Raw genomic sequence first — 55,256 nt, 5'->3', positions numbered from 1 at the left:
TGGGGGGACTTCGTCGGCGACGGGTGCGCCCGGGAACCGTTCGCCCAGTTCGGCGACGATCTCGGGCACCGCACGGCTGCCGTCGCACAGTCGGACGACGCTGCCCGCGGTGCCGCGCAGGACGACCACTCGCTCAGGGAGGAGGAGCAAGTCGGTTTCCCTGACTTTGTCGTGACGGAGCATCACGGATCGGGGGAGGGCGGGGCGCCAGGTCATGATCCGCTCACCGGATCGCGCGGCACCTCGGCTCCGCCGCCCTCCTCCACGCGGTCGCACTGGCCCACCCGGCCGGCTCCGCCTCCCTCCCCCACGCGGTCGCCCTCCTGGCCCACCCGGCCGTCCGGAACCTCCCCGCCGCCTTGGTCCACCGCGTCAAGCAAGGCCCACAGCACCTCGCACTTGAACGCCAGCGCGGCCACCGCCCGTTCCTGCTGTTCCCTGGTGCGGGCCCAGGCCTGGACGAGTGCGAGGGCTTCCTCGCTGTCCCGGCCGCCCTGGCCGACACGGGCCCGGAAGTAGGCGAGCCCGTCGGCGTCGATCCATGGATAGTGCCGCTCGAAGGCGGCGATCCGCTTGCGCATCAGCCCGGGTGCCGACAGCTCGGTGAGCGAGGCGGCGACCGCGTCCAGTGCCGGTCGTCCGCGGCAGAAGGTGACGTAACGCTCGACCGCGAACCGTACGCCGGGCAGTACACGGGACGCGTCCCACAGCGTCGGGCGGGCGAGGCCGGCCGCCTCGCCGAGCCGCAGCCAGCGCTCGATGCCGCCCTCGCCGTCGGCCGTTCCGTCGTGGTCCTGGATCCTGCGCAGCCAGGCACGGCGCAGCGCGGGCTCGTCGAACTTGGCAATGATCAGGGCGTCCTTGACGGGGATGTGGCGCTGGTAGTGGAAGCGGTTGGCGATCCAGCGGCGCAGCTCAACGGGCGTCAACTCGCCTTGGTGCATACGGACGTTGAAGGGGTGCCGGTCGTGGTAGCGCTCTTCGGCGACGGCGCGCAGCCGCTCGGTGAACTCGGGGGTTCGCCAAGGGGCCGCGGCACCGTCGTCGCGCACGATTGTCGCGGTCATGGTGCGACCACCGGTGCTCTAACGCTCGCCGAGGGCGTACGCGGTGACCTCCAGGGCGGTCTCGACGACGAGATACCCGGGGACCTCCCAAAGCCTTTCCTCCGACGTTTCCCGAATGCTCGGTTTCGTGCGGGAGATCTCGAGAGCCTGCTGTTCGTTCATGTGTGCGTACCCGCTTTCCTGATGGGTGGGGGGTGTGGAGCCCAGACAGGTATGGTGGGGCTCGGACAGGCACTGCTGTTCACATGCATGCACTGAGTTCATGAGAGCGTTCAGTGGCGTGATACAGAGTTGCGGGGTGACGGGACCCGGTCAATGGTCCGGACCGAGAAGGTCGGATCCATTTCCGGCCAACCTCCGTTCGCGCCAAGGCCGGACGCGTCCGGACCCACCATGAATCCACGAGGAATCCGCCGGTCAGGAATGCATTACGGCCCGTGATCGTTGACCATGGGAGTACCACCCGACGACTGAAGGATCGAGAGCTCGTGAGCAAGGTCCCCCCGATCACCCTGAACAACGGCGTCGAGATGCCGCAGCTGGGCTTCGGTGTCTGGCAGGTGCCGGACGACGAGGCGGAGCGGGCGGTCACCACCGCGCTGGAGGCCGGCTACCGCAGCATCGACACCGCTGCGATCTACGGCAACGAAGAGGGCACCGGCAAGGCCATCACCGCCTCCGGCATCGCCCGCAAGGATCTCTTCGTCACCACCAAGCTCTGGAACAGCGACCAGGGGTACGACGCGACGCTGCGCGCCTTCGACGCGTCCCTGGAGAAGCTCGGGCTGGAGTACCTCGACCTGTATCTGATCCACTGGCCGCTGCCGTCCCGGGGTAAGTACATCGACACGTACAAGGCCTTCGAAAAGCTCTACGCGGACGGCCGCGCCAAGGCCATCGGCGTCTCCAACTTCCTTCCGGAGCACCTGGAGAAGCTGATCGACGCGACGTCCGTCATCCCGGCCGTCAACCAGATCGAACTGCACCCGCACCTCCAGCAGGACGCGGCGCGCGCGTACCACGCGGAGCAGGGCATCGCGACCGAGGACTGGTCGCCGCTCGGCTCGGGCAAGGGACTCCTGGAGGTCCCGGCGATCGTCGCCATCGCCCAGAAGCACGGCCGCACGCCGGCCCAGATCGTGCTGCGCTGGCACCTCCAGCTGGGGAACATCGTGATCCCCAAGTCCGTGACTCCGTCCCGGATCAAGGAGAACATCGACGTCTTCGACTTCTCGCTGGACACCGAGGACATCGCGGCGATCACCGCGTTGAACGAGGACCGTCGCCTGGGTCCGGACCCGGCGACCTTCGAGATGGGCTGAGGCCCGCAGTCGTATGTCAGTCCGCCCCGCCGCGGGGTCTCCCGCGGCGGGGCGGACCGTCGTACGGGAGCCGGGCCGTCGTCGGCCGGCTCGGGTACGGAAACGATCCCTTGAACGAACCGTCGCCGGCAGGCCTGCACACGGAACACGACCCCTCGAACGATCCGTTGTCAGCAGGCCTCTACACGGAACACGATCCGTCGAACGACCCGCCATCTGCCGACCCACCGTCCACCGGCCCCGCACGGGAGGCCTCAACCGCCCCGTACGTCCGTGAAGACGATCTCGAACTCCTCCAGTCCGGTCACGGTCACGTGCGCCTTGGCCGCGCCGTCGTGCCGGGCCGCCGACTGGGGGCCGCGGGAAGCGACCAGGGACTCCCGGTCGACGAACAGGACGCCGACCAGGCCGCGCCCACGCTCCCGGTCGATGAGCAGTGACGCCCTGGCCAGCCCCGGGAGGCTCTCGAGCCTGGGCACCACCGTCGCCCGGAAGGTATCGGCAAGCAGATCCGCGTCCGCGGGCTCGAACTCCAGCCTGCTGAGCCGCAGTCCGCCTCCCGCCTGCGGCTGCCGGACCGGATGAAAGACCGCCACCTCGTAGTTGTCGACCGCCAGCGTCGCCGCGAACGGCTCCAGGAGCCCAGCGCGCCGCTCGCGCAGCACCGCGTCGCTGTTCTGCCTGGCCTCCTCGGACTCCCACCAGCTCAGGACGAGGAGTTTGCCGAGCTTCCGGTCCACGAAGATGCTGGATCCGCGATACCCCGGGCGATCCTCGAGCAGGTCCCGGCCCCGCGTGTTCAAGGACTTGATGGCCGTATCGATCGTCACGGGATCGCCGGTCGCGTACACAGTCCGCACGAACATGACGCTCGCCTCCCAGAAGCCGGGCGATTACCCGGAATGTTCGATATAGCCAGTCTTCTCCCGCAAGGGGATGGTCGCAATCGACTCGGAATACCGGAGTTCACACCAGGGGCTTGACGAGGTCATGCAATGGGGTCCACGTTGTACGGCACCCGGTAAGGAAAGTTTCCTAACAGAAGGGTCCCCCACAGTGCGCACTCGAACACTGACCCTCGCCGCGGCTTCCGGCGCCGCGCTCCTCGCCACCGCAGTACTCCCGACCAACGCCTCTGGAACCGTCAACCTCCGTTCCGCACAGGAGGGTTCGGTCAGCGCGGCCGACCTGCTCGCCAAGGTGACGTCCTGTTCGCAGATATCGAACGGCAAGTACAAGACCGACGACGAGACGTCGGCCACCGTCCCGGTCTGCGGCAAGAACGGCGCCGTGTTCTGGAAAGCCGATATGGACGTCGACTGCGACGGCCAGGTCACCAGCAAGTGCAACGGCAACACCGACCCCTGGTTCCAGGACGACACAGCCTTCCACCAGTCCAACGGCAAGCCGCTGCGCGCCGACTCGCTGCCGTACGTCGTGGTGCCGAGCACCAGCAGCATCTGGAAGTACACGAGCTCCGGCATCAAGGGCGGCGGCGTGGTCGCGGTCATCTACCACAACAAGGTCGAGTACGCGGTGGTCGGTGACACCGGGCCCACGAAGATCATCGGCGAGGCCTCGTACGCCACCGCGAAGTCCCTCGGCATCGACCCCGACCCGGAGACGGGTGGGACCGACTCCGGCGTGACGTACATCCTGTTCAAGAACTCTCAGGTGTCGCCGATCGAGAGTCACAGTGCGGCGGTGTCGCTGGGTGACTCACTGGCGAAGAAGTTTCTGCAGAACAACTGAGCATTCGCTGAATGCCGTGGGGGAACTGCGCGCCGTCCGTGGCCGGTCGCGCAGTTCCCCGCACCCCTCACGGGACACCCGTCAGACGGGCTGGCCCATCGGGCGTACGACGACGGTGTTCACGTCGACACCCTCCGGCTGCCCGATCGCCCAGACGATCGACTCGGCGAGCTGGTCGGCCGTGAGCAGATGGCCCGGCGGCAGACTGCCGTAGCTGTCCCAGAACGGTGTCTCCACGCGTGTGGACCGTTACGTGCTCTACGGCCAGACCGGAACGGCTCTCCTCGCCGGCGCCGCGCTGGACCGGTTCGTGCGGGCCGCCGGACGAACCCGCACCGCGGCGCTGTCCGGGGCGGGAGCCGCGCTCCTCGCGCTGCTCCCCGTCACGCTGCAGCTGCGCACGCCCGAGAGCCGTACCGACGATGTCACCGCCGTGGCCCGGGGCGTCGCGCAGGCCGGTGCCCGGGGCGACGGGGTCCTCTACATGCCGGCGCGGCGCCGCGTGTGGTCGCTGCCCGATCCCGGCTCGGTGCGCGGGTTGCGCGACCTGGCCCTGGAGCGCGGGCCCGTCGCCTCGCACACCTTGTACGGCACGGAGGTTCCGGCGCCCGTCATCCGCGCACGTCTGCTCGCCACACCCCGCGTCGTCGCCGTGCGCGATCCCGCGGAACAGCCACTCGACCGGACACCGCAGGAGATCGTCAAACGGCGGGTCCTGGCGGAGTACTTCGAGCAGTGCGACACCCGGCGGGTTCAGGGGGCGCGGATCACCGTGTACGCGCACCCGGGCGAGTGCTGACCGGCAGCGGGCTACTCCGGCTTCACCCCGAGGTACACGGTGTGCGCCGTCAGCAGGAACACATCCGGGCGGTGGTGCACGCTCGCCTTGTCGTCCGGGTCGAGGAGCCGGTCAAGGGTGGCGAGGTCGTTCGCGTCCAGACCCTCTGCCAGGCCTTCCCGGCGGTGGGTGAGGGTGCTGACGACGAAGGCGCGGGCCTCGTCCGACAGCGGAGCGGGGAAGTCGAGAAGGAAGGTGCGCGTCGCGGTGTGGCGCAGGCCCACGGCGGTCAGCAGGGCAGGCCAGTCCTCCGTCTCGGCCACCGCTCCGGGCAGCTCGGCCCGCATCCGGGTGAACCACTCGTCGTGGACCGCGTCGATGCGGGACTGCAGACCGGGGCGGCCGATGCCGATGTCGCGCGGCAGGAAGCGCGTGGGCAGACCGCCCTCCAGGAGGGCGAGGGTGCCGCCGGGCGCGAGACCGCGCACGAAACCGGAGAGCGCGGCGCGCTGGTCGCCGACGTGGTGCAGCGACCTGCTGGCCCACAACAGGTCCGCCGGGTACTCCAAGTCGCCGAGGCCGTAGGCAAGTTCGGCCTCCACCGTGCTGAAGCGGTCGGCGACGCCGAGCCGGTCCGCACGGGCGCGGGCCCGTTCCAGGAGGGGTTCCGCGCCGTCCACGGCGACGACCCGCGCCCGCGGGAAGGTGTCCGCGAGCAGACAGGAGATCACTCCGGGTCCGCTGCCCGCGTCCACGATCAGCTCGGGATCCGGCCGCCGCTCGCGGAGCCAGGCCGCCACCTCGGCGTACAGCGGGGTGAACAGCTCGGCTTCCTGCTCCAGCAGGGGCAGCCATTCGGTGAAGTCGATCTGTGTGTGGTCGTGGTGGTGGTGTGCCATGGTTCCGAGCCTCTCGTCCGGGATGCCGACAGCGTGCGCCGCCACTCCCGGAAACGGCCACTCCTGTTGCTCAAACAGCAAAACGGACGGGCTGAAAACGAGCGCGCGGAAAATTCGGAAGCGCCCAGGAGAGCGGGTCCCCGAGCATGGCCCCATGGACGACGAGATGGTGGAGCGTTTCCTCGAGGACGGTTTCGTGAGGAACGAGGGCGCCTTCCCGCCGCGCGTCGCCGAGGACTGCGCGCGACTGCTGTGGAAGGAGACGGGGTACGACCCGCACGCCCCGGCCACCTGGGCCGAACCGGTGCGCTGGGTCTCCGGCATGGCCCAGGGCCCGTTCGCCGCGGCGGCCAACTCCCCTGCCCTGCACGAGGCGTTCGACCTGCTGCTGGGCGAGGACCGCTGGGAGCCGCGCTACTCGCTGGGCAGCTTTCCGCTGCGCTTCCCGCATGAGGAGGAACCGGACGACGCCGGCTGGCACATCGAGGGCAGTTATCTGCCCGAGGGCGAGAGCTGGTACTTCACGAACCTCAGGTCAAAGGGCCGCGCCCTTCTGATGCTCTTCCTCTTCAGCGAGGTGGGCCCCCGGGACGCCCCCACCCGAATCCGCGTCGGCTCGCACCTGGAAGTGCCGCCACTCCTGGAGCCGTACGGTGAAGAAGGGGTCTCGGGCCTCGACATCGCCCCGAAGCTGGTCGAGGCCTCGGCGCACCGCCCGCTCGCGTACGCCACCGGCCGCCCCGGCGACGTATTCCTGTGTCACCCCTTCCTGGTGCACGCGGCGCAGCCGCACCACGGCGCCCGACCGCGTTTCATGGCGCAGCCGCCGCTGTACCCGGCGGTGCCCTTCGAGCTGGACCGGCCCGACGGCGACTACTCGGCGGTGGAGTTCGCGATCCGCCGGGGGCTGGCCCGGGAGGGATCGGAGAGGGGCCGGAGGAGCAGTCCCAGGTGTTCCAGGTCCAGCCGAGGTAGGAGAGCCCCCGGTCGTCGAACCACTTCATGACGGTGTCGACGAAGGAGTGGGAGCAGGTGTTCTCGCCGATCTCCCCCGCCACGAGCGGGACTTGGGCAGCCACCGGGGCGAGCGTCGAGTTCCAGCAGCTCTCACTGGCACAGGTGTTGAAGTTGTAGACGTGGTACGCGGCGACGAGATTGCCCGTCGGATCACTGGGCTTGTACGTCAGCCACTGGCTCAGATCGTTGGAGTAGGCGAGCCCGCCGGCCAGGATCAGGTTCTTGGCGCCGGTGCCGCGTACCGCGTCGACCAGGTCCTGCATTCCGGCGACCTCGTAGGAGATGCCGGGGCAGTTCCCGCCGTCCCGCCAGCAGGTCCACGCCTGGGTTATCGTGGAAGTCGCGCGGTCCGGGTAGGGCTCGTTGAACAGGTCGAACGCGACGGCCGGGTCGTCCTTGAAGGTGCTCGCGACCGAGGCCCAGAAGGACGGGGTGTACTGGGCGTCCGGCATCGGCTTCTGACAGCTGGCGTGCACGTCGGAGCAGCCCGAGGAGTTGCCGGTGTACTGGCCGTAGGACCAGTGCAGTTCGACGAGCGGTGCCATGCCGTGCGCCTCGACCTCGGCGACCAAGTCCTTGACGGCGGCGATGTAGCGGGCGCCTGCGTACTGGGCGTCGATGTTCGACAGGCCCAGCCAGCACTCCTCGTTCAGCGGAATGCGAACCGTGTTGGCCTTCCAGTCGGCGATGGCCTTGACCGACGCGTCGTCGACCGGGCCGTCGAAGATTCCACGGCCCTGGATGCACATGAACTCGCCGCCGGAGCGGTTGACGCCCAGCAGTCGGCGGGCGCTGCCGCCGGCGTCCACGAGCTTGTTCCCCAAGACGTGCAGCGCCGGTGCCGTGCCGTCCGAGGGAGGATCGGTCGGCGTCGGCGTCGGCGTCGGCTCGGAATCCACGTTGCACGTGGTCCCGTTGACCTTGAACGCCGTCGGCAAGGCGTTGCTCCCCGACCACGAGGCGAGGAACCCGGCGCTGACACTGGCCCCCGAACCCAACGAGCCGTTCCAGCTCTCGTTGGACGCGGTGACCGTCGTCCCGGACTGGGACCACTTGGCGTTCCAGCCCTGGTTGACCTTCTGGCCGTTGGCGAAGTCGAAGACGAGGCTCCAACTGCTCACCGCGGCAAGGTTGTTGGTGATTTTCACGGCGCCCCGGGAGCCGGTGTCCCACTGGCCGGTGACGGAGTACTCCACCGTGCACGCGGGTGTGGCTCCTGAAGCCGTGACGACCGGCGCGATCGCGGTGCCCACGAGGGCGACCGCGGCGCCGACCACTGAAAGACTCAAACGCGGGGGGTGTCGCATGAGCGACTCCTTGCAGCTCGTGGACCCCCACAAGAACAGCGTGCTCTATCTGGGCGCGCCCAGCGGCAAGGGCCTGTGGCGCTCGACGGACTCGGGGGCGAGCTGGGGGTCACGAACTTCCCCGACGTCGGTAATTACGTGCAGGATTCGACCGACACCAGCGGCTACGCCTCCGACAACCAGGGCACCGCCTGGGTCACCTTCGACGAGTCGACGGGTACGTCCGGCAGCGCGACGCGGACCGTCTACGTCGGGGTCGCCGACAAGGACAACGCGGTCTACCGCTCGACGGACGGGGGAGCGACCTGGTCCCGGCTCGCCGGGCAGCCCACCGGCTATCTCGCCCACAAGGGCGTCCTCGACGCCACCAACGGCTATCTCTATCTCGCCTACAGCGACAAGGGCGGCCCGTACGACGGTGACAAGGGACAGCTGTGGCGGTACGCGACCAAGACCGGCACCTGGACGGACATCAGCCCCGTAGCGGAGGCCGACACGTACTACGGCTTCAGCGGGCTGACGGTCGACCGGCAGCATCCGGGCACGGTGATGGCGACGGCATACAGCTCCTGGTGGCCCGACACCCAGATCTCAGGTCCACGGACAGCGGCGGCACCTGGACGAAGGCCTGGGACTACACCTCGTATCCCAACCGCGCGAACCGCTACACAGTGGACGTCTCGTCCGTGCCCTGGCTTACCTTCGGCGCAGACCCGTCGCCGCCCGAGCAGTCGCCCAAACTCGGGTGGATGACAGAGGGGTTGGAGATCGACCCGTTCACAACTCCGCCCGGATGATGTACGGGACGGGCGCGACGATCTACGGCACCGAGAACCCAACTGGGACAGCGGCAGCCGGTTCACCATCAAGCCGACGATCCAGGGTCTTGAGGAGACGGCCGTCAACGATCTCGCCTCTCCCCCGTCGGGAGCGTCCCTGCTCAGTGCCCTCGGTGACATCGGCGGCTTCCGCCACACGGACCTCACCAAGGTACCGTCGATGATGTACACCTCGCCGAACCTCACCACCACGACGAGCCTCGACTACGCCGAGACCAATCCGAGCACGGTCGTCCGGGTCGGCAACCTCGACTCGGGCCCGCACATCGGCTTCTCGACGGACTACGGTGCCAACTGGTTCGCGGGCAGCGACCCTTCGGGCGTCACGGGAGGCGGCACGGTCGCGGCCGCGTCCGACGGCAGCCGCTTCGTGTGGAGCCCGGCGGGCACCGGCGTGCAGTACACGACCGGGTTCGGTACCTCGTGGTCGGCGTCCGACGGGATACCGTCCGGCGCGATCGTCGAGTCGGACCGGGTGGACTTGAAGACCTTCAAAGGCTTCAAGACAGGCAAGTTCTACGTCAGTTCGGACGGCGGCGCGGACTTCACCGCGTCGGCCGCCACCGGCCTGCCGAGCGGTGACAGCGTGCGCTTCAAGGCGCTGCCCGGCGCGAAGGGCGACGTGTGGCTGGCGGGCGGCGCGAGCGACGGCGCGTACGGGCTGTGGCACTCGACGGACGGCGGCGCGAGCTTCACCAATCTGTCGAACGTCGAACAGGCCGACACCATCGGCTTCGGCAAGGCCGCGACGGGTGCCTCGTACCAGACGCTCTACACCAGCGCGAAGATCGGCGGCGTACGCGGGATCTTCCGTTCCACGGACAAGGGCGCGAGCTGGACCCGCCGGCGTGCCGGCCGGAAGTCCTCGTACTGGATGTACTTGGGCTTTCGGCCGGTGCGGCCAGAGGACGTGCCGGGCATCGCGACGGGGCGAACCTTGGCTGACGCGGCACTAGCCCGCGTACGTGCGCGCCAGCGCGGTCACCGTCCGAGCGATCCGCTCCCGCAGCTCCGCCGGTTCGAGCACCTCGATGTCCGTACCGAGGCGGAGGAAGTCGTGGTGGGCGTGGTCCACGGACTCGATGGGTACGGTGGCGCGCGTCCAACCGTCCTCGCCCGTCCGGCCGTTGGCCGCCACCGCGTCCGCCGCCGGGCCGCTCAGCCGGATTCCCGGTGCCAGTCGGACGACCGCCTCCGCACGGTGCAGTCGCTCCTGGAAGTCCCTCTGGTACGCGGACCAGTACCCGGCGAGATCGAAGTCCCCCGGGCGGCCGAACTCCTCCTCGGACGAAGCGAGTTCGAGGATCTGGTCGACGCGGAACGTCCGCGGGCCCGGCCCCGCCACGACGTACCAGCGGCCCGCCTTCAGGACGAGGCCGTACGGCTCCAGGCGGCGCTCCACATCGGTGGGCTCGCGCCAGCGGCGGTAGCGGATGTGCAGGACACGGCTGTTCCAGACGGCGTCGGCGACGGCGGGGAGGTACGGGGTCTCTTCGGCCTCCGCGTACCAGCCGGGCGCGTCCAGGTGGAAGCGGCCGCTGATCCGGTCCGCGTGCGCGCGCAGCTCGCGCGGGAGGGCGGCGCGCACCTTCAGCTGGGCCGCGGCAAGGACCGAGCCGAGGCCTAGCTCGGCGGCGGGTCCGGGGACGCCCGCGAGGAACAGGGCCTCGGCCTCGTCGGTGGTGAGGCCGGTGAGGCGGGTGCGGTAACCGTCGAGGAGCTGGTAACCGCCCGCGTGGCCGGCGTCGCCGTACAGCGGGACGCCGGCCGCGCCAAGCGCCTCGACGTCCCGGTAGACCGTGCGCACCGAGACGTCGAGCTCCTCGGCGAGCTGGGCGGCGGTCATCCGGCCGCGGGTCTGGAGGAGCAGGAGGATCGAGACGAGCCGCGCTGATTTCACCGCTCCAGAATCCCAGACTTCACTGACAGAAGGTGTCAGTGAAGCGGGCCTAGCTTCCTCGCATGGCCTTCTCGGAAAAACTGCTGACCGCGCCGCCGCCCATCGAGGTGGCGGGACGGCGGATCAAGCGCTACCACGTCACCGCCGATCCGGCGGGCATCGCGCCCGAGGTGGAGCAGGCGGCGTACGCGATGCTCCCGAAGCTGCTTCCGGAGCCGGACGGCACGCCGCCCGCGACCTTCGTCGTCCTGCACCGGGGCGGCGACGACGGCGCGTATCTCAACGCGTACAGCTGGGTGTGGGACAACGTCCTGCACTTCCGGGGCGCGTCGGCGGGCCAGCCGGTGCTGGGCTGCCCGGACCGGGACCCGACGCACTTCATCACGCCCGACCTGCCGTGGATCGGCTGTGTCTGGGAGCTGCCGCCGATTCTGCACGAACGCGACGCCTGGGTGCGGCACATGCTGGCGCCCGACGTTCCCGACCTCGACGCCTACCTCGCGGACTCGCTTCCCGAGGGCACCACGGGAGACCGCTCATGAGCACCGCACACGACTTCGACTTCTTTCACGGCGAGTGGGACGTCCTCAACCGGCGCCGCACCGACTTCCTCGACACCGACAGCGACTGGGACGAGTTCCCGGCCACCAACCGCTGCTGGAGCCTGTTCGACGGGGCCGCGAACGTCGACGAGATGGACGTGCCGAGTCAGGGCTGGAAGGGGCTCACCCTGCGGCTCTTCGACACCGCCGCGCGGGAGTGGTCCCTGAACTGGTCCTCCAGCCGCGGCGGCAAGCTGTTTCCCCCGGTGATCGGTCGATTCACCGATGGCAGAGGCGAGTTCTACGGGGACGACACGCACGACGGGAAAGACGTGCGGGTGCGGTTCCTGTGGTCGGGGATCTCGCGGACCACGGCGCGCTGGGAGCAGGCGTTCTCCGTGGACGGGGAGAGGACGTGGGTGACCAACTGGGTCATGGAGTTCACACGGCGGGGAGCTGTTTGAGCACGGACGCCCTCGGAAACCGGCGGCGTGAGGGCCCGCCCGACCGCGGGCCGGGCCAGGCCTTCCGGAACGCCCGCAGGGTGAACTCGGGGTCCGGGCGCGGTGAGTCCGGACCCGGGAGCGCCTCGATGCGCTCGGCGAGAGCGGTGCCGCCGGTCGCGTAGATCTCGCCGTCCCGGACGTAGCGGGCCGGGCGGCGCGGGATCCGTCCCTGGCCGTGGCCCCGGAACCGGGCCGTACCGTTCGGCTGCAGGCCATGCTCGGCGGTCTACGCCGTGACGAGCCGGGCCTCGTCCGTGGCGCGCTCCTCGCGGTAGGGCGCGGCAAGGGCGTCCATGTCGCTGCCCGCGTGGTGGGCGGCGGCCTTGTCGGCGGTGGTGACGAGAACGCCGCCGGGGCGCAGGACGCGGGCGGCCTCGGCGACGACGGGCGCCGCGTCGTCCAGCAGATGCAGCAGCCAGACGACGGATGCGGCGTCGAACGAGCCGTCCTCGAAGGGGAACTGACGGGAGTCGGCGAGGACTACGGCACCCGGGAGGCGCGCGGCCGCCAGCCGCGCCATGCCGTGCGCGGCGTCCGCGCCCGTCACCCTCAGCCCCGGCCGTCCGGTGGCGAGGCGGCGCGTCACGATCCCGGTGCCGCACGCGACGTCGAGCAGGCTGCGCGCGGCCTCCGGGACGAGGCCGAGCACGGCGTCGGCGGCCGCGGCGGCCCGGGACTCACCGCCCCGCGTCGCGTCGTACGCGTCCGCTTCCTTGTCGTAGTCCAGCACGTGGGTCAGTTTGCCCCGTGCCCCGGGGCGAGGTCCTCCACCCTGTGGGCGAGAGCGAAGTCGAGTTCGGTGACGGCGCCGCCGGCGCTGTGCGTGTTCACCGTGAGGGAGACGGTGTTGTAGCCGAGTGTGAGATCGGAGTGGTGGTTCAGCTCCTCCTGCACCTGGGCGATGTGCACGACCATCGCGGTCGCCGCGAAGTGTGAGCCGAGCCGGTAGGAACGGGCGAGCCGGTCGCCGTCCACCGACCAGCCCGGCAGCTCCGCCAGCCGCTCCTCGATCTCCTTCTGCGACAACGGTTCGACGGCCATGACCTCGCTCCTTTCGTCCGACGGGGGGTGCGGGTGAGGCTGTGCCTCAGCGTGCCACAGTCCCTTGCCGTCAGCTGGATCGGCGTGCGGTTTTCGCCCCCGCCGCCCCTACCCGTCCCGTCCCTGGGGGCTGCGCCCCCAGACCCCCCTAAAAGATTCCCCAGTTCCCCGCGCCCCTGAATAAGGGCGCGGGGAACTGCGCTACAAGCCCCCACCGGGTGGGCCTCAGCGCCGTACGCACTCCGTCGCGAAGTCGTCCGCCAGGGCGGCGATCTGCGCGCGCCCCTCGATCCGCTCCAGCCACTCCTGAGGGAGGCTGTGGTCGCCGTACCGGGCGCCGAGGAGGTTGCCGCAGATGGACCCGGTGGAGTCGCTGTCGCCGGAATGGTTGACGGAGAGCAGGAGGGCGTCGGTGACCTTGTCGCCGGCGAGGGCGGAGTAGACGCCCATGGCCAGGGCCTCCTCGGCGATCCAGCCGGCGCCGAGGGACTCGACCTTCTCCGCACCGGGAGCGCCGAGCGCCGCCAGGTCGAGGGCGCGGTTCAGGGCGAGCGTGGTCTCCTCGTGCCCGGGATGGCGGGCGAGCAGCCGCAGCGTGCGCAGGACGGCACCCTCCAGGGAGTCCCCCGCGACCAGATGGCCGACGATCGCGGCCAGCGCCCCGGCGGCGTAGTACCCCGTGGGGTGACCATGGGTGATCTGGGCGCACCGCGCGGCCAGCTCGAACGCGTGCCGGACCGGGGTGCGCACCATGAGCCCGAACGGCGCCGAGCGCATCACCGTGCCGCACCCCTTGGACTCCGGATTGACGGGCCCTGGCGGACCGAGCTCGCCCCACGGGTCGGGGATGTGCTGCTGCGCGAGCCCGGACAGACACGCGTTGCCGGGGGCGCGGCGCGCGTACAGCCAGGCCTGCGCGGCGAGCCCGCCGGTCGCCGTCGCGTCGGGTTCGGCCTTGTGCTGTGTCTCCAGCCACCGCTCGTACGCCTGCCGGACCAGTGCGGTCGACGCGCCGCCGATCCCCTTGAGCCGGGCCCGCGCGTGAGCCTGCTGGAGCCCTTCCACGGTGAAGAGCGTCATCTGTGTGTCGTCGCTGACCCGGCCCACGATCCCGTCGCCGTCCGGTACGAGCCCGGTCACGCCCACGGGCCCGTGGGCGGCGCGGATCCGCTCCAGCGAGGCGAACTCGATGGCATAGCCGAGGGCGTCCCCGACCGCCCCGCCCAGCAGACAGCCCCGCACCCGCGCCCGGTAGACCGCCTCGGCCTCCCAGGACAGATTCCCCGACTCGTTCACGCGCGACTCCTCGACTACGGTCCTTGTATGACCATTGTCCCGTCCGGAGCCGCGGCGCCCCCAACTGCCCCCATCGACAAGGGCATCGGCCCGCTGCTGCGCGGCTGGCGCGAGCAGCGGCGGGTGAGTCAGCTGGAGCTGGCGCTGCGGGCCGGTTCGTCGGCACGGCACGTCAGCTTCATCGAGACGGGCCGCTCCCGCCCCAGCGAGGAGATGGTGCTGCGGCTCGCCGAGCATCTCGACATTCCCGTCCGGGATCGCAACGCGCTCCTGCTCGCGGCCGGCTATGCGCCGCACTACCCGGAGACCCCGCTCGACGACCCGTCGATGGACGCCCTGCGCGAGGGCATGGAGCGGCTGATCCAGGGCTACGAGCCGTATCCGGCACTGGTGGTCGACGCCACGTACAACGTCCTCGCCGCGAACCGGGGGATCATCACGCTTTTGGAGGGCGTACCGGAGTCCCTGCTCACGCCTCCGCTGAACGCCATGCGTCTCACCCTCCACCCGGAGGGTCTGGCGCCGCGCATCCGCAACCTGCGTGCCTGGCGCGACCATCTGCTCGCACAGATGGACCGCCAGATCGCCCTGCGCCGCTCGCAGCCGTTGCGCGCCCTGTACGAGGAAGTGGCGGCGTATCCGGTCCCGGACCCGGCGGCGGCGGAGGACGAACCGATCGATCCCGTCCCCTACTTCGCGCTCCCGATGCAGATCGAGCACGACGGCCGGGTTCTGTCGTTCATCTCGTCCATCTCGACCTTCAACACGCCGATGGACGTGACGGTCGCCGAGCTGGCCATCGAGACGTTCCTCCCGGCGGACCCGGCGACGGCCAAGTACCTTCAGTCACAGATTTCCTGACGGTCAGTCAACTCGAGCACGGTCCAGGCCCGGATCGAGACCGAGCGGCACGAGTGCCCACCACGCCCACTTCCGGGGGAGCCATCGAGGGAGCCGGACTCAGCGTTCGGACATGGAGACTCCTGGACTGAAGTGGATACTGTCGCCCGCAGTGTCCGGGAAATCCCATCCGGGAAGTAGCGACCCAGACGGTGCGCAATCAGCGTGCCCTTACGTCCGGGGTGATGGCGGCTCCGCGGATCCTGTGAGGGTTCTGGGGGGACATGACACACTGCTCGGGTACTTCGGCGCGTGGGGAGGCGTGGCGTGAGTGAGCGGCGGGCTGCGCCCACCGTGGGGCAGGTGGTGCTGGGGCGGCGGCTGCAGGAGTTGCGGGAGGCCGCGGGGCTCAAGCGGGAGGAGGCGGCCCGTGTGCTGCGGGTCGCGCCGACGACCGTGCGGCGGATGGAGATGGCCGAGGTCGCCCTCAAGATCCCTTACGTACAGGTGCTGTTGACGACGTACGGCGTGGCCGACGAAGAGCTGGACGCCTTCGTCACGCTGGCCGAGGAGGCGAACCAGCCGGGGTGGTGGCAGCGGTTCCACGATGTACTGCCGGACTGGTTCAGCATGCACGTCAGCCTGGAGGGCGCCGCCTGGATGATCCGCTCGTACGAGCCGCACTTCGTGCCCGGGCTGCTGCAGACCGAGGACTACGCGCGGGCCGTACTGGAGGCCGGGACGGTCGGGCAGACGGGTCCCGAAACCATCGAGCGGCATGTGGCGCTGCGCATGAACCGGCAGCAGCTGCTCACCCGGGAGAACCCGCCGCACCTCTGGGTGATCATGGACGAGACGGCACTGCTCCGGCCCGTGAGCATCCACGCCTCGGTCATGCGCGACCAGATCGACCGGCTCCTCCAGGCGATGGAGAGCGATCACATCACGCTCCAGGTCGCCGAATACGCGAAGGGCCCGCACCCGGGCACGTACACCTCCTTCGCGCTGTTCCGCTTCGCGGAGCCGGAGCTGCCGGACATGGTCTACAGCGAGTACGTGACCGGTGCCCTCTACCTCGACTCGCGCGCGGAGGTGGCCACGCACCTGGAGGTCCTCGACCACATGTCCGCCCACGCGGCCTCCGCCCAGCGCACCAAGAACATCCTCCGGGACTTCCGCGAGAACTTCTGAGATGCCACCCGGACGAGACGTCATCCGAACCCATTGAGCACCTTGAGGAGCATCCATATGACCGGCAGTGAATCCGCGCCCACTCGTATCGACACCAGTCGGCCCCATCCCGCCCGCGTCTACGACTGGTGGCTGGGCGGCAAGGACAACTACCCGGTTGACGAGGAACTGGCCCGCAAGATCCTCGCCGCGGACGGCACCGCGGTGCGCGGGGCGCGCGCCAACCGCCGGTTCATGCACCGGGCGACCCGCGCCGCCGCCCGGTCCGGGATACGCCAGTTCCTGGACATCGGCACGGGCATCCCCACCCAGCCCAACCTGCACCAGGTGGCCCAGCAGGTCGCGCCGGAGTCCAAGGTCGTGTACGCGGACAACGACCCGATCGTCCTGCGGCACGCGGAGGCCCTGCTGCACGGCTCCGCCGAGGGCACCACCGACTACGTGCACGCCGACGTCCGCGCCCCGGAGACGATCCTGCGCCTGGCCGGCGAGTTCCTGGACCTCGCCCAGCCGGTCGCACTGTCGCTTGTCGCGCTCACCCACTACCTGGGCGACGCCGCCGACGGCGACGACGTGTACGGCCTGCTCAAGGGGTACGTCGACGCGCTCGCCCCCGGCAGCTGGCTGGTGCTGTCCCAGGTCACCTCCGACATCAGCCCCGAGGGCGTCGAGAAGGCCGCGGGCCTCTTCCGCCAGAGCGGTACGCCCTTCTTCCCGCGCTCGCACGCCGAGTTCTCGCGGTTCTTCGACGGCCTGGAGCTCCAGGAGCCCGGGGTGGTCGCGGTCTCCGAGTGGCAGCCGGAGCCGGAGGACGTGGCCGCGCAGGCGGAGGGCGTCGTCCCGGTGTACGCGGGGGTCGCGATCAAGGCCTGACCCGTAGGCGCGGGCTCTGACCCGTAGCCACGCGTCCTGACCCGTAGGCGCGGGCCCTGACCCGTACCCACGCGTCCTGACCCGCAGGCGCGGGCCCTGACCCGTACCCACGCGTCCTGACCCGTACGGGTGCCGTGAACAGGTGCGCTCCCGCACTCGCCCCTAGGTTCGACACAACGGGGCGAGTGAGGGAGCGCACGTGACCGACACGCAGATACCGCCCACGGAACCGGGCGCCGCCCTGCTGCGCACAGGAAAATTCTTCCGGTCCGGCACGGTCGCACCCGACCTGCACAGCGTTCGGCTGACCGGCGGCCGTGAGGCGGACTCCTTCTACCGGGACCGCTGGAGCCACGACACGGTCGTGAACTCCACGCACGGCGTGAACTGCACCGGCTCCTGCCGCTGGAAGGTGTACGTCAAGGACGGCATCATCACCTGGGAGACCCAGGAGACGGACTATCCGTCGGTGGGCCCCGACCGCCCCGAGTACGAGCCGCGCGGCTGTCCCCGGGGCGCCGCCTTCTCCTGGTACACGTACTCGCCGACCCGCGTGCGCTACCCGTACATCCGGGGCGTCCTGCTGGAGATGTACCGGGAGGCGAAAGGCCGGCTGCGGGACCCCGTGCTGGCCTGGGCGGACATCCAGGCCGACGCCGAGCGCCGCCGCCGCCTCACCGCTCGGCGAGGGCCGCTTCGCGGGCATGACGGGCGCGGACTGCCTCGCGCTGTCCGCGCGTTCGGGGTGGATGCCGTCGTATCCGACGTTCGACCGCAATCCGCTGGAGCTGGGTGCGGTCTTCGGCGATCCGGTGGCGAAGGTCGTGGCCGAACTCCGGGCGGGCACCTTGAAGTTCGCCTGCGAGGACCCGGACGCGCCGGAGAACTGGCCGCGGGTGCTGACCCTGTGGCGCGCCAACCTGCTCGGCTCCTCGGCCAAGGGCGCCGAGTACTTCACCAGGCATCTGCTGGGCACCCACTCGTCGCTGCGGGCCGAGGAGGCGGAGCCCGCTGTCCGGCCGAGGGATGTGACCTGGCGGGAGGAGGCCCCCGAGGGCAAGCTCGATCTGCTCCTGTCCCTGGACTTCCGGCAGACCTCGTCGACCCTCCTGTCCGACGTCGTCCTGCCCGCCGCGACCTGGTACGAGAAGCACGATCTGTCGAGCACGGACATGCATCCCTACGTCCACTCCTTCTCCCCGGCGGTGAACCCTCCGTGGCAGGCGCGTACCGACTTCGACACGTTCAAGGCGCTGGCCGAGCGGCTGAGCGAACTCGCCGTCGACCACCTCGGCGTGCGCAAGGACGTCGTCGCCACCGCGCTCCAGCACGACACTCCCGGCGAGACCGCCCAGCCCGGCGGGGTCGTACGGGACTGGAAGCAAGGTGAGTGCGATCCGGTGCCCGGGAAGACGCTGCCGAACCTGACGGTGGTGGAGCGCGACTACACGGCGATCGGGGCGAAGTTCGCGGCGCTCGGGCCGCTGGTGGAGAAACTGGGCCTGCCCGCCAAGGGAATCGCGCTCAGGCCGGATGAGGAGGTCGAGCACCTCAGGGAGCTGAACGGTGTCGTGCGCGGCGGACCCGCCCACGGGCGCCCGGCGCTCGACACCGCCGTGAAGGCCGCGAACACGATCCTCGCGCTGTCCGGGACGACCAATGGACGGCTGGCCACGCAGGGCTTTCACACGCTGGAGGCCCGTACCGGCCAGGAGATGGCGCACCTGGCCGCCGAGCACGAGGGCAAGCGGGTCACCTACGCGGACACGCAGGCCGCGCCCGTCGCGGTGATCACCTCGCCGGAGTGGTCGGGCAGCGAATCGGGCGGCCGTCGCTACACGGCCTTCACCCTCAACACCGAGCACCTCAAGCCCTGGCACACCCTCACCGGACGCCAGCACTTCTTCCTCGACCACGACTGGATCCACGAACTGGGTGAGGCGCTGCCCGTCTACCGACCGCCCCTGGACATGAACCGGCTCTTCGGGGAGCCACGGCTCGGCCCGGACGGACAACGGGAAGTGACGGTCCGTTACCTCACACCGCACAACAAGTGGTCCATCCACTCCGAGTACCAGGACAACCTGTTCATGCTCTCGCTCTCCCGGGGCGGGCAGAACATCTGGATGTCGCCGCTGGACGCGGACGCGATCGGAGTGCGGGACAACGACTGGATCGAAGCCGTCAACCGCAACGGCGTGGTCGTCGCGCGGGCCGTCGTCTCGCACCGGATGCCCGAGGGCACGGTCTACATGCACCACGCCCAGGAGCGCACGGTGAACGTCCCGAAGACGGAGACCACCGGCATGCGTGGCGGCATCCACAACTCGCTGACCCGGCTGATCCTCAAGCCGACCCATCTCATCGGCGGCTACGCCCAGTTGTCGTGGGCCTTCAACTACCTGGGCCCGACGGGTAACCAGCGCGACGAGGTGACGGTCATCCGCCGCCGCAGTCAGGAGGTCGAGTACTGATGCGCCCGATGGCCCAGATCGCCATGGTCATGAACCTCGACAAGTGCATTGGCTGTCACACCTGTTCGGTCACCTGCAAGCAGGCATGGACCAACCGGGACGGCATGGAGTACGTCTGGTTCAACAATGTCGAGACCCGTCCCGGGCAGGGCTATCCGCGCCGCTACGAGGACCAGGAGAAGTGGCGCGGCGGCTGGGAACTCAACAAGCGAGGTGCGCTGAAGCTGAAGGCCGGCGGACGGTTCAGAAAGCTCGCCGGCATCTTCTCCAACCCCGAGCTCCCGGAGATCAAGGACTATTACGAGCCCTGGACGTACGACTACAAGAACCTCACCGATGCCCCGCTGGGCGACGACTTCCCGGTCGCGCAGCCCGTCTCGCAGCTCACCGGCAAGCCGATGAAGATCGAGTGGTCCTCGAACTGGGACGACAACCTGGCGGGCGCTCCGGAACACGGCGACCAGGACCCCATGGTCCAACGGGCGCGCCAACAGGCCTCCGAGAAGGTGAAGTTCGCCTTCGAGCAGACCTTCATGTTCTATCTGCCGCGCATCTGCGAGCACTGTCTCAACCCGTCGTGCGTGGCGTCGTGTCCGTCCGGCGCGATGTACAAGCGGGCCGAGGACGGCATCGTCCTGGTCGACCAGGACCGCTGCCGGGGCTGGCGGATGTGTGTGACCGGATGCCCGTACAAGAAGGTGTACTTCAACCACCGCACCGGCAAGGCCGAGAAGTGCACGCTCTGCTATCCCCGCGTCGAAGTGGGCCTCCCGACCGTCTGCTCCGAGACGTGCGTGGGACGGCTGCGCTATCTCGGAGTGATCCTGTACGACGCCGACAAGGTGACCTCGGCCGCGTCCACGCCGAGTGAACAGGATTTGTACGAAGCCCAGTTGGGCATCTTCCTCGACCCCGAGGACCCCGGGGTGCAGCGCGCCGCCGAGGAGGCCGGGATCCCGTACGACTGGATGGAGGCGGCCCGCCGCTCCCCCGTGCACGCGCTGGTCGGCAAGTACCGGGTGGCGCTGCCGCTGCATCCGGAGTACCGCACGATGCCGATGGTCTGGTACATCCCGCCGCTGTCCCCCGTGGTCGACGCGCTGACCGGGACCGGGCACGACGGCGAGGACCTGGACAACCTCTTCGGCGCGATCGACACGCTCCGCATCCCGCTCGAATACCTGGCGGAGATCTTCACCGCCGGTGACGTCGGGCCGGTCCGCGCCTCGCTCGGCAGGCTCGCCGCCATGCGCTCCCACATGCGGGCCATCAACCTCGGTGAGCAGCCCGACGCGTCGATCGCCTCGTCCGTCGGTATGGAGGGCGCGGAGATCGAGGAGATGCACCGGCTGCTGGCGATCGCCAAGTACGAGGACCGGTACGTCATTCCCACGGCCGCCCTCGGGGACGCCAGGCGTCTGGAGGAGTCGGCGCTGCCCGACGGATGCAGCCTCGACTACGAGGGCGGGCCGGGCATGGGCGGCGACGGCCCGTTCGGCCAGGACTCGGGCCGCAAGCAGCTTCCGCTGGTGTCGGTGGAGAGCTTCCACGCCCTGCGCAAGCGGCAGACGGCGGACCGGGAGGACACATGAGAGACCATGCCGTGCTGTATCAGGCCGCCGCGTACTGTCTCTCGTACCCGGACGAGGAGTTCCACGAGCGGTTGCCGCTGCTGCGTCGAGCCGCCCCGGAGCTCGGGGAGTTCCTCTCTCACGCGGCCGCACAGCCCCCTCGGGATCTCGCCGCCCACTATGTCCAGGTCTTCGACTTCAAGAACCGGCACAGCCTCTATCTGAGCTGGTGGCGCGACGGCGACACCCGGCGGCGCGGGATGTCGCTGGTGCGCTTCAAGGAGGTGTACCGGGAGCACGGGCTGGATTTCTGCGGCGAGGAGTTGCCCGACTTCCTGCCCGTGGTGCTGGAGTTCGCGGCGCGAACGGGCCATCGGGGGCTCCTCGACGAGTACCGCGGCGGCCTGGAGTTGCTGCGGATCGCGCTCACCGACTTCGGCACCCCGTACGCGAGCATCCTCGAAGCCGTGTGCGCGACGATGCCGGGCCCGTCCCCGAAGGACCGCGCCGAGGCGCTGGCGCTGGCCCGTTCCGGTCCTCCCCGCGAAGAGGTCGGGCTCGAACCCTTCGGCGCCATCGGCCTCGAACCCCTTGCCGTCATCGGAGAAAGCTCATGACGACCTTCCTGTGGGGCGCCCTGCCGTACATCGCCTTCGCGCTGCTGATCGCGGGGCTCGTCTGGCGCCACCGCTACGACAAGTTCGGCTGGACCACGCGCTCGTCGCAGGTGTACGAGTCGAAGCTGCTCAACATCGCCTCGCCCGCGTTCCACTACGGCATCCTGTTCGTGCTCGTCGGACATCTGATCGGCCTGTTCGTCCCCGAGTCCTGGACCGAGTCGCTCGGGATCGGCGAGCAGACGTACCACCTGTTCTCGCTGTACGGCGGCACGGCGGCCGGAGTCCTCACCGTGCTCGGCATCCTGCTGCTGATCTACCGCAGACGGACGAACTCGCCGGTGTTCCGCGCGACGACCGTCAACGACAAGCTGATGTACGTCGTGCTGCTCGGCGCGATCGTGCTGGGCATGACCGCCAAGCTGACACACGCGTCCGGCGACGGCTACAACTACCGGCAGACGATCGCGCCCTGGGCCCGCAGCCTGTTCACGCTCCGGCCCAGGACGGAGCTGATGCACGGCGTGCCGGCGCTGTACCAGGTGCACGCGGTGATCGGGATGGCGCTGATCGCGCTCGTTCCGTACACCCGCCTCGTCCATATGTTCAGCGCGCCGGTGCAGTACCTGTTCCGCCCGTACGTCGTGTACCGCAGCCGCGACCCGAGGCAGCTCGGGCCGCGGCCCGCACGGCGTGGCTGGGAGAAGACGGACGTCTGACGGCCTCGTGCGCGGTTGGCCGTGCACGAGGTCGTCAGAGCTGTCGTCACCTTCCCGGCCTCCGGGCGGACGACGGGAGGCTGACGGCAGGCCCTAAGCCGCGCCTCCCTTCGGCTCCCGGTCCTCGTCGACGATCTCGGCGTCGACCACGCCCTCCTCCTCGGCCGGGGCGTGCTCGGTGGCCGGCTCGTCCTGGGGTGTCGGCTGGGCCTGCGAGTACATCGCCTGGCCCATCTTCTGGCTGACGGTGGCCAGCTTCTCGATGGCGGTGCGCATGGCGGACGTGTCGGTGGAAGAGTCCTCCAGGAGTTGTTTCAGGTCGGCTGCCGCCGCCTCGACCTCCGTCCTGGTGTCGGGCGGGATGCGCTCGGCGTTGTCGCGGATGAACTTCTCGGTCTGGTAGACGAGCTGCTCGCCCTGGTTGCGGGTCTCCGCGGCCTCGCGGCGCTTCTGGTCCTCCTCGGCGTACTGCTCGGCCTCGCGCATCATCCGGTCGATGTCGTCCTTGGGGAGCGCGGAGCCGCCGGTGACGGTCATCTTCTGTTCGCGCCCGGTGGCGAGGTCCTTCGCCGAGACATGCATGATCCCGTTGGCGTCGATGTCGAAGGCGACCTCGATCTGCGGCACCCCGCGCGGCGCGGGCGGCAGCCCGGTGAGGTCGAAGACGCCGAGCTTCTTGTTGTACGCGGCGATCTCGCGCTCGCCCTGGTAGACCTGGATGCCGACCGACGGCTGGTTGTCCGCGGCCGTGGTGAAGATCTCCGAACGCCGGGTCGGGATCGTGGTGTTGCGCTCGATGAGCTTCGTCATGATGCCGCCCTTGGTCTCGATGCCGAGGGACAGCGGGGTGACGTCGAGAAGGAGGACGTCCTTGACGTCGCCACGGATGACACCCGCCTGGAGAGCGGCACCGACCGCCACGACCTCGTCCGGGTTGACGCCCTTGTGCGGATCCTTGCCCGTGAGTTCCTTCACGAGGTCGGTCACGGCGGGCATGCGGGTGGAGCCGCCCACCAGGATGACGTGGTCCACCACGGACAGCTTGACGCCCGCGTCCTTGACCGCCTGGTGGAAGGGGGTCTTGCAGCGGTCGAGCAGGTCGGCGGTCAGCTCCTGGAACTGGGCGCGTGTCAGCTTCTCGTCGAGGTGCAGCGGACCCTCGGCGGTGGCGGTGATGTAGGGCAGGTTGATGGTCGTCTCGGAGGAGCTGGACAGCTCGATCTTGGCCTTCTCGGCGCCCTCGCGCAGCCGCTGCAGTGCCATCTTGTCGTGGCCGAGCTCGATGCCGTACGACGCCTTGAAGCGCTGGGCGAGGTGCTCGACGATCCGCTGGTCCCAGTCGTCGCCGCCGAGCCGGGTGTCGCCGTTGGTGGCCTTGACCTCGATGACTCCGTCGCCGATCTCCAGGAGCGAGACGTCGAAGGTGCCACCGCCCAGGTCGAAGACGAGGACGGTCTGCTCCTCGCCGCGGTCGAGCCCGTAGGCGAGGGCGGCGGCCGTCGGCTCGTTGATGATCCGCAGGACTTTGAGGCCGGCGATCTCGCCGGCCTCCTTGGTGGCCTGGCGCTGGGCGTCGTCGAAGTAGGCGGGGACGGTGATCACGGCGTCCGTGACGTCCTCGCCGAGGTAGGCCTCCGCGTCCCGCTTCAGCTTCTGCAGCACGCGCGCGGACAGCTCCTGCGCACGGTAGCGGGTGCCGTCGATGTCACCCTTCTCCGGGAAACGCCAGCTCGCGTCACCCATGTGGCGCTTCACGGAGCGCGCGGTGCGCTCCACGTTGGTCACCGCCTGCCGCTTGGCGACCTCGCCGACGAGCACCTCGCTGTTCTTGGCGAAGGCCACCACGGAGGGCGTGGTGCGCGCGCCCTCGGCGTTGGCGACGACGGTGGGGTCGCCGCCCTCCAGGACGGCCACCACCGAGTTCGTCGTACCGAGATCGATCCCGACCGCACGTGTCATGTCCGTCCCCTTCCGCCAGGGCTCTGCCCGATCTCCAGCACAAAACTTGAGCGCCCGGTTGTCAATGGGGCGAGTGCCCCGGGCGGGCCCGGACGCGACGGCGCCGCGGCCCCCGGGCGGGGCCGCGGCGCGGTATTGCCCGCGGGCGTCAGGCCAGCTTGGCCGACAGCGTGATCGTCGTGCCGGTCAGCGCCTGGCTGACCGGGCAGTTCTTCTTGGCGTCCTCGGCCGCCGCAACGAAGCCGTCGTTGTCGAGGCCGGGCACCGATCCCTCGACGGTGAGGTGGATGCCGGTGATGCCCTCACCGGGCTGGAAGGTGACGTCGGCGTTGGTGACGAGCTTGGTGGGCGGGGTGCCGGCGCCCGCGAGGGCGTGCGACAGCGCCATGGAGAAGCAGCTGGAGTGGGCGGCGGCGATCAGCTCCTCCGGGCTGGTCTTGCCGTTCGCGTCCTGGGCCCGCGACGCCCACGTCACCGGCTGCTGGCCGATGCCGGAGGAGTCGAAGGTGACGACGCCGCTGCCCTCGAGCAGGTTGCCTTCCCACACGGTGTGTGCGGTGCGCGTGGTTGCCACGATGATTCCCTTCGATGAGGTCCCGTTTTCGGGTCCGTGCCCACCATCCGATCACACCCGCGCCCGGCGTACCCGGAAGACAGGTCACCGCACCCGGAAGACACGTCGCCGCGCCGGCGAGACGCGGCGCCACACCCGCGGGGTCGGGTCACCGCACCCGGAAGACCGGCCCACGCGCGGTGAACGGGAGCCGCGCGTTCCGCGGAATCAGGTACGCGCGCTCGCGCCGCACCCGCAGCACGTCGCAGTAACCGTCCGTGATCACCAGGACGGGCGAGTCTCGGCGCGGTGCAGCAGGTCGATGCCGGGCTGCAGCACCGTGCCGCCGCGCCCGTGCACCCGGACGCGTCCGGCGATCTCGGTGACCGGCAGGTACCCCGCGTCGTGCTGGGCGGCGTCGCAGAAGACGACCCGGGCCGCCGCCGCGCATGGACGCACGGCGGCCGCCCGCCATGTCCATCGCGGTGGCCATGGTGCGGGTCAGCGCGTGCGCGAAGGCGATCTGCCAGTCGGGCGGGGTGCCGCCGATCCAGGTGTTCCAGGGCACCAGGACCTGGTCCGGCTCGGGGCCCGCCGTACCGCAGCTGTCCACCACTCCGGGCACGGCGGCATGGACGGCAACGGCGTGTTCTTCGCGCCGCTCGGCGCTGTGTGGGACAGCCGCAGTGACGCGATCTCGAACCGGATGGGGTTCGGCAACGTGAAGGCGAACTACGTCTTCTGGTCCACCTGCAACTCGCTGCGTGTCCTCGACGGGCACTCCCCCGTGCGCACCTGGGCGAGCCCCAACCTCGGCTCCCGGATGATCTTCGGCTTCGAGACGACGAGCATCGACAGCCCGGACTACGGCAAGAAGTTCTGGGAGAAGTGGCGGGCCGGACAGACGTACTGCGACGCCTGGCCCCGACAGGCAGCGGTGCACAGGCCCGCCCAGTGGACGCGCCAAAGCGCTCAGGCCCGCCAACCCGACAGGCAGCGGTGCACAGGTCCGCTGAGTGGGCGGGCCCAAGCGCTCAGGCCCGCCAACCCGACAGGCAGCGGTGCACAGGCCCGCCCAGTGGACGCGCCAAAGCGCTCAGGCCCGCCGAGCCGGCAGGCAGTGGTGTTCAGGCTGCCGAGTCGGCCGGCGGAGGCAGTCGGGCGCCACGCTCGTTCGAGCGTGCCGCCAGCGGCACCTGGGGGCCGTCGCACTCGCGCAGCCACCGCCGCAGTACGCGGTGCACGTGCTCCGCGCCTACGAGTTCGCCGTCGTCCTCGACCGGTGCGGACAGCGCCACCGGCGAGAGCAGGAAGGGCCGTGCCTGGGCCCCGCCGAGTCCGCCGTGCGAGCCGATCTGCTCCTCGAAGGCCAGGACTTCGCCCTCTCCGGGTTCGTACCAGGAGTTCACCATGATGTCGGCGACGTGCGGGAACGAATGCGTGCGCCGTACGGCGTCGGCGGCGCCGGGCCCGAAGTCGGCGAGCGGACCCGGGCGTGCGTCGTCGAGCTCGTCCACCGGTACCTCCGCACCGTTCGCGCCGAGCACGAGACCGCCGTGCTCCTCGCTGCGGACCAGCACGAAGCCGACGCCGGGGTGGTTGGCGAGCGTGGACAGCAGCGCGGGATGGCGCCGGTCGATCTCCTCCCGGCTCATCCGGTGCGGCACGTCGGGGAAGGAGACCAGGCCGAGGTTGCCGGAGGCCAGCACGATGGGCTCGGAGCGGCGCCGCGAGGGACGGTGCCGCTCGCCGCCCTCCTCGACCGGCCTGCGCAGCGCGGCCCGCACGGCGGCCCGGGCCTCGGCACCGCTGTGTGTGCGCTGCGCCTTGCGCGGCACGGGCAGCCCGCAGCCCGCGCGGACCAGATTGCCGAGGGTGAGGCCGTAGCGGGTCAGGAAGGTCTCACCGGGACTCTGGCCGTGGTCGGACAACAGCACGATCCGGTACGGCCGCGGCGCGTGCTCGGCGACCTTCGCGATCAGCGCGAGCGAGCGGTCGAGCCGCTCCAGGACCTTCTCGGCGTCCCGGCTGCGCGGCCCGGAGTGGTGCGCCACTTCGTCGTACGCCACCAGGTCCGCGTAGACCGCGTTGCGCCCGACGAGCATGTCGCCGATCACCGCGGCGACGACGACATCCCGCTCGACGACTGTGGCGAAGGCTCGGACGAAGGGGTACAGCCCGCCGCGCTTGACGCGCGGGCGCCGCTTCTTCAGCCGGGCCCCCGTGGACTGGCCCATCTCCCGAAAGACCTCGGCGACGAGGGACATGGCGGTGCGGACGGCGTTGGCGGGGTCGCTGAAGTAGGCGAAATAGCCCGCCCTGGAGCGGTTCTCCTTGCCCCTTCGCGCCGCGATGGACAGCACGAGGGCCAACTCGCCGGCACCGCCGCTGAAGAGGTTGCCCCGGCTGGCGCCGTCCACGGTGAGCAGCCCCCCGTCACCGGTGTACCCGATCGCGCGGCGCTGGAGTTCGGCGGCGCTGCTGGGCCGGTTGCAGACCATGACCTCGCCGCTGTCCTTCTCGTACCACCGGAAGGCCGGGATGTCGTGGTTGCTGCCGTGCAGGATGCCGAGTTGGCTGGCGCCGGTCTGGCTGGACCAGTCGGTGTGCCAGAGGGTGAGCCGGTGGGTGGGCCGCCTGCCGCCGAGCCACTCCGCGACGGTCGGCATGAGCCCCTTGCCGATGGCGCTCTCCAGGACGTCGTGGCCCACGCCGTCGAGCTGGATGAACACGGCGCCGGGGGTCGAGGGCCCGGCCCGTCCTGCGGCGCGCCTGCGGCGCCGGTCGGCGAGCCGGTACAGCCTGCGCCGGTACGCGTCGTCGTCCCGCACGGCCAGGGCACCGCCCGTGGCCGAGGCGACGGCGGACATCACCGCGGCGACGACCACGGCCGTCTCGGGGGCGACCTCACCCTGCCCGGAGGGGCTGATCCGCAGGGCGATCAGCAGCAGGGACCCGTTGAGGAAGAAGACGAGCAGTCCGAGCACGAGGGCGGGCACCAGCAGCAACGCCCTGACCAGCAGGGGCCACACGAGCGAGGACAGCAGACCGAAGACGCCCGCGCCGGCCGCCGCGGTGACGGCGATCTGCGTGGCACTGTCCCCGCTGTCCGACTGCAACTGGAAGTCGGGCAGCGCCCCGGCCAGGACGAGCATCGTGACCGTGGACACGGCCCACACCGTGATGCTGCGCCACACTCCGCTGAGGACCCGTCGCCATCGTCCTCCACCCACGCCCAGTCCACCTCACGTCCCGGCCCGCCCGGTCGACCAAGCCTGCTCCCACCCTGTCACAACGGGCGGGTGGGGCCGGGTGTCCCCGGACGGAGGGGTCAGCGGCCGTCGTACCCCGCCGTCGGCATGGACAGACGGCGGTGGACCCGGGCCTTCATCTGGGCGTCGTACGCCGGTTCCGCACAGCCGACCGTCTCGACCCGTACGCCGCGGCGCCTGCACTCGGCGGTGAACTCGTCGACCGAGGCGAGGGCGCGCTCCAGCACACGCCGGCTCGGCGCGACGAACAGATCGACGAGGCCGGCCTCGACGTCCGCCCACAGAGTGCGGTGGTCGGGGCGCAGACCACGCACGAGGAGCTCCCGCGTGACCACGTAGCCGTGCTCGGCGGCCCAGCGGGCGCACATCGCGTGCTGGCTGCGGGAGTCGACGAGGAAGGGGTCCTCGTCGAGCTCCTCCAGGGGCGTCAGGCTCGCGATCGCCGTGACGCGAAGGGACGCGGAGCCGCCCCGTTCGAGCGAGCGCTCAAGGGCGTGCATGTCGGAGGCACCGCGCGCGTCTCCCATGGCGTCCCCCTCACCTCCGGGTTTCGCCGCCGACCCTACTCCTGCCCGTAGGCTCGGGGGGAGTCGCGCGAAGGAGGCAAAGAGGTGCCGGTGGAGATCACCTGGTGGGGACACGCCACCTGCACGCTTCAGGACGCCGGAACACGCGTGCTCACCGACCCGCTCTTCGCGCGCCGGCTCGCACACCTTCGGCGCAGGCGCGGGGCGCCGCCCCCGCCCCGGGCGGCGGTCGCCGACGTCGCACTCGTCTCCCATCTGCACGCCGACCATCTGCACCTGCCCTCGCTGGCGAAGCTCGCGCCCGGTACGTGGCTGCTGGTGCCGAAGGGCGCGCCGCGGGCGGTGCCCGGGCTGCGCAGGCTGGACCATCTCCGGCTCATCGAGGTGACGCCCGGCGACCGTACCCAGGTCGGTGACCTGGTCGTACGCACCGTCTCGGCACGCCACGACGGACGGCGACTACCCGTCGGGCCGCACCGCTCCCCCGCCGTCGGGTACGTGGTCGAAGGGGAAGCGCGCACGTACTTCGCCGGGGATACCGGGCTGTTCGCGTCGATGGCCGAGGAGGTCGGGCCGGTCGACGTGGCGCTGCTGCCGGTGGGCGGATGGGGGCCCTACCTCGGGGAGGGCCACCTCGACGCGGGGCGCGCCGCGGAGGCACTCGCCCAGTTGATGCCGCTGAGCGCCGTGCCGGTGCACTACGGCACGTACTGGCCGATCGGGATGGACGCCGTGCGCCCCCATGAATTCCACGCGCCGGGCGAGGAGTTCGTACGCCTCGCAGCCGAGCGTGCGCCCCAGGTCACGGTGCACCGCCTCGAACACGGCGAGAGCGTACGCCCGGAGGTCGCGCGGTGACGTTCCTGTCGGAACCCCCCGCACACATACCGGCACCCGGTGGGGGCGCGCGGCCGGAGGTCACCCGGTGATCTTCCTGACCGCGGCCGCCACGACCCCGGCGCCGGAGTCCACGCAGCAGGCGATCGGGTATCCCTCGCTGTTTCTGCTGGTGTTGATCGGCGCGCTGGTGCCGGTGGTGCCGACGGGTGCGCTGGTGAGTTCGGCGGCTGTGGTCGCCTTTCATCAGACGGCGCCGTTCGCGCTGCTGATGGTCTTCGCGGTGGCGGCGCTCGCGGCGTTCCTCGGCGATGTCGCGCTGTACTGGCTCGGTCAGCGCGGTATGCGGTCCAAGAACGGCTCGCGCTGGCTGGAGAACCTCCGCGATCGCGCCCCCGAGGACCGGCTCGCCCAGGCCCAGGAGAAGCTGAGCGACCACGGCATCGCCGTGCTCGTCCTCTCCCGTCTGGTCCCGGCCGGCCGCATTCCGGTCATGCTCGCCTGTCTCATGGCGAAGATGCCCCTGCGTACCTTCGCGCGCGGCGACGTCCCCGCCTGCCTCGCCTGGGCGGTGACGTACCAGCTGATCGGCATCCTCGGCGGGTCCCTCTTCAGCGAGCCGTGGGAGGGGGTGGTCGCCGCGGTGGCGCTCACGCTGGCGATCAGCGTGGCCCCGAGCGTGTGGCGAAGAGTGCGGAGGCCGGCCGCGTAAGCCCACGGCCGGGGGTTTCGCCCCCTCCGCCCCTGCCCGTCCCGTCCCTGGGGCCTGCGCCCCCGGACCCCCGCCAAAAGACTGCGCAGTTCCCCGCGCCCCTTTTCGGGGCGCGGGGAACCCTCAGGCCAGCACCCGCGACGCCCCCACCGGCAGGTCCCACAGCGCCTCGCGGGCCAGCCCCGCCTTCTCCCAGGCCGCCCGTACGCGTGTCAGCGGTTCCAGGACGGGCTCGGCGGAGAGGACGAAGCTGCCCCAGTGCATGGGCGCCATCCGCTCGGCGCCGAGGTCGAGAGCCGCCCGCACCGCCTCCTCCGGGTCGCAGTGGACGTCGCTGAGCCACCACCGGGGGTCGTACGCACCGATCGGCAACAAGGCCAGGTCGATGCCCGGGTAGCGCCGGCCGATGCGGGCGAACCAGTGGCCGTACCCCGTGTCGCCCGCGAAGTACACGCGCTGTCTGTCGGGCGCGGTGAGGACCCAGCCGCCCCACAGCGTGCGACAGGTGTCGATCAGGCTGCGCTTGGACCAGTGGTGGGCGGGGACGAAGTCGAAGCGGACGCCGCGCAGTTCGGCCGCCTCCCACCAGTCCAGCTCGGTGACCTGGGTGAACCGGCGGCGCCTGAACCACCGGCCCAGGCCGGCCGGTGCGAACACCGGTGTGTCGCGCGGAAGCCGACGCAGAGTCGGCGCGTCCAGGTGGTCGTAGTGGTTGTGACTGATGACGACCGCGTCGACGCGCGGCAGCGCGCTCCAGGCCACACCGACCGGCGTGATCCGGGCCGGGGTGCCGAGGATCTTGCGGGACCAGACGGGGTCGGTGAGAACGGTGAGCCCACCGATCCGGATCACCCAACTCGCGTGCCCCGCCCAGGAGACGGCGACCGTACGCGCGTCGACCCGGGGCAGCGGCCCCGGGTCGAAGGGCAGCCGCGGAATGTCGGCGAGCCCCTCGGCCCCCGGCCGCAACGCTCCCTCACGGGCGAACCGGGCGAAGGCCCGCAGCCCGGGCAGCGGTGCCGTCAGCCGGTCCACGAAGGACCGCGGCCAGACACGCCGCTCGCCGAGCGGACGGGGCTCGGCGAGGGGACCGACAGGAACGAGAGGACGGACAGGGACGAGAGGAACGGCGGGAGACACGTGTCCGGCCGCCGCCGGGGCCGAAGAGGACGCCGGATCGTCGGCGTCCTGCGTGGTCGTAGTCGTGCTCGTGGTCGACTCGGACTGCTGCGTCATCGAGGAGGCTCCCATCGCTGAGCGTCGTCGCGGAGATCGTCGAAGGCCGACCCCAACAGGGTCAACGCGCGTTGCACATGCGGCAGTTCCAACGGCGAGGGTGACGTGAGGCATTCCGCCCGCTCCTCGTCCGTGGCGCCGAGCAGCGGCCCGGTGCCCAGGCGCACCCTCAGCGACGCGAGGTCGTCGCCGAACCGGTGGCCGCCCGGCGCGGGCATGCCGAGCCGGGCGGTCAGGAAGTCCTCCAGATCCTGGGCGTCGCCCACGCCGTGCGCGCCGAGCGCGGAGCGCAGCGGGCCGAGGTCCACGTACAGGTGTCTGCCGGCCTGCGGTGGCCGCGCGACGGCGCCCGCCCCGACCACCGCGTGGTGCGCGGCGGCGGCCACGCGCGCGTGCAGGTGGACGGCGGCGGTGAGCCGTTCCGTGATCGCGGCGGGCTCGTCGAGCGCGTACGCGGCCGCCGCGGCGACCGGTTCGGCAACCCGTGCGCCGAGCACGGTGAGCACGTCGAGGACACGGGCGCGCAGCCCGATCCCGGACTCGGTGTCCGGGAAGCGTGCGACGGCGGCCGGCCAGCCCTGCGGCAGGAAGGCGCCCGCGAGGTCCGTGAGGACGGTGACCTCGTCGGGAAGCATCTCGGCGGGGCTGAGCAGCACCGTGTCGTGCGGCTGGTGCAGCGTGTCGCGCCAGCTCTCGTCGCTGACGATGTGCAACCCCTCGCCCAGCGCGGCCTCCACGGTCTCGTGGACGACCTCGGGCGGCGCGACGGTCGCGGTGGGGTCGTCGGCCACGGAGAGCACGAGCAGCCGCGGTTCGCCGCCCTCGGCGCGGACTCTGCGGACGGTTTCCAGGAGGGCGTACGGATCCGGGAGGCCCCCGCACTCCGCGGGCGTCGCGACATGGAACACGGATCTGCCCAACAGCCGTACCTGCGGCGCCCACCAGGCGGCGCACGGGCGGGGCACGAGGACGTCGCCGCCGAGCGCCCCGGTCAGCGCGAGGAGCAGCGCGGGTGCACCGGGTGCGGCGGCCACCCGGTCGTGTGCGGCGGGCAGTCCGCGTCGGCTCCAGTAGGCACAGGCCGCGTCGAGGAGCGCGGGTCCGCCGCCGGAGGGCTCAGCGTGGGCGCGGTCCGCGGCGGCGGCCAGCACGGAGCGGAGTTCCGGCAGCACGGGCAGGCCCTGATCGGGAAGCGGCGGGCCGTAACGGACGGGGCCATGCCCTTCCGGATGCGTCCGCCGCATACGTTCCTCCGCGCAGTCCGTGGTGCCGGGCCGTGTCGCCGGTGCCACGGCCCCCGTCGCCGCTGCCGTGCCCCGCTCCGGTGCTTCTGGCTCCGTACTGTCTGAGGTGTTCCTGTCCCTTCGTACAGCGTCTCGTCCGGTGCCGCTCGCGCCCTCGGCCTCTCCGTACCCAGGGTGGGGCCACCCCATGGGCGGCGGTCCGGTTGTGCCGTCACAGCCTCAGTCGTCGGCGGGACTTGTCCTTGCGGCGCAGCCGGTGCACGGCCGCGCCCAACGCGCCCGCGATCAGGACGCTCCCGGCGACCAGCGCCGGGACGGAGTCGGTGAAGGCGCCGCCCTCCCCGGCCTGCACCCCGCCCTCAATGGTCGGTGGGCGCTGCCCGCTACCGCTTTCGGGCGGGCGCTCCACGGCGTCGCTGTCCGGAGGGCGCTGACCGGTATCGCTGTCGGGAGGGCTCTGACCGGTATCGCTGTCCGGAGGGCTCTGACCGGTATCGCTGTCCGGAGGGCTCTGACCGGTGTCGCTGTCGGGAGGGCTCTGACCGGTATCGCTGTCCGGAGGGCGCTGACCGGTATCGCTGTCCGGGAGGCGCCCTGCGGTGTCGCCTTCGGGCAGGCGCTGTCCTGTGCCGCTGTCCGACGGGGGCTCCACGGTGCCGCTGTCCGGCGGGCGTGCCACAGTGCCGCTGTCCGGAAGGCTCTGACCGGCGGCACTGTCCGAAAGACTCTGACCGGCAGCACTGTCCGAAAGACTCTGACCGGCAGCACTGTCCGAAAGACTCTGACCGGCAGCACTGTCCGGAAAACTCTGACCGCCGTCGCTTTCCAGGGGGCCCTCTACGGTGTTGCCTGCCGGAAGGCTCTGCGCGGTACCGCTCGCCGCGGTGTTGCCACGGGCCACGGTGTACGAGGCCTTCCACTTCTTCTGCCGGCCGCCCGTGGCCCCGGGGCACGCGCCGTCGACGCCCCACTCCAACGCCGCGCCCACCGTGTCGGGGCCGCCGTCGACCTCGCCCCCCTGCGGGGCACGGGCCGTGCCCCGGTAGGCGGCGGCGCCCGCCGCGCTCTGTCCGGCGCCCTCCACCCGGCGCAGCTGGACCTTGCCCTCCTCGAAGCCCTCCGAGGTGGCGTCGATGAAGTCGGGCGGGGATCCCTCGATTCCGTCGCAGGTGACGGAGACGGTGACGGTGCCACCGGGTTCGACGGCCCCCGGGCTGACCTCCGCGGCCGGATCCGCGGACGCGGCCGACGCGGCGGCGCCGAGGGCGGCACCGGCCAGGGCGGTGGCGGACAGGGCACGGGCGGTACGGCGCATGGGATGGGCTCCTTCGGCCGGGCGGCTTTCCCGGGGGGCACGGCCGTCGTGCCCCCCGTGGCCCATCACAGCCCGCCCGGCAGCGCGGCGCGCGCGGCCGGGCACCATTCGCGGGACACGGACGCCCGTGCGGGTGACCCCAGGGGTAAGAAGACCGCCGCCTGCCACGGACCCGAGGCAGGTCGCCCGCCCGGTCCCGTGGTCCGCCTCCCACGACCTGTCAGTTGGAGAGTGAAACGAGCTGCTTCTCCAGTCCCCGGCCGCGTTTGTCCACGACGGCCGAGGCGACGTCGGACAGTTTGCGGTTGGTGCCCTGCGAGATGCGGCGCAGTACCCCGAAGGCCGTGTCCGCGTCGCAGCCGAGCACATGCATGACGATGCCGCACGCCTGGTCGACGACGGGCCGGGTGCGCAGCGCGGTGCCCAGCTGGTCGAGCTCGGTGAGCGCGGCGCGGTAGGAGCGGTCGCGGAGCAGACAGGTCGCGGCGAGGTCGCCGAGCGCGCGGGCGGGGCCGCGCGGGGCGTCCTCCAGGGCGCCGGGCCGGAAGCTGTAGAGGCTGAGGGTGACGGTCAGCCCGGAGCGCCGGAAGGGGATGGTGACGCTGGAGCGCACGCCCGCGTCGAGGGCCATGGCGCGGTACCCCGGCCAGCGCTCCTCGCGCAGCAGGTCCGCCGAGTCGACGGGCTCACCGCGCTCCAGGGCGGCCGGGATCGGCCCGTCGCCGGAGCGGAGCTGCACCGAGACGAGTCCGGCGAGGTCGGGGTGGGTCACCGCGGCGGGCCGCTCGGCGCCGCCTTCGCACACCATGCTGCTGGCACCGCAGCAGTCGATGGTGCAGCGTGCGGCCTGCTCGGCGAGTTCCGAGAGCCTCCTTCCCGGAAGGGCGGACTCGGGCGATTCCGTTCCCAGATGGTCGAGTTGATCGGTATCCGGCATGGTTCACTCCTCCTCTCGTCGTCTCCGCGACGCCTTCCCCCTCACCTGCGTGAAAAACAAGTTCGTCGGGTTCGGCCCCCACCGCCCGCGGAATACGCCGCTCGGGTTACGTTCATCGCATGGCGCAGACGGACGAATTCGGTGAAGACCTTGCGGATTTCGTACGCCGTGTTGCGGAGTTGAAGGCGTCGCGGTCCGTGCCGCCCGACGACCTCCCGACGGTCCTCGACGCGGCGATCTTCGAACTCGACCATGTGGCCGACCAGTTGTGGCCGTGGTTCCAGCGCCTGTCCTCGGACAACCCGTCCGGCGCGGCCTCGGTGGACCGTCAGGAACAGCAACTTCTCAAGGCGCTCTTCCAGCGGGTGCCGGTGCCCGTCGCGCTGGTGGACCGCGAGACGGTGGTGCGCAGACTGAACTTCGCGGCGACCGCCTTCACCGGAGTGAGGGCGGGCTATGCGACCGGCCGGCCGCTGACCGGGTTCCTCGCGCACGCCGACCGTGCCGCGTTCCGCTCGCAGGCGGCGGCGGTGGCACGCGGCGAGGGCGACCGCGGTCTCACCGTTCACCTCCAGCAGCAGCCGTCGGTACCGGTGCGCGCGACGCTGACCGCTCTGCGGCCCAGCGGGGAACCCCGCACCGCCGTCCTCGTCGTTCTGCAGCCCGGCGATTTCCAGGGGTCGTCGGAGGGGACCGTGCCGGGCCCTGCGATGCCGAACCTGTCCGAGACCACCCGGCACGCCGCGCTGATGGACCTGGTGGACGCGATGACCACGGCGCTGCTGAGCGCGTCCGGCGGGGACCGGTCCGCGGTGCTCGCACGGGCGGCCGGGGTACTGCACGGGCGGTTCGCGGACTGGGTGGTGGCCGACGCCGGGGCCGCGCGACCGTCCCGTACGACCGTCCTGGGACCGCCGGAGCGCGCCGAGGAGGTGGCGGCCGTGGCCGGGCAGGATCCCGCCGCGTGCCCCCTCGTCGTCGAGGCGGCACGCGGCGGTTCCACGGCCCTGCAGGTGCGCCCGGAGGACCCGGACGCCTTCGGGCGTGACACCTCGGGCGCCCCCGTCCTCGTACGCGCGAATGTGACGTCGCTGCTGTGCGTGCCGCTGACCACCGAATCCGGGCCCGTACGGGGGGTGTTGACACTCTTCCGCAGCGGCGCACGGCTGGCGTTCTCGATGGCCGAGGCGCAGGCGATGGACATGATGTCCCGTCATATCGCGCTGGCCATGGCGCGGTTGAACTGAACCGCGGGTCGGGCGCTACGCCACGTCGCGCATCACCTGGTCGCGCAGGCGGTTGCAGCAGCGGCTGATCAACCGGGAGACGTGCATCTGGGAGATGCCGAGCTCGTCGGCGATGCTGCTCTGCGTCATGTCGCCGAAGAACCGCATGTAGAGGATGACGCGTTCCCGCTCGGGCAGAGCCTGCAGGCGGGGCTTGACGGCCTCGCGGTCGATCACGGTGTCGAGGGCCGGGTCGGGCGAGCCGAGGGCGTCGCTGAGCGAGTAGCCGTCCTCGCTGCCCGGGAGTTCGGCGTCCAGGGAGAGCGCGGTGAAGCTCTCCAGGGCCTCCAGGCCGGTCAGCACGTCCTCCTCGCTCATCCGGGCGCGCTCGGCGATCTCGGCGACGGTGGGCCTGCGCCCCGGGATGGTCTGCGACAGGTCCTGGCTGGCGAACCGCACCCGGTTGCGCAGGTCCTGGACGCGACGCGGCACGTGCAGGGTCCACATGTGGTCGCGGAAGTGGCGCTTGATCTCACCGGTGATGGTCGGCACGGCGTAGCTCTCGAAGGCGTTGCCGAGCTCGGGGTCGTAGCGGTCGACGGCCTTGACCAGGCCGAGCGCCGCGACCTGGCGCAGATCTTCGTAACTCTCGCCGCGGCTGCGGAACCGCCCCGCGAGCCGTTCGGCCATCGGCAGCCAGGCCTCGACGATCTCCTCGCGGAGCGTGTCGCGCTGCTGGCCCGGGGGGAGCGTGGCGAGCTTGCGGAATGCCCCCGCGGTGTCGGGGGCGTCGTCGTGCGGATGATGCCTCATGCTCGCTTGAGTTCGCATGATGCGTCGCAACTCCCTTGATTGTGCCTTGAGTTGGGCAGTCACCGTGGGAATTGCGGATGTGCCGGACAGACACATCCGTGGCGACGGTTCGCCGCTCCCACGGACGTGCCTCCTGTCCGAAGCACTGGGAGTGCGTCTGCCCCGAGTCCCGCGGAGCAAACACACACGGCTACCGAAGTGGGGCGGTTGGTGACTGCTGAGGGACGTGTCGACTCCCGGTCCACGGGTACGTGAACACCACCCCCGAACATCTGGAGGGAGTCATGCAGCGAGGCAGCGACCGGCTGAGTGTCCACCGGGACGAAGAGATGAAGCACGAACTACGAGAGCTGCTCAGGTCGGGGCACCCCACCCGGACCGAGGAGTGGCAGGATCCGGAGCCGACCGCCGACGACGACCCGGAGATCGCGGGTGGCCCTGTGGCACCGGGCCGTCCGACCGCCTCCGTCGAGGCGGTGCAGCTCGAACTGGGGCGGCTGCTGGGCCGTACGTCGTTCCCCGCGGGTCCCCGCGAGCTGACCGGCCTGCTGCGGGACAAGCACGCGCCGGACGTGCTCGTCGAGGCCCTGGAGCGACTGCCGCGCAAGGCCAACTACACCACGGCGCACGAGCTGGCCGAGGCGGTCGTGCGCGTCGGGTGACCGGAAGGGAAGGCATGGGCGCCTGGCTCGGGGGTACTGCGGCCGTCGTCCCGCCGACGTACCCGCACCCCCGCAGCCGGGGAACGCAGGAAGGCCCAACAGCCATGGCAGATTTCGTCAGGGAAGTCATGACGCCGGGAGTCGTCGCGGTCAGCCCGGACGCCTCGCTCGTCGAAGCCGCGCAACTGATGCGGGCCCAGGACATCGGCGATGTCCTGGTGGCCGACCATCAGCTGATCGGGGTCCTCACCGACCGTGACATCGCACTGCGCGCCGTAGCCGACGGCGCCGATCCGCTGACCGTGAGTGCCCAGGCCGTGTGCACCCCCCATCCGGTGATGATCGGCCCGGACGACGCCGTGTCCACCGCGATCGAGCTGATGCGCGCGCACGCCGTACGCCGGCTGCCGGTCGTCGAGGACGGTCGGCCGGTGGGCATGGTGAGCCTCGGCGACCTCGCGGTGGCGCAGGACCCGGGCTCGGCACTCGCCGACATCAGCCGCGCCGAGCCGGAGCGGTGGCCCGGCACACCGCGCCCGCCTCTCTGACGGCCGGGAGAGGAGATGGAGCAACCATGCGTATCGCGTTTCTGATGGCGCCGGAGGGCGTCGAGCAGATCGAACTCACCGATCCCCGGCAGGCGGTGCGGGACGCGGGCGGCGAGCCCGTCCTCGTGTCCACCGGGCCCGGGCGGATCCAGGCGTTCCGCCATCTGGACAAGGCGGACACGTTCCCCGTGGACGAGGTCGTCGCCGACGTGTCGGCCCAGTCCTTCGACGGGCTCGTCCTGCCGGGCGGCGTGGCCAATCCCGACGCCCTGCGGCTGGACGAGCGGGCCGTGTCCTTCGTACGCGACTTCTTCGAGCAGGGCCGCCCGGTCGCCGCAATCTGCCACGCCCCCTGGACACTCGTCGAGGCCGACGTGGTCCGGGGCCGTGTGCTCACGTCCTGGCCGAGTCTGCGCACGGACATCCGCAACGCGGGCGGCACCTGGGTCGACGAGCGCGTGCACGTCTGTCAGCGGGGGCCCAACACATTGATCACCAGCCGTAAGCCGGCCGATCTCAAGGCGTTCCGCGAGGCGCTCCTGGAGGCGTTCACACGTCAGGCGGCGTGACACGGGGCCGTGCGTGGGGTGCGTGCCCGGGGAGGCCCGGTCGCGCAGTGCGGCGGGAGAGCGACCGGCCCGGCCGAGGAGTCCGACCCGGCGGGGTGGGTGCCCGGCCGGAGCCCGCCGGGGTCCGTCGTGGCCGCGCCCGCGGACGGAGCGGGCCCGGTACTGCTCGGCGAACCTCCCAGGTGGCGAAAGCCGTAGCGGTGGGCACCTCGCTCACACCCGACTCGGCGGGGCGGGGCCGGGCGCGGTTCCTCGTGGACGCGAGTAAGCCGCACTTCGCGCAGATGCGCCATCGGGGACAGACCCACGTAGCGGCGGAACGCTGCATGGAGCCGACGCACCCCGACGCGTGCCCGGCGGCGAGTCCGGCGGCGGTGAAGGGGTGTTCGGGGCGCTCGTGGATGGCTGCGAGGGCCCGCTTGACGGGGGCGGGCCGCAACGGGTGTGCGGGCGGGCCGGTCGAGTTCGTCCCAGTGGCCGTGGCCGACGCTCGGCAGCAACGCGTTCACCGGCACGTCGTGGTGCGGTGCGGCGACCAGCGGCCGGTCCAGCAGGTCCGCCGCCTCGGGCCCGGCCTCGGCGGGCGCCCGCAAGAGCCACACCCGGCTGCGCACGGAGCGCCGACGTGGTGTCGAGGTCGGGCGCGAAGGGCCGGTGCCGTGGTGGGCGCCGAGTTCGCCCATGCGGATGCGCACATCGGCACCGCAGTTGAGGACACCGACGGTCACCGATCCGCAGCGTACGCAGTCCAAGTGCGCGTCGAGCCAGCCGTATCGCCCAGCACATCCATGAAGTTGGCGCAGAACTGCTCGCCGATCATCCGGCGCGCCCGGTCGACGTCGGTCCTCCGGAAGGAAGTCGTCCCGCGCCCCTCCGACTCTCCGCTAGGGCACACGCCCCAGCAGACACAGCAGCCCGGTCTGGGCATCGGCGCCGGGCGGCGGCTCCACCGGCGCGGCGAAGAGATTGGTCTTCGCCAGGTCGGCAGCGTACGGGGTGACCTCGCGCACCGCGAACTCCAGGAGGTCCTCCGGCAGCCGCTCGTCGGCGCCGATCGCCCGGGACAAATCCCAGGTGTGCACGGCCAGGTCGGTCACCATCTGAGCGCAGTAGAAGGCGGCCGTGGTGTCGCCGAACGAGAGGTGGACGGTGTGGTCGAGTGCGCCCGGCGCGGCGAAGGCGTCCCGGGAGGCGCGGGCGGACGTCTCCCAGGCCGCGGCCGGATCGGAGCCCAGCACATCGCCGTCGAAGACGTCGCCGACCGCCTCGACGGTGGCGCAGTCCCGGACCATCGGGGGCACCCACAGTTGTTCGGAGACCAGATGGTTGACGAGATCCCGCACCGCCCAGTCGGTGCAGGGCGTGGCGGCGTCCCACTGGTCGTCCCGGACCGTGTGGACGCGGTCGCCGAACAGGTCGAGGGCCTCCGCGTGCCGGGTGAGCAGTGGGTTCGTGCCCGTCATGCCGGCGGCGCTCCGGCACATCCCCGCTCCCGGGCACCATCACGCGTGCGGCCTGCGGTGACGGGACGGCGAGGGTGGCGGCGCAGGTACTCGCCCTCCAGCTGGGCCATGCGCTCGTTGTGCGTCCGCAGCGCGTCGTTCGAACCGTAGAGCAGTGTGTCGTGGCGCGTGCGGTGGATGTTTTCCAGCTCTTTCATGAGCTGCTGGTCGTCCAGCCGGCCCGGGTCGACTCCGGTCATGGTGGTACCCCGCTCGTCGTGTCCTCGGTGCGGTCCGCGTACCCGCCCGGCAAGCAGTTGCCCCGAGCGGCGTCCGGGAGGGAGCCATGGAACTCACCTGTCTCCCTCCACTCTACGAACATCCGGGGTCCCGGGCCTCCGTATGTGCGTGCACAGGCTCGAAGTGGCCCCGGGGCACGCCGCCGGGCGCCCTCGGGGCGGGCGCTGAGCGGCCTCGGGGAAGTGGGGTGCGTTTCCGCGTCGTCGAGTGCGGTGCATCGGCGTGCTGCCGCGTCGCCCTCGTCCTGGATGTACTGGTTGTACTGGGGGTGATGTGGCAGTGCGGCGAGGTGCCGTGCCGGGCGGCGTGGGGGCGTGCCGGGCGGGTGAGGGCGTGCCTCACTTCCCCGAGGCCGCTCAGCGGGCCCGTTCCACCCTGCGCTCGTCCCACACCGGCTCCTGGGTTTCGCGGACCCGGCCGTCGGAGCCGAAGACCAGGTAGCGGTCGAACGAGCGCGCGAACCAGCGGTCGTGGGTGACCGCGAGCACGGTGCCCTCGTACGCCTCCAGGCCCTCCTGGAGCGCCTCCGCCGACTCAAGGTCGAGGTTGTCGGTCGGCTCGTCGAGGAGCAGGGCCGTGGAACCCTCCAGCTCCAGCAGGAGGATCTGGAAGCGGGCCTGCTGGCCGCCGGAGAGCTTCTCGAAGCGCTGCTCGGCCTGCGCGGTCAGCTCGTAGCGGCGCAGCCGGGACATGGCGGCACCGCGGTCCTGGGCGTGCTCGGTCCACAGGATGTCGAGCAGGGGCCGTCCCTCCAGCTCGGGGTGGGCGTGTGTCTGCGCAAAGTGCCCCGGGACGACCCGGGCACCGAGCTTCCACTCCCCCGTGTGCGCCACGTCGCCACCGGCGAGCAGACGCAGGAAATGCGACTTGCCGGAACCGTTGGAGCCGAGCACGGCGACCCGTTCGCCGTAGAAGATCTCCAGATCGAACGGTTTCATCAGGCCGGTGAGCTCAAGTCCCTTGCAGGTGACGGCCCTGACACCGGTCCGTCCGCCGTGCAGCCGCATCCTGATGTCCTGCTCGCGCGGGGGCTCGGGAGGCGGTCCGGCCTCCTCGAACTTCCGCAGCCGGGTCTGCGCGGCCTGATAACGGGACGCCAACTCATGGCTGATGGAAGCCGCCTGACGCAGATTCAGCACCAGCTTCTTCAGCTGGGCGTGCTTCTCGTCCCAGCGCCTGCGCAGTTCCTCGAACCGCGCGAACCGCTCCCGCCGCGCCTCGTGATAGGTCTCGAACCCACCGCCGTGCACCCAGGCGTCCGCACCGGTCGGACTGGGCTCGACGCTGACGATCTTCTCGGCGGCGCGAGCCAGCAGCTCCCGGTCGTGCGACACGAAGAGAACGGTCTTACGGGTCTCCTTGAGCCGCTCCTCCAGCCAGCGCTTGCCGGGTACGTCGAGATAGTTGTCCGGCTCGTCGAGCAGCAGCACCTCGTCGGTGCCGCGCAGCAGGGCCTCCAGCACGAGCCGCTTCTGCTCGCCCCCGGACAGCGTCCGCACCAGCCGCCACTGGGCCTTCTCGTACGGCACGCCCAGCGCGGCCATCGTGCAGATGTCCCAGAGCGTCTCGGACTCGTACCCGCGCACCTCGGCCCAGTCGGACAGCGCCTGCGCGTACCGCAGCTGCGCGGCCTCGTCGTCCACCGTCATGATCGCGTGCTCGGCGGCGTCCACGGCCTTGGCCGCCTCACGGATCCTCGGTGGTGCCACGGACACGAGCAGCTCCCGTACGGTCGTCTCGTCCCGTACGGACCCCACGAACTGCCGCATCACGCCCAGACCGCCCCCCACGGTGACGGTCCCCCCGTGCGGCTTCAGCTCCCCCGAGATCAGCCGCAGCAACGTCGTCTTCCCGGCCCCGTTCGGCCCCACGAGGGCCACCACGGACCCTTCCCCCACCCGAAACGACACGTCGCCGAGCAGCGCCCTCCCGTCGGGAAGGTAGTACTCCAGATGCGCGGCTTCGAGATGTCCCATGAGGCGGCATTCTCCGGGGACGCGGGGGCAATGGGCAAACGCGTATTCGGTGGCCCGCTGCCAACGGTTCTTTCGCCCCCTCCGCCCCTGCCCGTCCCGTACCTGGGGGCTGCGCCCCCAGACCCCCGCTAAAAGATCGCGCAGTTCCCCGCGCCCCTTTTGGGAGCGCGGGGAACTGCGCGACAAGCCCAGGGTCGGGACGGGCAGGGGCGGAGGGGGCGAGGAAACGCTCGTTCCGGGTACCCGCGCCGCCATGACCCCAGACGTTGACCTCACCGTCCGCCCCCCGGGGCCTCACGTCCTCAGGGACCGCCTGCTCGCCGCGGACTGCCGGCTCTTCGAGGCGGCAGCGGCCCGGCACTGGCCGGGCTGCGACCGCCTCCTCCCGAGGCTGAGCCGCAGCGCCAACCACGGCGCCCTCTGGCTCGCCACAGCCACGGCACTCGCGGCCGGCCGCACCCCCAGGTCCCGCCGAGCCGCCGCCCGCGGCCTCGCCTCTCTCGCCCTCGCCTCCGCCACCATCAACACCCTCGGCAAGCGCTCGGTCCGCCGTCCCCGCCCGACTCTGGAGCCCGTACCGCTGATCCGGCAGCTCAAGCGCCAGCCGATCACCACGTCGTTCCCGTCGGGCCACGCCGCCTCCGCCGCGGCCTTCGCGACGGGTGTTGCGCTGGAGTCCCGCGGCTGGGGCGTGGCGATCGCACCGCTCGCCGCCGCGGTCGCCCTCTCCCGCGTCTACACCGGCGTCCATTTCCCGAGCGACGTCCTCGCGGGCGCCGCCCTGGGCGTGGGCGCCGCCTACGCCGTACGCGGCCTGGTCCCGACCCGCGACCAGCTCCCGTCACCCGGCCGCCCCCGCGTGGACGCACCCGCGCTCCCGGAGGGCGAGGGCCTGGTGATGGTGGCGAACACGGGCGCCGGCACCCCGGAGCGGGTGAACGCGCTGCGTGACGCCCTACCGCACGCGGAGATCGTGGAGTGCGAACCGTCCGACATCCGGCACGAGTTGGAGAAGGCCGCGTCCCGCGCCCGGGTCCTGGGCGTGTGCGGCGGCGACGGCACGGTGAACACCGCCGCCGCGGTGGCCCTGCGTCACGGCCTCCCCCTGGCCGTCCTCCCGGGCGGGACCCTCAACCACTTCGCCCAGGACCTCGGCGTGGAGGGCGAACGCGACCTGATCCGCGCCCTCCAGCAGGGTGACATGGTGCGCGTGGATGTGGGCCGGTTCTCGTCGGGCGCCACCGAGGGCATCTTCCTCAACACCTGCAGCCTGGGCGTCTATCCGGAACTGGTGAGGGAGCGGGAACGCTGGTCGCCGCGGATCGGCGGCTGGCCGGCCGGAGTGCTCGGCGCCCTGCGCGTCCTGCGCGCCGACCACCATCCGCTGCGCGCCGAAGTGGGCGGCCGCACGCACCCGTTGTGGCTGCTGTTCGCCGGCAACGGGACGTATCACCGCCTGGGTCTCGCCCCGGCCCGCCGCTTCGACCTCTCGGACGGACGGCTGGACGTACGGGTCGTGCACGGTGGCCGCCGCCCCGCCGTTCGTCTGCTGGCGGCCGCCTTCGCCGGCCCGCTCACCCGTTCACCCGCCCACGCCGCCGTACGAGTGCGCCGTCTGCACCTGGACGGTGTCGCCCCCGGCACCCTCCTCGCGTACGACGGTGAAGTCACCGAGGTAGAGGGCGAGGTGACGATCCGGAAGATGCCCGAGGCGCTCACCGTCTACCGCCCCCTGCCGCTTCACTGAACGGTCCGCACGGCAGTCGATTCAGTCGGATGCAGCCGATTCGAGAGTCCATATAGCAAGACACAGGTCTCACTATGCGACATGCGCGCGTACGGTGATGCGTAACCGACGAGACGACGCGAAGGGGTACGGTCATGTCGAAGTCGCAGGAGACCGCCGTCTACACGCACGGCCACCACGAGTCCGTGCTGCGTTCGCACACCTGGCGCACCGCCGCCAACTCGGCGGCGTACCTGCTCGACTCGCTGAAGCCCCACATGAAGATCCTGGACATCGGCTGCGGCCCGGGAACCATCACCGCCGACCTGGCGGAACTGGTTCCCGACGGCCATGTCACGGGCGTCGACCACGCGCCGGCGATCCTGGACCGAGCCCGGGCCGTGGCAGCCGAACGCGGCCTGGACAACGTCGGGTTCGCGGTCGCGGACATCCACGCGCTGGACTGTCCGGACGACACCTTCTGTGTGGTCCACGCCCACCAGGTACTGCAGCACGTGGGCGACCCGGTGCAGGCGCTGCGCGAGATGTACCGGGTGACCAAGCCGGGCGGGTTCATCGCGGTCCGCGATTCGGACTACTCGGCGATGACCTGGTACCCGCAGTCACAGGGCATGGACGACTGGCTGGACCTGTATCTGCGGGTGGCCCGCGCCAACGGCGGCGAGCCCGACGCGGGCCGGCGCCTCAAATCGTGGGCGCTGGCAGCCGGCATCCGGGACATCACGGCCACGTCGAGCACCTGGACCTTCGCCACTGAGGACGAACGGGAATGGTGGAGCGGCCTGTGGGCGGACCGCACGCCGGCCTCGGCGTACGCGGAACGCGCCACGGAGGGTGGCCACGCGACCACGGAGCAGCTGCGGGCCGTGTCGGACGCCTGGCGGGAGTGGGGGCGGCAGGAGGACAGCTGGTTCTCCGTACTGCACGGAGAAATTCTCTGCCGAAAGGAAGCCTGATCCGGCCACTTCGGGAAACCCGGTCAGCAGGAGGTTCACATTATGGTTCCCATCCTTCTCGTACTGCTTCTGGTGCTGATTCTCTTCGGCGCGGGTTTCGCAGTGAAGCTTCTGTGGTGGATAGCACTGGTGGTTCTCGTCCTGTGGCTTCTCGGATTCCTGATGCGCGGCACGAGCGCCTCGGGGGGCAGGGGTCGCTGGTACCGGTGGTGAATGCGTTCCCTGCGGAGTAACGCCCCGAGCGGCCCGAGGTCCGGCTTTCAGACCTCGGGCCGCTTTTCATGTTCTTTGTCTTTGCAGTCGATTCTTGCAGGCACCGTTTCTCTTTGCGGCCGGTGTTTGCGGACGCTCTTTGTGGACGGCGTTTGCGGCCGGCTTCGCTTCGAGAATGAATGGCCGTCACGACCTTTTGGGCCTGGCCGGGACGCGACAGCTGTCAGGGCACGATGGCCGTCTCCACCAGCAGTCGCGCTGCCGCCGCGATCGACTCCGCATCGATGCCCGCGGCGTGCAGCTGCTCGGCGGGTGTGGCCGAACCCGGCATCGTCCGCACGGCGAGGCGCACCAGACGCGGCACCGGACGGCCGTCGAGGAAGGCGTCGAGGACCGCGTCGCCGATGCCGCCCTCCTCGCGATGGTCCTCCACGGTGATGAGGCACCGCGTGTCCTCGGCTGCCTCGCGCAGGGTGGTGCGGTCGACGGGCTTGACCGAGTAGAGGTCGACGACCCGCGCCCGGATGCCCTCGCGCTCGAGCGCCTCGGCGGCGGCCAGGGCCTGGTGGACGGTGACACCCGCCGCGACCAGGGTCAGCCGGTCCTCGCCGGAGGCCCGCAGCACCTTGCTACCGCCGACCGGGAACTCCTCGGTGGGGCTGTAGATGACGGGAGTGTCCCCGCGCGAGGTGCGAAGATAGCGGATGCCCGCCAGGCCCGCCATCGTGCCGACGAGCTTCGCGGTCTGGTTGGCGTCGCACGGGTACAGCACGGTCGAGCCGTGCACCGCGCGGAACATCGCCAGGTCCTCCAGGCCCATCTGCGAGGGCCCGTCCTGGCCGATGGAGACACCCGCGTGCGAGCCGACGAGGTTGATCCCGGAGCCGCTGATCGCAGCCATGCGGACGAAGTCGTACGCACGGCTGAGGAAGGCCGCGAAGGTCGAGGCGTACGGCACCCAGCCGCGCGCGGCCATGCCGACCGCGGTCGCGACCAGCTGCTGCTCGGCGATGTAGCACTCGAAGAAGCGGTCGGGGTGCTCCTTGGCGAAGAACTCGGCACGCGTCGAGTCGCTCACCTCGCCGTCCAGGGCGACGATGTCGCCACGGGCGGTACCGAGCGCCGCGAGCGCCTGTCCGTAGGCGTCACGGGTGGCGGCCTTGTCGCCGAGCTCGTAGCGGGGCAGGTCGAGGTGGCCGGACCGTACGGCGTGCAGCATCCTTGCGGCGGGCGGCGAGGGGACCTCCACCCGGCGGTCGTGCACGCCGCCGAGTTCCGCGATCGCCTCGTCGGCGTCCGGCAGTGGCTTGCCGTGCAGGCCCTCGCGGTCCTGGACCGAAGCGACGCCCTTGCCCTTGAGCGTGCGGGCGATGATCGCGGTCGGCTGTCCGGCGGTGGACTCGGCCTCGGCGTACGCGCGGTCGATGGCGTCGACGTCGTGCCCGTCGATCTCGACGGTGTGCCACCCGAAGGCCTGGAACCGGCGGGCGTACGCGTCCAGGTCGTGCCCGTGCCGGGTCGGCCCGCGCTGGCCGAGGCGATTGACGTCGACGATCGTGATGAGGTTGTCGAGGTGCTCGTATCCGGCGTGCTCGGCGGCCTCCCATATGGAGCCCTCGGCGAGTTCGCTGTCGCCGCACAGGACCCAGACCCGGTATCCCGTACGGTCCAGGCGCTTCCCGGCCAGCGCGATGCCGACCCCGACGGGCAGCCCCTGTCCGAGTGAGCCGGTGGCCGTCTCGACCCATGGCAGCCGCTGCGGGGTCGGATGCCCTTCGAGCCGGCTGCCCAGCTTGCGGAAGGTGAGCAGCTCGGTCTCGCTGATGGCCCCGGCCGCCTTGTACGCGGCGTACAACAGCGGTGAGGCGTGCCCCTTGGAGAGCACGAAGCGGTCGTTGCCGGGGTGCTGGGGGCGTTCGAAGTCGTAGCGCAGATGGCGGGCCATCAGCACCGCCATCAGATCCGCGGCGGACATGGAGGACGTGGGGTGCCCGGAGCCGGCGGCGGCGGAGGCGCGCACGCTGTCCACACGCAACTGCTGGGCGAGATCGATGAGTTGACGGGTGTTCATGACGACTCTCCTTGCGGTCGGCTCTCGGGCTTCCCGGGTGCGCCGGGCACCCTCGCCAGCTCCGGCGAGGCGGTGTCCAGCGGCACCGACCACGAGCGGACCAGACCCAACTGCACGGCCTGGCGCGGCAGTACGGCGTCCAGCAGCCAGTCGGCCGCGACGCGGATACGGTTTCCGGGCATCGCGGCGAGGTGGTAGCCACGGGTGACGGCTCCGGCGAGCGGTCCCGACAGCGGGACGCCGAGCGGGTTGGCGGCCGCCTTCGCGCCGCCGAGGTCGACGGTGAAGCCCAGGTCCCGGTGGCGATAGGCGCGACGGCCGCCGATGCCGAGCGAGGCGGCCACATTGCGGCCCGCGACCTTCCCGTGCCGCCAGGCGTGCTGAGCGGTCATCGGCGTGTACTCGCCCGGCTTCTCCAGATCGGGTACGGCGGCCGCGTCCCCGCACGCGAACACCTCTGGTTGGCCAGGCACTTGAAGATACGGATCGACGAGCAGCCGCCCCCGCTCGAGGGACCGGCCGAGCCCCTCGACCAGCGGATCGGGTCGGACCCCGACACACCACACGAGCGTCCGCGTATCGACGAACTCCCCGTCGCTGAGCCGGACCCCGCTGGGCGTGGCCTCCTGGACCGAGGTCCCCGTGCGCACGTCGACGCCGCGCTGCCGCAGCACCCGGTCGGCGGTGCGCGAGAGCCGCTCGTCCAGCTCCGGCAGCACGCGCGGCGCGATGTCGAGCAGCAGCCAGCGCGGCCGTATGCCCTCGCGCAGCGGCTGTTTCCGTATCAGCGCGTCGGTGAACAACTGCCCCTGCGCCGCGACCTCCGTCCCCGTGTACCCGGCGCCGACCACCACGAAGGTGCACCGCGAGGCGCAGCGCTTGGGGTCGTCGGACGCGGCGGCCAGCTCCACCTGCCGGGTCACGTGATCCCGTAGATACAGCGCTTCGGGCAGCCCCCGGAAACCGTGGGCGTACTCGGCGACACCCGGCACCGGCAACAGCTTGTTGACGCTGCCGACGGCGAGCACGAGTCGGTCGTACGTCAGCGTGCCCCCGTCGCCCTCCGGATCCGTGTAGTGCACGGAGCGCGCCTCGAGGTCGACGCCGTCGGCCTCACCCAGCACCAGCCGTACGTGGGGCAGCGTGCCCGAGAGCGAGACGGTGACACGGCGTGGCTCCAGGACCCCCGCGGCGACCTGGGGCAGCAGGGGCAGATACAAAAAGTAGTCGGTCGGGTTCAGAAGGGTGATGTCGGCCTTGTGCCGGGTCAGCCGCGACAGAGTGCGGGCCGTCCGATACCCGGCGAAACCGGCACCGACGATCAGAATGCGGGGTCGACTCACGTTTTCGCCTCCGGCGGTGTCGCTCGTACGAGGCTTTCCGCGTCCCCCTGGCCAGGGCACCCAAACGCGGGGGCACGGGACGTTTCGGGACACGCTTCCCGGTTACCCGACCGATGACCGCGCCCCGTGCGACACCCTGTCGCCGGGTCGCCCGGTTGCCGGGTGGCCCGGTTGCCGGGTGGCCCGGTTGCCGGCTCGCCCGGTCGGCCCGCTGGTCGCACGGTCGCTCGGTCTGTTGATCTCTCGGTCCAGACGGTGTCTCCTCTCCCGATCGTCTGGGCCGAGCCCTCTGTCCGCGCGAAACGATCTCCTCCTGTGTCGGACCCAACTAGGCTCCTGCACATGGAGATTCTGGGAGCCACGCTGCGTATCTGCGTCGACGACCTGGAGGCCTCGGTCCCCTTCTACGAAAGACTCGCGGGCGGGAGCGCCCTCCGCTTCGAGCGTGGCGGCGTCTCGGTCGCCGCGATCGGCTGCTTCCTCCTGATGAGCGGGCCCGAGGCCGAGCTGGACGTCCTGCGCAAGGTCGCGGCGACCATCGCCGTCAAGGACGTCGACGAGGCTCACCGGGTCCTCAGTGACTCGGGCGCCCGCATCCTGGCGGGGCCGGTCGCGACGCCGGTGGGCCGCAACCTGATCGCGATGCATCCGGACGGGACGGTGTACGAGTACGTGGACCGCCGGGCGACCGAGTAGGCTTTTCGCCCCCTCCGCCCCTGCCCGTCCCGTACCTGGGGGCTGCGCCCCGGACCCCCGCCGAAAGACTGCGCAGTTCCCCGCGCCGCTAAAGGGGGCGCGGGGAACTGCGTGGCATGCAAGGGGTAGGGCAGAAGGGGCGAAGAAACCCCACGGTCAGTCGCCCGGCGGCCGCATCCGGAACTCGTACCGCCCCGGGAGCGGCTCATCCGTCAGCCGAGCCCACAGCTCGGAAATCACTTCGGCCCCCTCCCGAAGATCCGCAACGTCGAACCCCGCGTCGAAGACCTCCCGAGCCGCCCCCACCTCCCCCTCCGCCAGCAACAACTGCGCCTCGATCAACCGGAACCGCCCACGCGAGCGCGTAGCGGGCCGAAGCCGTTCCCAAACGGCTCGCGCATCCGCCACCCGCCGCACCGCGAGCAGGGCTCCCATCGCCTCACGCCCCAGTGCCGCCGTGGCCGCGGTCCAGACCTCACCGTTGTCCCGCCGCTCCCGGCACAGATCGTCGAACGCCTCGGCGTACCGATCGGCGGCCCGCTCCCGGTTGCCTGCTTCCTGGTCGGCTACGGCGAGACAGCGCAGCAACGGCCAGAGGGACGGGGCGAGTTCGAGTGCTCGTTCCCAACTTCGCACCGCCTGTGCCAGATCGCCGGCGTGCCACTGGGCAACGCCGAGGTGGTATTCGGCGAGCGGCGCGGCGGGCGCGGTCTCGAGCATGTCGCGCCAGTGCGAGGCGACCAGGGTCTCGCCGGGCGGACCGACCCGCCGCGGCTCGGGGAACGCACCGGACCGCAGCAGCTCCAGCCATGGGGCCTGCGCGTCACCCAGCGTGGACGCGTCGAAGGGCGTACCCGGCAACTTGTAGGCGGCCCGGCGCACTTCGAGCGCTCCCCAGCCGGATCCGACCGCGAGCACCTCACCGGGCTCGGCGTCGGCGTGCGGCAACCAGGCGTCGTACGCGGCGTCGACGTCACCCCGGGGAAGGGAGGCTTCGAGCCGGGTCTCGGCCTCCGCCCGCGCGGCCTCCCAGTCCGCCCCGTGCACCGCCTCCGCGTCCACGGCCAACGGTCCGTAGGCCTCCAGCCAGGACACGTCGCTCTCCGCGTCGAGCCGCACATGTTCGAGCTGGGTGCGGGCGAGCCCGGCCTGGATCTCGCAGTATCCGCCGGTCCCCGGCTCGGTGAGCCACTCCTGCCAGCGCCGCCCGCCCGGACCGGAGCCCCAGACGAACAGCTTGCGTCCGCGCAGTACGTCGGTGGACGTCTGCACAAGCCCGTCGCCGGCGTCGTCGAGCGCGGCGATCCAGCGTCGCCGGCCGTCGGGAACCTCGTAGAAGTAGTCGGCGGGGAAGGTGCTGTTCAGCGGATACGTCCGGTCGACCTCCTCGAACTCCGGTACAGGCACCCGCCGCAACCGCCGCTCGTATCCGAAGTGCCATGCCTCGTCGGCCGGTGCCAGCACCCTGCGCTCCTCGGGAACCGCGATGTTGGTCCACCAGTACACGGGCGCGGGTTTCTCGTGCGGGTTGCGGATGCGGACGCCGACGTACAGGAAGTCGGAGCCGTCCGGCAGCCACAGGTCGACCTGGAAGGGGAGGTCGCGCAGCCGCTCCCATTCCCACAGCCGGAGCATCTCGCCGCCGTCGGGGGCGGGGACGCGCGCGGCGTGGACGGGTGAGCAGGACAAAGTGGTGTGGCCCGTCGCGCCGATGTTCCACTCGATGCCGCCGGAGAACCAGGCTCCGTTGAGGGCGAAGCAGGCGGGCTGCAACACCGGGTTGCGGTAGAGGAGTTCACGCTGGGACGGCTTGTGGAAGAGCGAGCCGACGCGGCCCCCGTAGCCGGGCAGCACGGTGGCCCGCAGCCGGTCGTTCTCGATCACGATCGTGTCCATCTCGCGCGCCGCCCGCTGTCTTTCGTACCCGTCCCGGATGCGCTCGGGCAGGACACTGCGCAGCGGCTCGTAGCCGATCTGGCGGGCCATGTCGCGCGGCAGGCCGTCCTTGTCCCGTTCATCGATACGGTGCATCTCGTCGAGCGGCCGGAGCGGCGGCAACGGGTTGCTCGGACCCAACTCGGCGGCGGGAATCGTCAGTACGTCACGTCGGATCGTCGTCACGATGACCATGGAACATGGTCATCGAGGAGCTGACCAGGGTCTCCGCTCGTCAGGATCCGGTCAGGATTCCGCAAAGGCGGCGGCGACGAGGTCCGCGAGCAACTCCCCCGCCGTGCCCTCCGGGTCGACATCGGGGTCGTAGATGGTGACGTTGACGCCGACGCAGTGCGGGGACGTCACCAATGGGCGCAGCAGGGCGAGGAGTACGTCGGGAAGCAGTCCGTCGGGGTCCGGGCTGGCCACGGCGGCATGACACTCGGACGGTTCCGGGCGCGGGCGGGCACAGGCCCGGGTTGGACGGGGCGTCGAGCACGACGATGTTCCGCATGGAGCTCATCCTCACCGGAGAAGAGCTCAGCGGGAAGAGACCATCTCCGCCGTGATCGCCCACCGCTCGTGGTCCCGCCAGGCCCCGTCGATGTAGATGAAGTCCGGCGAGAAGCCCTCCAGTCGGAAGCCGCAGCGCCGGGCGAGCGCGATGGAGGCGGCGTTCTGAGGCTGCGCGTTGATTTCGAGCCGGTGCAGCCCCATCTTCCCGAAGGCGTACCGCACCACGAGCCCGAGCCCCTCGGCCATCAGACCGCGCCCCGCCGCGTGCGCGAAGGCGCCGTACCCGAGCGCCCCGCACAGGAAGCCGCCCTCGACAATGTTGTTGATGTTGATGAACCCGGCGATGCCGCCTCCGTCCCGTTCGCAGACGAGGAACCCGGCCTTCGTCGGATCCTCGATGAGCCGCCGCGCGTATGCGGCATAGGCGTCGGCGCTGCCGGGCGGAAAGAGCCACGGCCGGTGCAGACCCTCGCTCTCCCGGGCCCGGGCGGTGAACTCCACACCGTCCTCGTACGTGAAGTGGCGTATGCCCACACGAGGGCCTTCGGCGAGACAGTGGACGTTGTCAGGCATCCCGTCACCCTACGCGAGCGCGCGTTCAGCCTCGGCGCTTCACCGCGTACGCCCCGCACAGGCCGCCGATCACGCCGGTACCCAGAAGTGCCCTCCACAGCGGCATGGTCACCTCCGGAATGCACAACCGGATCTTGGTACCGCGGGTGTTCTCGCAGACGAAGATCAGGGCGAGCAGGGCCAGTGTGGCGACACCGACCCTGCCGGGTGTGAGCTGCCCGCCACTGCGCGTTCCGCCGCTCGGGCCGGCACTCTGGGTGGTCTTCGGACTCATGCGCCCAGCGTGAGTCGCGAGGTGCCGGCCCGCGCGGTGACAGGTTCCTCCGGGTGATCCCGGGCCGAGCCCCGACGGCGAGGCGTTCAGTTCCCGACGACCGGCAGCCGCAGTACCCCCGTGTCGCCGGGCGCGCTGGTGACCGTCACCGGTTTGGCCCCCCTGCTCCCGAAGTACGCGTCGTCACTGGCGGCGACGACGAACTGGAGGCGGTGCCCCGCCTCGTACCGGTGCACGATCCCCGGCAACGTGACGGTGAACCTCTTCGTCACGTCCGGCACCCGCACCGGCGCGACCAGCCGGTGCACCAGCGTCTTCGTGCCGTCGGGCGCCACGTCGTACAGCTTGGCGAAGAGGACCAGTTTGTCGGCGGCGTTGCCGGAGTTCTGCACACGCTCGGTCTTCGGCGAGACGACCTTCAGCGTGGCCCTGGGCGCGCCGACCACCTCGACCGCCCGGCTCAGGGGCTCGCTCGTCCAGCCGAGGTAGGTGCCCGCGGTGTCGTACGGCGCCGGGTCGGGCAGCCCGACGATCCCGGCGAGGGAGCTCTCGGAGTGGCTCGTCGGCACCAGCCGGTTGCGGTACTCCCGGCTGCCGTGCGCGACCTTCTTGCGGTTGTCCACCAGCTTGCCGTCACCGGAGAGGTAGAGGTTCTGCGTGAGCGCGGGCACCCGCGAGGCCGTGGCGTACGTGTTGTTCGAGTCGGCGATCCAGTCGCGGTAGTACGCGAAGGCCGGCCCCGTGTCGACGCCCTTGCGGTGCTGGAGATAGCGGTCGAACCAGGCCAGGATCCGCCTGCCGACATAACTCGGTCTCCAAGTTGCCCTGAGCCAGGTTGAGTTCACCGGTCGCCGGGTCGGTGAGCCCGCCGCTGTGCCCCCACGACTGCCAGATCAGCTTCGTCGGGGCGCCCTGCGCCTTGAGCGTGTTGTACGTCGCTGTCGCCTCGTTGAGATTGAAGAGGCTGTCGGCCTGCCCCTGGACCAGGAGGGTCGGCGCCTGCACGTGGCGCAGGTACGAGACGGGCGACACGCTGCGGGCGTATCGAAGCAGCGGTCCGGTCCTGGCGGCCGGGTAGCTCCCCGAGTTCAGGGTCCGCACCGTGTCGCAGGCGTCGGTCACGAAGTGCAGGCAGGCGAGGGAGTTGATCCGGGAGGGGTCGAGGTTCGGCTCGGTCAGTGGCTGGCTCTCACCGATCAGGTAGAAGCCGTTGGCCCACTGCCATTTGAAGGCGCCGGGCACGTCGGTCGCGCCGCGCGCGTTGTTCGGATCCAGCGAGTACGCCAGGTCGTTCCAGGTGATCAGTGGGACCAGCGCGTCCACGCGGTGGTCCACGGCGGCCGTGGCCATCTGGACGGCGCCCCCGTACGAGCCGCCGATCATGCCGACGCGCGGATCACCCTTGCCGTCCCGGGTGACGTAGTCGGCCTTGGTGCCGTCGTCTGCAGTCCGCGCGCCCGCCAGGAAGTCGACGAGCCGGGACGCGGCCACGCCGTCGATGCGCGGATCGTCGAGGGAGATCAGACAGCCCGACCTGCCGAAGCCGAGCCCCGAGTAGACGAGCCCCACATAGCCACGCGCCGCGAACGCCTTGCCGATCGCGTCCGTCGAACCGTCCGACTTGCTGCCGCCGAAGCCGTTGGTGGCGAGCACGGCGGGCGCGGTGTGCTCGCGGTCCACGCCCGCGGGCCGGTACAGATCGGCGTCGATCGTGCAGGCGCGGTCGTCGGCCTGGATCGTGAACTTCAGGGCGGTGACGGTGTATCGGCCCGTGGCCGAGGCGGGCGAGGTGAGCGCGAGCGGGGCGGTGAGCGCGAGCGGGGCGGTGAGCGCGAGCGGGGCGGTGAGCGCGAGCGGGGCGGTGAGCGCGAGCGGGGCGGTGAGCGCGGCACCGAGGGCCAGGGCGAGCGAGGCACGGGATCGGGATCTGGGCACACGCGAGCGACGGGACACGTAGACCTCCACACTGAGGACAACCCGACTACCGGCCGGTACTTACCGGTCGGTAGTCATGCCGTGACACGTGTCAGACGAGGTCAATCACCGTGCCGAGTGTTTCTTGACGGAGATTCAGTGAAGGGCTTACTGGACGAGCGCGGGCTCGTCCAGCGTCAACGTCCCCGCGTCCGCGTCGAGTTCGGCCCGGAGCCCGAACGGAATCGTGAGCGCGCCCTCGCAGTGCCCGAACCCGAAGTGCTCGACGACCGGCACACCGAGCCCGCCGAGTCGGTCGGCGAAGACCGCGCGCAGCCC

Annotated in this window: 51 protein-coding genes and 8 pseudogenes (2 of these 59 running past the window's edge); 25 read left to right on the top strand and 34 right to left on the bottom strand. The window is 71.0% G+C overall.

The genetic code is table 11. The features are described from left to right. The 3 genes from pqqD to OG390_RS42250 all read right to left on the bottom strand — a co-directional run. Positions 1-150: the 5' portion of a pyrroloquinoline quinone biosynthesis peptide chaperone PqqD gene (gene pqqD, locus OG390_RS42260; RefSeq protein WP_406175377.1), read on the bottom strand. It extends 39 nt beyond the left edge of the window; the window shows 150 of its 189 coding nt (coding positions 1-150); its start codon is at positions 148-150; the stop codon falls past the left edge of the window. A 62-nt stretch (positions 151-212) separates the two neighbouring features. Further along, positions 213-1,067, bottom strand: a complete 855-nt coding sequence (pqqC, locus tag OG390_RS42255) for a pyrroloquinoline-quinone synthase PqqC (protein WP_406175375.1) — start codon at positions 1,065-1,067, stop codon at positions 213-215. Between the two features lie 18 nt (positions 1,068-1,085). Beyond that, positions 1,086-1,229, bottom strand: coding sequence for a pyrroloquinoline quinone precursor peptide PqqA (locus OG390_RS42250; protein ID WP_406175373.1), 144 nt, complete (start codon positions 1,227-1,229; stop codon positions 1,086-1,088). A gap of 368 nt (positions 1,230-1,597) precedes the next feature. Here OG390_RS42250 and OG390_RS42245 point away from each other — a divergent pair, with 368 nt between their 5' ends. After that, entirely contained in the window at positions 1,598-2,389 is a 792-nt protein-coding gene (locus OG390_RS42245) for an aldo/keto reductase (protein ID WP_406178194.1), read from the top strand. 254 nt (positions 2,390-2,643) lie between these two features. On the opposite strand, the gene OG390_RS42240 is transcribed toward OG390_RS42245, so the two are convergent. Beyond that, positions 2,644-3,255, bottom strand: a complete 612-nt coding sequence (locus OG390_RS42240) for a hypothetical protein (protein WP_406175372.1) — start codon at positions 3,253-3,255, stop codon at positions 2,644-2,646. Between the two features lie 190 nt (positions 3,256-3,445). Here OG390_RS42240 and OG390_RS42235 point away from each other — a divergent pair, with 190 nt between their 5' ends. Next, a complete protein-coding gene (locus tag OG390_RS42235; RefSeq protein ID WP_406175370.1) occupies positions 3,446-4,141 on the top strand; it encodes a glycoside hydrolase family 75 protein in 696 nt (231 codons plus the stop codon). A gap of 81 nt (positions 4,142-4,222) precedes the next feature. Here OG390_RS42235 and OG390_RS42230 read toward each other — a convergent pair. Further along, a pseudogene (locus OG390_RS42230) lies at positions 4,223-4,381 on the bottom strand (short-chain dehydrogenase); the annotation flags it as partial. Between the two features lies 1 nt (position 4,382). Here OG390_RS42230 and OG390_RS42225 point away from each other — a divergent pair. Then, positions 4,383-4,940, top strand: a complete 558-nt coding sequence (locus OG390_RS42225; RefSeq protein WP_406175368.1) for a hypothetical protein — start codon at positions 4,383-4,385, stop codon at positions 4,938-4,940. An 11-nt stretch (positions 4,941-4,951) separates the two neighbouring features. Here the strand turns inward: OG390_RS42225 and OG390_RS42220 are convergent, their stop codons facing one another. Beyond that, complete coding sequence (locus tag OG390_RS42220; RefSeq protein ID WP_406175367.1) at positions 4,952-5,818, bottom strand: class I SAM-dependent methyltransferase; 867 nt, start codon at positions 5,816-5,818, stop codon at positions 4,952-4,954. A 154-nt stretch (positions 5,819-5,972) separates the two neighbouring features. On the opposite strand from OG390_RS42220, the gene OG390_RS42215 reads away from it, so the two are divergent. Then, positions 5,973-6,824 (top strand): phytanoyl-CoA dioxygenase family protein, encoded by an 852-nt coding sequence (locus tag OG390_RS42215; RefSeq protein WP_406175365.1) that lies wholly within the window; start codon positions 5,973-5,975, stop codon positions 6,822-6,824. Here OG390_RS42215 and OG390_RS42210 read toward each other — a convergent pair. Next, positions 6,739-8,142: pseudogene (locus OG390_RS42210) on the bottom strand (cellulase family glycosylhydrolase); the annotation flags it as partial. The gene OG390_RS42215 and the pseudogene OG390_RS42210 sit on opposite strands and share 86 nt — an antisense overlap. 19 nt (positions 8,143-8,161) lie before the next feature. On the opposite strand from OG390_RS42210, the pseudogene OG390_RS42205 reads away from it, so the two are divergent. Next, positions 8,162-9,825, top strand: a pseudogene (locus OG390_RS42205) (WD40/YVTN/BNR-like repeat-containing protein); the annotation flags it as partial. On the opposite strand, the gene OG390_RS42200 reads toward OG390_RS42205, so the two are convergent. Together OG390_RS42200 and OG390_RS42195 are read right to left on the bottom strand one after the other, a co-directional pair. Then, positions 9,753-9,902: a hypothetical protein gene (locus OG390_RS42200; RefSeq protein ID WP_406178400.1), complete on the bottom strand. Its 150-nt coding sequence runs from the start codon at positions 9,900-9,902 to the stop codon at positions 9,753-9,755. The pseudogene OG390_RS42205 and the gene OG390_RS42200 overlap by 73 nt on opposite strands. A gap of 31 nt (positions 9,903-9,933) precedes the next feature. Beyond that, on the bottom strand, positions 9,934-10,881 hold the full coding sequence (locus OG390_RS42195; protein ID WP_406178192.1) for a helix-turn-helix transcriptional regulator: 948 nt from the start codon (positions 10,879-10,881) through the stop codon (positions 9,934-9,936). A gap of 62 nt (positions 10,882-10,943) precedes the next feature. Between OG390_RS42195 and OG390_RS42190 the strand changes: the two genes are divergently transcribed. Further along, positions 10,944-11,423 carry a hypothetical protein gene (locus OG390_RS42190; protein ID WP_406175363.1) on the top strand — a complete coding sequence of 160 codons (480 nt, stop codon included), beginning with the start codon at positions 10,944-10,946 and terminating at the stop codon, positions 11,421-11,423. Continuing rightward, positions 11,420-11,887 carry a hypothetical protein gene (locus OG390_RS42185; RefSeq protein ID WP_406175361.1) on the top strand — a complete coding sequence of 156 codons (468 nt, stop codon included), beginning with the start codon at positions 11,420-11,422 and terminating at the stop codon, positions 11,885-11,887. Before OG390_RS42190 ends, OG390_RS42185 begins: the two co-directional genes overlap by 4 nt. Here the strand turns inward: OG390_RS42185 and OG390_RS42180 are convergent. From OG390_RS42180 to OG390_RS42170, 3 genes and pseudogenes are all read right to left on the bottom strand, one after another. Continuing rightward, positions 11,865-12,659, bottom strand: a pseudogene (locus tag OG390_RS42180) (class I SAM-dependent methyltransferase). The gene OG390_RS42185 and the pseudogene OG390_RS42180 overlap by 23 nt on opposite strands. A gap of 5 nt (positions 12,660-12,664) precedes the next feature. Further along, positions 12,665-12,970 carry a 4a-hydroxytetrahydrobiopterin dehydratase gene (locus OG390_RS42175; RefSeq protein ID WP_406175359.1) on the bottom strand — a complete coding sequence of 102 codons (306 nt, stop codon included), beginning with the start codon at positions 12,968-12,970 and terminating at the stop codon, positions 12,665-12,667. Between the two features lie 225 nt (positions 12,971-13,195). Then, the gene (locus OG390_RS42170; RefSeq protein ID WP_406175357.1) at positions 13,196-14,266 is read right to left on the bottom strand and encodes an ADP-ribosylglycohydrolase family protein; all 1,071 of its coding nucleotides are present in this window, start codon (positions 14,264-14,266) and stop codon (positions 13,196-13,198) included. A gap of 27 nt (positions 14,267-14,293) precedes the next feature. Here OG390_RS42170 and OG390_RS42165 point away from each other — a divergent pair, with 27 nt between their 5' ends. The 7 genes from OG390_RS42165 to narI all read left to right on the top strand — a co-directional run bounded on the left by OG390_RS42165 (position 14,294) and on the right by narI (position 22,551). Then, positions 14,294-15,127: a helix-turn-helix domain-containing protein gene (locus tag OG390_RS42165; protein ID WP_406175355.1), complete on the top strand. Its 834-nt coding sequence runs from the start codon at positions 14,294-14,296 to the stop codon at positions 15,125-15,127. 306 nt (positions 15,128-15,433) lie between these two features. Continuing rightward, positions 15,434-16,297 carry a helix-turn-helix domain-containing protein gene (locus tag OG390_RS42160; protein WP_406175353.1) on the top strand — a complete coding sequence of 288 codons (864 nt, stop codon included), beginning with the start codon at positions 15,434-15,436 and terminating at the stop codon, positions 16,295-16,297. A 57-nt stretch (positions 16,298-16,354) separates the two neighbouring features. Further along, entirely contained in the window at positions 16,355-17,170 is an 816-nt protein-coding gene (locus OG390_RS42155) for an SAM-dependent methyltransferase (protein ID WP_406175351.1), read from the top strand. A 749-nt stretch (positions 17,171-17,919) separates the two neighbouring features. Further along, positions 17,920-19,644 (top strand): molybdopterin dinucleotide binding domain-containing protein, encoded by a 1,725-nt coding sequence (locus OG390_RS42150; protein WP_406178191.1) that lies wholly within the window; start codon positions 17,920-17,922, stop codon positions 19,642-19,644. Then, on the top strand, positions 19,644-21,236 hold the full coding sequence (gene narH / locus OG390_RS42145) for a nitrate reductase subunit beta (RefSeq protein ID WP_406175349.1): 1,593 nt from the start codon (positions 19,644-19,646) through the stop codon (positions 21,234-21,236). The genes OG390_RS42150 and narH overlap by 1 nt, the downstream gene beginning before the upstream one ends. Beyond that, on the top strand, positions 21,233-21,832 hold the full coding sequence (gene narJ / locus OG390_RS42140; RefSeq protein ID WP_406175347.1) for a nitrate reductase molybdenum cofactor assembly chaperone: 600 nt from the start codon (positions 21,233-21,235) through the stop codon (positions 21,830-21,832). Before narH ends, narJ begins: the two co-directional genes overlap by 4 nt. Beyond that, a complete protein-coding gene (gene narI / locus OG390_RS42135) occupies positions 21,829-22,551 on the top strand; it encodes a respiratory nitrate reductase subunit gamma (protein ID WP_406175345.1) in 723 nt (240 codons plus the stop codon). The genes narJ and narI overlap by 4 nt, the downstream gene beginning before the upstream one ends. A 93-nt stretch (positions 22,552-22,644) precedes the next feature. Here narI and dnaK read toward each other — a convergent pair whose 3' ends face one another. From dnaK to OG390_RS42120, 3 genes and pseudogenes are all read right to left on the bottom strand, one after another. Next, positions 22,645-24,510, bottom strand: coding sequence for a molecular chaperone DnaK (gene dnaK, locus OG390_RS42130; RefSeq protein WP_406175344.1), 1,866 nt, complete (start codon positions 24,508-24,510; stop codon positions 22,645-22,647). Between the two features lie 148 nt (positions 24,511-24,658). Beyond that, the gene (locus tag OG390_RS42125; protein ID WP_399078967.1) at positions 24,659-25,084 is read right to left on the bottom strand and encodes an OsmC family protein; all 426 of its coding nucleotides are present in this window, start codon (positions 25,082-25,084) and stop codon (positions 24,659-24,661) included. A 148-nt stretch (positions 25,085-25,232) separates the two neighbouring features. Continuing rightward, positions 25,233-25,504, bottom strand: a pseudogene (locus tag OG390_RS42120) (hypothetical protein); the annotation flags it as partial. Here OG390_RS42120 and OG390_RS42115 point away from each other — a divergent pair. Beyond that, positions 25,386-25,979, top strand: a pseudogene (locus OG390_RS42115) (DUF6345 domain-containing protein); the annotation flags it as partial. The pseudogenes OG390_RS42120 and OG390_RS42115 overlap by 119 nt on opposite strands. Before the next feature lie 211 nt (positions 25,980-26,190). Here OG390_RS42115 and OG390_RS42110 read toward each other — a convergent pair. Both OG390_RS42110 and OG390_RS42105 read right to left on the bottom strand, forming a co-directional pair. Further along, on the bottom strand, positions 26,191-28,296 hold the full coding sequence (locus OG390_RS42110; protein WP_406175342.1) for a phage holin family protein: 2,106 nt from the start codon (positions 28,294-28,296) through the stop codon (positions 26,191-26,193). Between the two features lie 98 nt (positions 28,297-28,394). Continuing rightward, positions 28,395-28,862: a hypothetical protein gene (locus OG390_RS42105; protein ID WP_406175340.1), complete on the bottom strand. Its 468-nt coding sequence runs from the start codon at positions 28,860-28,862 to the stop codon at positions 28,395-28,397. A gap of 84 nt (positions 28,863-28,946) precedes the next feature. Between OG390_RS42105 and OG390_RS42100 the strand changes: the two genes are divergently transcribed. Further along, on the top strand, positions 28,947-29,720 hold the full coding sequence (locus OG390_RS42100) for an MBL fold metallo-hydrolase (RefSeq protein WP_406175338.1): 774 nt from the start codon (positions 28,947-28,949) through the stop codon (positions 29,718-29,720). A 67-nt stretch (positions 29,721-29,787) separates the two neighbouring features. Next, positions 29,788-30,411 (top strand): DedA family protein, encoded by a 624-nt coding sequence (locus OG390_RS42095; protein ID WP_406175337.1) that lies wholly within the window; start codon positions 29,788-29,790, stop codon positions 30,409-30,411. A gap of 123 nt (positions 30,412-30,534) precedes the next feature. Here the strand turns inward: OG390_RS42095 and OG390_RS42090 are convergent, their stop codons facing one another. From OG390_RS42090 to OG390_RS42075, 4 genes are all read right to left on the bottom strand, one after another. Beyond that, complete coding sequence (locus OG390_RS42090; protein ID WP_406175335.1) at positions 30,535-31,647, bottom strand: MBL fold metallo-hydrolase; 1,113 nt, start codon at positions 31,645-31,647, stop codon at positions 30,535-30,537. Beyond that, entirely contained in the window at positions 31,644-32,891 is a 1,248-nt protein-coding gene (locus OG390_RS42085) for an aminotransferase class I/II-fold pyridoxal phosphate-dependent enzyme (protein ID WP_406175333.1), read from the bottom strand. Before OG390_RS42085 ends, OG390_RS42090 begins: the two co-directional genes overlap by 4 nt. 211 nt (positions 32,892-33,102) lie before the next feature. Next, positions 33,103-34,206, bottom strand: a complete 1,104-nt coding sequence (locus OG390_RS42080; RefSeq protein WP_406175332.1) for a hypothetical protein — start codon at positions 34,204-34,206, stop codon at positions 33,103-33,105. 220 nt (positions 34,207-34,426) lie between these two features. After that, positions 34,427-35,143 (bottom strand): ANTAR domain-containing response regulator, encoded by a 717-nt coding sequence (locus tag OG390_RS42075; RefSeq protein WP_406175330.1) that lies wholly within the window; start codon positions 35,141-35,143, stop codon positions 34,427-34,429. Positions 35,144-35,262: 119 nt separating this feature from the next. On the opposite strand from OG390_RS42075, the gene OG390_RS42070 reads away from it, so the two are divergent. Beyond that, on the top strand, positions 35,263-36,390 hold the full coding sequence (locus OG390_RS42070; protein ID WP_406175329.1) for a PAS domain-containing protein: 1,128 nt from the start codon (positions 35,263-35,265) through the stop codon (positions 36,388-36,390). 15 nt (positions 36,391-36,405) lie between these two features. Here the strand turns inward: OG390_RS42070 and OG390_RS42065 are convergent, their stop codons facing one another. Then, positions 36,406-37,200, bottom strand: a complete 795-nt coding sequence (locus OG390_RS42065) for an RNA polymerase sigma factor SigF (RefSeq protein ID WP_406175327.1) — start codon at positions 37,198-37,200, stop codon at positions 36,406-36,408. A gap of 266 nt (positions 37,201-37,466) precedes the next feature. Between OG390_RS42065 and OG390_RS42060 the strand changes: the two genes are divergently transcribed. The 3 genes from OG390_RS42060 (at position 37,467) to OG390_RS42050 (ending at position 38,961) form a co-directional block, all read left to right on the top strand. Then, positions 37,467-37,844, top strand: coding sequence for a DUF2795 domain-containing protein (locus OG390_RS42060; RefSeq protein ID WP_406175325.1), 378 nt, complete (start codon positions 37,467-37,469; stop codon positions 37,842-37,844). A gap of 104 nt (positions 37,845-37,948) precedes the next feature. Next, complete coding sequence (locus OG390_RS42055) at positions 37,949-38,392, top strand: CBS domain-containing protein (protein ID WP_406175324.1); 444 nt, start codon at positions 37,949-37,951, stop codon at positions 38,390-38,392. Between the two features lie 26 nt (positions 38,393-38,418). Then, the gene (locus OG390_RS42050; RefSeq protein ID WP_406175322.1) at positions 38,419-38,961 is read left to right on the top strand and encodes a type 1 glutamine amidotransferase domain-containing protein; all 543 of its coding nucleotides are present in this window, start codon (positions 38,419-38,421) and stop codon (positions 38,959-38,961) included. Here the strand turns inward: OG390_RS42050 and OG390_RS42045 are convergent. From OG390_RS42045 to OG390_RS42030, 4 genes are all read right to left on the bottom strand, one after another. Further along, the gene (locus tag OG390_RS42045) at positions 38,949-39,689 is read right to left on the bottom strand and encodes a hypothetical protein (RefSeq protein ID WP_406175320.1); all 741 of its coding nucleotides are present in this window, start codon (positions 39,687-39,689) and stop codon (positions 38,949-38,951) included. The genes OG390_RS42050 and OG390_RS42045 overlap by 13 nt on opposite strands. Before the next feature lie 156 nt (positions 39,690-39,845). Then, positions 39,846-40,424 carry a TIGR03086 family metal-binding protein gene (locus OG390_RS42040; protein WP_406175318.1) on the bottom strand — a complete coding sequence of 193 codons (579 nt, stop codon included), beginning with the start codon at positions 40,422-40,424 and terminating at the stop codon, positions 39,846-39,848. Further along, positions 40,421-40,663: a DUF6158 family protein gene (locus OG390_RS42035; RefSeq protein WP_406175316.1), complete on the bottom strand. Its 243-nt coding sequence runs from the start codon at positions 40,661-40,663 to the stop codon at positions 40,421-40,423. The genes OG390_RS42040 and OG390_RS42035 overlap by 4 nt, the downstream gene beginning before the upstream one ends. Before the next feature lie 396 nt (positions 40,664-41,059). Beyond that, positions 41,060-42,679 (bottom strand): ATP-binding cassette domain-containing protein, encoded by a 1,620-nt coding sequence (locus OG390_RS42030; RefSeq protein WP_406175315.1) that lies wholly within the window; start codon positions 42,677-42,679, stop codon positions 41,060-41,062. A 253-nt stretch (positions 42,680-42,932) separates the two neighbouring features. On the opposite strand from OG390_RS42030, the gene OG390_RS42025 reads away from it, so the two are divergent. The 3 genes from OG390_RS42025 to OG390_RS42015 all read left to right on the top strand — a co-directional run bounded on the left by OG390_RS42025 (position 42,933) and on the right by OG390_RS42015 (position 45,595). After that, a complete protein-coding gene (locus OG390_RS42025; RefSeq protein ID WP_406175313.1) occupies positions 42,933-44,426 on the top strand; it encodes a bifunctional phosphatase PAP2/diacylglycerol kinase family protein in 1,494 nt (497 codons plus the stop codon). 134 nt (positions 44,427-44,560) lie between these two features. Further along, a complete protein-coding gene (locus OG390_RS42020; RefSeq protein ID WP_406175311.1) occupies positions 44,561-45,382 on the top strand; it encodes a class I SAM-dependent methyltransferase in 822 nt (273 codons plus the stop codon). A gap of 42 nt (positions 45,383-45,424) precedes the next feature. Beyond that, the gene (locus tag OG390_RS42015; protein WP_189191051.1) at positions 45,425-45,595 is read left to right on the top strand and encodes a hydrophobic protein; all 171 of its coding nucleotides are present in this window, start codon (positions 45,425-45,427) and stop codon (positions 45,593-45,595) included. Positions 45,596-45,818: 223 nt separating this feature from the next. Here OG390_RS42015 and OG390_RS42010 read toward each other — a convergent pair whose 3' ends face one another. Then, on the bottom strand, positions 45,819-47,666 hold the full coding sequence (locus OG390_RS42010; RefSeq protein WP_406175309.1) for a transketolase: 1,848 nt from the start codon (positions 47,664-47,666) through the stop codon (positions 45,819-45,821). After that, entirely contained in the window at positions 47,663-49,009 is a 1,347-nt protein-coding gene (locus OG390_RS42005) for an NAD(P)/FAD-dependent oxidoreductase (RefSeq protein WP_406175307.1), read from the bottom strand. Before OG390_RS42005 ends, OG390_RS42010 begins: the two co-directional genes overlap by 4 nt. Before the next feature lie 342 nt (positions 49,010-49,351). On the opposite strand from OG390_RS42005, the gene OG390_RS42000 reads away from it, so the two are divergent. Continuing rightward, the gene (locus OG390_RS42000; RefSeq protein ID WP_399079015.1) at positions 49,352-49,705 is read left to right on the top strand and encodes a VOC family protein; all 354 of its coding nucleotides are present in this window, start codon (positions 49,352-49,354) and stop codon (positions 49,703-49,705) included. A gap of 156 nt (positions 49,706-49,861) precedes the next feature. On the opposite strand, the gene OG390_RS41995 is transcribed toward OG390_RS42000, so the two are convergent. The 6 genes and pseudogenes from OG390_RS41995 to OG390_RS41970 all read right to left on the bottom strand — a co-directional run. Then, a complete protein-coding gene (locus OG390_RS41995) occupies positions 49,862-51,835 on the bottom strand; it encodes a DUF5107 domain-containing protein (protein WP_406175305.1) in 1,974 nt (657 codons plus the stop codon). Between the two features lie 51 nt (positions 51,836-51,886). Further along, positions 51,887-52,072 (bottom strand): annotated as a pseudogene (locus OG390_RS41990) (arginase family protein); the annotation flags it as partial. Positions 52,073-52,180: 108 nt separating this feature from the next. Further along, on the bottom strand, positions 52,181-52,729 hold the full coding sequence (locus OG390_RS41985) for a GNAT family N-acetyltransferase (protein ID WP_406175304.1): 549 nt from the start codon (positions 52,727-52,729) through the stop codon (positions 52,181-52,183). Between the two features lie 25 nt (positions 52,730-52,754). Continuing rightward, complete coding sequence (locus OG390_RS41980; protein ID WP_406175302.1) at positions 52,755-53,003, bottom strand: DUF1049 domain-containing protein; 249 nt, start codon at positions 53,001-53,003, stop codon at positions 52,755-52,757. 86 nt (positions 53,004-53,089) lie between these two features. After that, positions 53,090-54,905 (bottom strand): annotated as a pseudogene (locus OG390_RS41975) (CocE/NonD family hydrolase). A 180-nt stretch (positions 54,906-55,085) separates the two neighbouring features. Beyond that, positions 55,086-55,256 carry the end of an LD-carboxypeptidase gene (locus tag OG390_RS41970; RefSeq protein ID WP_406175300.1) on the bottom strand. It continues 768 nt past the right edge of the window, so 171 of the gene's 939 nt are visible here — the last part of the coding sequence; its start codon lies beyond the right edge, outside the window — the gene reads right to left on this strand; it ends in the stop codon at positions 55,086-55,088.

It is taken from the genome of Streptomyces sp. NBC_00996, from assembly GCF_045162675.1.
Lineage (GTDB): Bacteria > Actinomycetota > Actinomycetes > Streptomycetales > Streptomycetaceae > Streptomyces.
This window is presented reverse-complemented; position numbering and strand designations above follow the sequence as displayed.

Bases quoted from the DNA above. Each gene is read 5' to 3' on its own strand.
- OG390_RS42190 (WP_406175363.1), top strand. From the start codon at position 10,944: ATGGCCTTCTCGGAAAAACTGCTGACCGCGCCGCCGCCCATCGAGGTG.
- OG390_RS42070 (WP_406175329.1), top strand. From the start codon at position 35,263: ATGGCGCAGACGGACGAATTCGGTGAAGACCTTGCGGATTTCGTACGC.
- OG390_RS41995 (WP_406175305.1), bottom strand. From the start codon at position 51,835: ATGGTCATCGTGACGACGATCCGACGTGACGTACTGACGATTCCCGCC.
- OG390_RS41980 (WP_406175302.1), bottom strand. From the start codon at position 53,003: ATGAGTCCGAAGACCACCCAGAGTGCCGGCCCGAGCGGCGGAACGCGC.
- OG390_RS42025 (WP_406175313.1), top strand. From the start codon at position 42,933: ATGACCCCAGACGTTGACCTCACCGTCCGCCCCCCGGGGCCTCACGTC.
- OG390_RS41985 (WP_406175304.1), bottom strand. From the start codon at position 52,729: ATGCCTGACAACGTCCACTGTCTCGCCGAAGGCCCTCGTGTGGGCATA.
- OG390_RS42030 (WP_406175315.1), bottom strand. From the start codon at position 42,679: ATGGGACATCTCGAAGCCGCGCATCTGGAGTACTACCTTCCCGACGGG.
- OG390_RS42150 (WP_406178191.1), top strand. From the start codon at position 17,920: ATGCCGTCGTATCCGACGTTCGACCGCAATCCGCTGGAGCTGGGTGCG.
- narH (WP_406175349.1), top strand. From the start codon at position 19,644: ATGCGCCCGATGGCCCAGATCGCCATGGTCATGAACCTCGACAAGTGC.
- OG390_RS42250 (WP_406175373.1), bottom strand. From the start codon at position 1,229: ATGAACGAACAGCAGGCTCTCGAGATCTCCCGCACGAAACCGAGCATT.
- OG390_RS42245 (WP_406178194.1), top strand. From the start codon at position 1,598: ATGCCGCAGCTGGGCTTCGGTGTCTGGCAGGTGCCGGACGACGAGGCG.
- OG390_RS42085 (WP_406175333.1), bottom strand. From the start codon at position 32,891: ATGCGGCGGACGCATCCGGAAGGGCATGGCCCCGTCCGTTACGGCCCG.
- OG390_RS42035 (WP_406175316.1), bottom strand. From the start codon at position 40,663: ATGACCGGAGTCGACCCGGGCCGGCTGGACGACCAGCAGCTCATGAAA.
- OG390_RS42060 (WP_406175325.1), top strand. From the start codon at position 37,467: ATGCAGCGAGGCAGCGACCGGCTGAGTGTCCACCGGGACGAAGAGATG.
- OG390_RS42155 (WP_406175351.1), top strand. From the start codon at position 16,355: ATGACCGGCAGTGAATCCGCGCCCACTCGTATCGACACCAGTCGGCCC.
- OG390_RS42200 (WP_406178400.1), bottom strand. From the start codon at position 9,902: ATGCCCGGCACGTCCTCTGGCCGCACCGGCCGAAAGCCCAAGTACATC.
- pqqC (WP_406175375.1), bottom strand. From the start codon at position 1,067: ATGACCGCGACAATCGTGCGCGACGACGGTGCCGCGGCCCCTTGGCGA.
- OG390_RS42175 (WP_406175359.1), bottom strand. From the start codon at position 12,970: ATGGCCGTCGAACCGTTGTCGCAGAAGGAGATCGAGGAGCGGCTGGCG.
- OG390_RS42065 (WP_406175327.1), bottom strand. From the start codon at position 37,200: ATGCGAACTCAAGCGAGCATGAGGCATCATCCGCACGACGACGCCCCC.
- OG390_RS42000 (WP_399079015.1), top strand. From the start codon at position 49,352: ATGGAGATTCTGGGAGCCACGCTGCGTATCTGCGTCGACGACCTGGAG.
- OG390_RS42090 (WP_406175335.1), bottom strand. From the start codon at position 31,647: ATGACGCAGCAGTCCGAGTCGACCACGAGCACGACTACGACCACGCAG.
- OG390_RS42075 (WP_406175330.1), bottom strand. From the start codon at position 35,143: ATGCCGGATACCGATCAACTCGACCATCTGGGAACGGAATCGCCCGAG.
- OG390_RS42220 (WP_406175367.1), bottom strand. From the start codon at position 5,818: ATGGCACACCACCACCACGACCACACACAGATCGACTTCACCGAATGG.
- OG390_RS42165 (WP_406175355.1), top strand. From the start codon at position 14,294: ATGACCATTGTCCCGTCCGGAGCCGCGGCGCCCCCAACTGCCCCCATC.
- OG390_RS42040 (WP_406175318.1), bottom strand. From the start codon at position 40,424: ATGACGGGCACGAACCCACTGCTCACCCGGCACGCGGAGGCCCTCGAC.
- OG390_RS42055 (WP_406175324.1), top strand. From the start codon at position 37,949: ATGGCAGATTTCGTCAGGGAAGTCATGACGCCGGGAGTCGTCGCGGTC.
- dnaK (WP_406175344.1), bottom strand. From the start codon at position 24,510: ATGACACGTGCGGTCGGGATCGATCTCGGTACGACGAACTCGGTGGTG.
- OG390_RS42215 (WP_406175365.1), top strand. From the start codon at position 5,973: ATGGACGACGAGATGGTGGAGCGTTTCCTCGAGGACGGTTTCGTGAGG.
- OG390_RS42015 (WP_189191051.1), top strand. From the start codon at position 45,425: ATGGTTCCCATCCTTCTCGTACTGCTTCTGGTGCTGATTCTCTTCGGC.
- OG390_RS42105 (WP_406175340.1), bottom strand. From the start codon at position 28,862: ATGGGAGACGCGCGCGGTGCCTCCGACATGCACGCCCTTGAGCGCTCG.
- OG390_RS42020 (WP_406175311.1), top strand. From the start codon at position 44,561: ATGTCGAAGTCGCAGGAGACCGCCGTCTACACGCACGGCCACCACGAG.
- OG390_RS42080 (WP_406175332.1), bottom strand. From the start codon at position 34,206: ATGCGCCGTACCGCCCGTGCCCTGTCCGCCACCGCCCTGGCCGGTGCC.
- OG390_RS42185 (WP_406175361.1), top strand. From the start codon at position 11,420: ATGAGCACCGCACACGACTTCGACTTCTTTCACGGCGAGTGGGACGTC.
- OG390_RS42010 (WP_406175309.1), bottom strand. From the start codon at position 47,666: ATGAACACCCGTCAACTCATCGATCTCGCCCAGCAGTTGCGTGTGGAC.
- OG390_RS42240 (WP_406175372.1), bottom strand. From the start codon at position 3,255: ATGTTCGTGCGGACTGTGTACGCGACCGGCGATCCCGTGACGATCGAT.
- OG390_RS42050 (WP_406175322.1), top strand. From the start codon at position 38,419: ATGCGTATCGCGTTTCTGATGGCGCCGGAGGGCGTCGAGCAGATCGAA.
- narI (WP_406175345.1), top strand. From the start codon at position 21,829: ATGACGACCTTCCTGTGGGGCGCCCTGCCGTACATCGCCTTCGCGCTG.
- narJ (WP_406175347.1), top strand. From the start codon at position 21,233: ATGAGAGACCATGCCGTGCTGTATCAGGCCGCCGCGTACTGTCTCTCG.